The following is a 57671-nucleotide window of genomic DNA, read 5'->3' on the forward strand; positions in this document are numbered from 1 at the left end:
CTTGGGTGTCCGCAAAATAATCATCGGCCAGCGGGGTAGAGGCGTTACCCCCTGCTCCCGAGCTGCCTGTTGAATTTCCTTAATTTTGTTTACACAGTACTCTAGGGTTGCCGCCATTGCTTGGTGCATTGAGGGACGGTCAGAGCCTTCGACAAAGCAAGGTTCATAACCATAACCGCGAAAGAGATGCTCGAGATCGGCGTGGGGAATACGCGCCAATAGTGTGGGGTTGTTAATTTTGTAGCCATTCAGGTGCAAAATTGGCAGGACTGCGCCATCGCGTACAGGGTTCAGGAACTTATTAATGTGCCACGAGGTAGCCAGTGGCCCTGTTTCCGATTCGCCATCTCCTACCACTGCGGCCACAATCAGGTTGGGATTGTCAAAAGCAGCACCACAGGCATGGGAGAGCACATAACCCAGTTCTCCCCCTTCGTGAATTGAGCCGGGGGTTTCTGGGGTGCAGTGGCTACCCACACCGCCAGGAAATGAAAACTGCTTGAAAAATTTTTTGAGGCCGTGCTCATCTTCACTAATGTTGTGGTAAATCTCGGAATAACTTCCTTCGAGATACACAGGCGCTAAGACACCGGGGGCACCGTGGCCGGGACCCGCCAGAAAAATAATCTCTTGTTGATATTTTTTAATAATGCGGTTGAGATGAATGTAGATAAAAGAAAGTCCAGGGCTGGCTCCCCAATGCCCCAAGAGGCGTTTCTTAATGTGCTCTGGTTGCAGGGGAACTTTGAGCAGGGGGTTGTCCCGCAGGTAAATCATGCCTACCGCAAGGTAATTACAGGCACGGAAGTAAGCATCGATGGCATCCACTTCTGCAGCACTGAGGGGCTGACCCTCAATAGTGGCGCGGGCAATCCCAAACGCACGAATTGATTGAGTTGTGGGGGAGAGAGCGCTAACCATAAATTCCCTCATACATCAACTGTTGAAGCCACGACAGCCTGCTTCAGAACTCAAAAGATAAAACAAAATGCACAGACTATCTGCTCTTTCGCCAGACTGGTACAGGCTGTTGATTCGCCAGAATGATTCTGATGCAACGTTTCTAGAGAAAAATATCTGAAGAAAGGGCGAACCCGAGCTGCGGTTCCAGCTCGTACAAACTTCACTACACCTTTGATCCTAAACCGGCAGACTCTGGTAGTGAGGAAATACCCTGAATGTTTTAACGAATGAGCGGTTCTAAGGGTCAACACGCCCGGCCTGAGTCTCTAGCATTTCTGGTGGCGGCAGGCGAAAAAGGCGGCAGGCATTGATTGTTGTTTGTACCCCTAGCTCAGCTACATCACACTGACGAAGTGCTGCAATCGCTGAGGCCACAAAGCGAACATAACTGGGTTCATTACGCTTTTCCCCCCGCTTGGGGACAGGCGCAAGGAATGGACAATCAGTTTCAATGAGGAGGCGATCGCCCGGAACCATTTGCGCCGCCGCCTGAATTTGCTTAGCATTTTTGAAGGTTACCGTGCCACTAAAGCTAATGTATAGCCCTAGCTCTAAGAACCATTCCGTTTCCTCTGGTGTGCCGCCCCAGCAGTGCATGACCCCTTGTAGTGATCCGTACTGACGTTGAAACTGCTGCAACACATTCCGGGTTGCTGCCGCCGCCTCACGGCAATGAATAATGACAGGCAAACTAAGGGAATGAGCCACTGCCAACTGCGCCCAAAACGCTTCCTCTTGCTGAGACTGATTGTTCGCTTTATAAAAGTCTAAGCCAGTCTCACCAATGGCAACAACCTTGGGATCACTGGCAGCAAGGGAGGCAATAGTACTAGCCAGATCAGGATGCCACTGATCTGTATCTAGGGGATGCAAACCCACGGCCATAAAGAGTTCTGGAAATTTTACCGTTAGGGCTTGAATGTCGGTAAACTCCGTTGGTTCAACACAGGAATGTACCAACCTGACGACCCCTGCTTCCCGCCACCGCTGAGCTACAGTCTCTAAGTCGGCAGCAAAATTAGCAAAATTCAGATGGACGTGGGTATCCACCAGCATAAAAATATAAAAATTAGGAAGGTTGGGTTGCTTTGTTGAAAATTCGGCTTAAGCGAGCTTTACGACGAGCACCTGTATTCCGATGAAGCACGCCGCACTTAACTGCCTTATCAATTTTGCTCACCACAGTGCTTAAACGTTGGTTCACCTCTGCTAACTGCTCGGGTGAAGGGTTGGCCGTGTATTGACTGAGGGCATTGAGGTAGTTTTTCGTCAGAGTATGTACTGCAGAGCGGTAGGATTTGTTACGGAGGCGATTGCGCTCGGCAATTTGAGCGCGCTTGGCAGCAGATTTAATGTTGGCCACGGGTCACCTTAGACAGCGATAATCAACACAGTGTTTAGAACAAACACTCATTATAGCGGTTTTGCGCCTCTTAGCGTTATCGGCTCTCCATTGGTAGAGCGCAAATAACTGGATTACTCTGCTGCTAGCTGCACTCTGGCAAAATGAGCGGATCAGAATGAGCGGATCAGGATTCGCTAGCATCTCAACAAAGAACTCCGGTACACCAAGAGGATAGAGAAGCAAGAGTTCTTTCAGAATCCCCATGTCTGCTCCCCAACCACCTTGCCCGGTTTGTCAGCCAACTCATGTGTAGGACTGCCCGGGACCGGATTTGGGGTGGTAACTGTCGCTGTCCCACCTCAGTACAGCTCCCAGACATGCTCGTGTTGCGGCCATTTGGTCAAGGCATCCCTCAGCACTCGTCCTCATTTGTGCCAGTGCGGAACTGTGCTGGACAGAGACCCCAACGCAACTATCAAGATTTTGGAGCTAGGTTGACGTACTGTAGGGCACACAGAACCTTACGCCGGTGGAGAGGAGGCCGCTACTCATCTTCTGGAGACAGCGGTTGAGCACGTCACCTCGTTGAAGCAGGAACCTTCATCGGCGACGATGGAATCCCCTTCCTGAGCGCAGTGAAGGGAGGATGTCAATGATCGCAAATCTTTGAGGCACTTTAACATGATTGAGATAGGCGATGGAATTTTTCTAGGCATCGGTTTGCTGCCGCAAGTACGCTTGAATGAATCTATCAATATCGCCGTCCATCACATCTTGCACAGCGGTGCTCTCTACCTCAGTGCGCAGGTCTTTAACCAACTGGTAGGGGTGAAACACGTAGTTACGGATTTGCGTGCCCCACGCGGCTTCCACGGCATCGCCGCGAATATCGGCAATCTCTTTCGCTTTTTGCTCTTGGGCAATCACCAGTAACTTTGCCTTGAGGATGGCCAGTGCCTTTTCTTTGTTTTGCAGTTGCGATCGCTCCTGAGTGCAGCGCACAGCTAGGCCAGTGGGTTTATGGACAATGCGCACCGCCGTTTCCACCTTGTTGACATTTTGCCCTCCTTTGCCGCCACTGCGGGACGTCGTGATCTCTAGGTCTGTTTCTGGAATCTCAAGGGTGACGGACTGATCCAACTCTGGCATGACATCCACGCCAGCAAAACTAGTCTGCCGCTTGCCATTGGCGTTAAAGGGAGAAATTCGCACCAAGCGATGCGTTCCCTTTTCTGAGCGTAAATAGCCGTAGGCATAGCGACCTTTAACTTCCAACGTTACAGACTTAATGCCAGCTTCTTCCCCCTCTGATAATTCAGCAATGTGGGTTTGGTACCCCTGTCGCTCTGCCCAGCGAGTGTACATACGCAGCAGCATTTCCACCCAGTCTTGGGCATCGGTGCCCCCTGCTCCAGCATTAATCGTTAGGATGGCATTATTTTTATCGTAGGGGCCATTCAGAAGCTGTTCTAGTTCCCAACGACTGAGTTTTGCCTCTAGCTGTTGCAGCAGGGCGATCGCCTCATCGTAAAGCCCCGGATCACTCTCTAGCTCCAGCAGTTCCAGCGCAGCTTCAACATGCTCAACACTCTTTTGCCAGCTTGAGAGTTGCGCTAGAGCTTCCTTAGCCTCAGTAAGCTGTTGCAGAGTCGCTTGGGCAGCAGCTTGATCAGTCCAAAAGTCAGGCTGGGCTGCCGTATGCTCAAGATCGTGAATCTTAGCGGTGAGCGCCGCAGGGTCAAAGATAGTGCTGGGCTTGACCCAGACGAGTGTTCAGAGCTGTCAAATCTCGCTTTAAGGCACTAAGATCAATCATTGGCCAACAATAGCAAACTGTTGATTAGATGGGGACTCCTCTATAGTATAGGCGAGTATAGGCGCGACAGGGGCTTAAGGAAACGGTTTGGCCGTGGCGAAAGCGCAAGATACAGTTCTTGCATCTATGGTATATGGAGCGCGGTCGCAACCCTTAGCACACCAGTGTCGAACCCATGCAGGATTCATCAGCAGTCAACAAACCCTACGGCAAGGAGCACGACATAATAGAAATTAGGTTCTGAGGTTTTGCCCCTATGGCTGCGTTTTACAACTGGTATCGGACATTGCTACGTCACCCTAAATACCGCTGGCTCATCATTATTGCTAGTTTTGTCTATCTATTCAGCCCTATCGATATTGCCCCAGATTTGATTCCTGTGATTGGCCAGTTGGATGACATTACCGTAATGATGATTTTGGCCAGTGAGGTCACCCAGATTGTTATTGAGCATCTCAAAAGCAAAAAAAGTCGCGCGGATGTGCCAAGAACCACGGTTGATGTGGAGGCAGAAGCCCTCTAAAATGCAGCACGGAAATGGGATAATCAACCTGATCGTGTTTGCTAGACACTTTTTAGCGCATTCCATTTTAATTGAGAATTTATGGATCTAACCCATCGCCCGCGGCGGTTGCGCCGTACCCCTCAACTACGTCGTCTCGTGCGCGAACATACCCTCTCCAGCGCCGATTTGATTTATCCAGTCTTTGTGATGGAAGGGGACGATCAGGTTCAAGAAGTCCCCTCGATGCCCGGCTGCTTTCGCTATACCCTTGATCGCCTCATTCTGGAGCTAAAAGATGTCTATGCTTTAGGCATTGGGGCGATCGCCCTGTTTCCCCTTGTCCCCGAAGCCTTGAAAGACAATGCAGGCACAGAAAGCTACAACCCGGAGGGACTGGTGCAGCGATCGGTACGCGGCATCAAGGCCGTCCTGCCAGACCTACTCATCTTTACGGATGTGGCGCTAGACCCCTACAGCAGTGAAGGTCATGACGGCATCGTCAAAAATGGTGAAATCCTCAACGATGAAACCGTTGCGGTACTGGTGAAACAAGCCGTCAGTCAAGCCGCCGCCGGTGCGGATTTTGTTGCCCCCTCAGATATGATGGATGGTCGCATCGGCGCAATCCGCGCGGGCTTAGATGCAGCGGGCTACACCCACGTGGGTATCCTTGCCTACTCAGCTAAGTATGCCTCGGCTTACTATGGACCGTTTCGGGATGCCCTAGATTCAGCCCCGAAATTTGGCGATAAAAAAACCTATCAGATGGATCCAGCCAATGTGCGCGAAGCTGTGCGGGAAGTGAGCCTAGATCTTGAAGAAGGGGCAGATATGGTCATGGTTAAGCCTGCCCTAGCCTACATGGATGTGATTGCTCAGCTTAAGCAGGTGAGTGATGTGCCGGTGGCAGCCTACAATGTCTCTGGGGAATACGCCATGGTTAAGGCCGCCGCTGGCAATGGCTGGATTGATGAGAAAAAAGTGGTCTTGGAAACCCTGCTCGGGTTTAAGCGGGCAGGGGCAGATGTGATCCTCACCTACCATGCCAAACAGGTAGCTCAATGGCTACAGGAGGATCTCAGTTAGGTTCAGTTAGGTTGAGGAGACGGGTTGCCGCAATTGTTGGGTCGTCTGAAGCCAACTGGTAATCAGTTTGTCTAGCCGCTCGTCCAGTTTAGCGTCCTTGAGTTGACCTGTTGGCGTAAACGCTTGCCACGCTTGACCGATCGCCACCTGCTCTGGAATTACCCATGCATGTACCCAGCGGAGAATCACCCGCAGGTCGTTGAGGGCGTTACTGTTTGCCTGGCCACCCAGCACACTGATCATGGCGACCACCTTGCCACTGAGTTCCGGAAAGCTCAGCAGGTCAAGGGAATTCTTCAGCACCCCACTAACACTACCGTGGTACTCAGGGGTCACCAGCAGAATGCCGTCCGCTGCCGTAACTTTGGCCTGAAATACTGCTACATCGGGGTGATCGGGGTAGTGATCCGCTCCAGTACAGAAGGGGAGGTTCAGTTGCCGTAGATCCAGCCGCTCTACGGTGGCTCCCTGAGCCGCTGCTTTGGCGATCGCTGCGTCCAAGGCCATTTGTGAGTAAGAGCCATCCCGTAAACTACCCGCCCAGCCAATAAACTTCGGCATAAAACAAACTCATAACGACTATGAATTAGTATAGCGAACCCCGATCGATCTCTCAATTACGTCTAGGGGCTGCTTCCTGATGGTAGGGAATTGAGTGGCGTGGGCTTATCCGCCGCCATTTGGGTAATCACCTGTTGCAGTTGACTAATCACCCGTTCCGCTGCGCTATAGCGATCCTTCCAATGCTGAATGGCGGTTTCCTGCTCGCGGGCTTGTTGGGCTTGATGCAGAATTTGCTCTTGAAGCTCGGCTACCTGAGCTTCCAACTTTTGGAGGCGTGCCTGTTGCTGCGTGGAGCGACCTTCTATCTCTTGGGTGTAGTGTTGCACTTTCATGTATTGCAGCCGCTGAAGCTGGTACTCTTGCTCCAGGTCTTGCAGCGTCTTTTGGGTTTTCAAGAGGGTTTTACTAAGCCCCTGAATTACTGTATTTTTGCTGGACTCTTGACCTTGAGTTTGTTGCAGGGCACTAATGACTCGTTCTTGGGTCTCAATCAGGTAATTGGCTTGAGTCAGGCGACTGCTCAGATCACGGATGTCATTTTCGCGATCGCTAAGTTCTTGTTGCAGTTGCTCTAGGCGAGTTTGGAGCAGCCCTTTTTCTTCATGAGCTTGCCGTTGCTGCGATTCCAGTAATTGTAAGTCGTGCTCCCGTTGCCGCAGCAACCGATGACTGTTGACTAATTTTGCTTCGAGAGCATCTTGAATGTGCAGCAGCCGATCCACCTCCTGATGTAAGTGCTGAATTTCAGTTTGCGATTGTTGCACCATGATCTCCAAAGATTGGCGACGACTGGTCATTTCTGCTAACTGGTGGGCGCAGGTGGCTTGGGAGTGAAGCTGTTCTTGTAGGGTGAGGATGGCCTGCTGCTGGATGAGGGCGGTTTCTTCAGTGCGGGCTAGCAAGTCTTCTAGAAACTGCTGATTACGGAGTTGTTGCTTGAGTTCATCAATATAGGTTTGACATTGATCAAGGATCTGCTCTAGTTGTTGGACACGCTGTTGGGGGCTATCGGCAACAGAATGAGCCAGTGTCACTTGGTTCTCAGTCACAAGTGGATTCCACGGAAAGCTCAATTGCTGTGGCAGCGTCAGGTCATCCATACTAGTCTCCTTTGTGACTGCGCCAGCTTATACCCATTATTGAACCAACTATAAATTTATTATGACAATCAAGAAAAAACCAACAAAAAACATCCTCTTGAGTCGAGACCTAAAACGAGTCCAGCTTAAACTAGACCTTGAGCATCACCGGCTGTGTAACTGGTGACGAGGATTGAACAAAATTAGCAACGCATTCCCCCACCTCGGAACAGGTGGGGGTCAAGGAGCGGCGGTTTCTATGGTATAATGCTATACATTTTTAGGACTACCGTTGCGGTGAACATCGTTTTGACTCAAAATTAGCATAGAGTATAGAATAAGGCTCATGAAACGTTCCCCTAGATATCGAGGTAAAGCCTACAGCTACAGCGTATTTGCTCAATGGCTATCCTTGTCCCTTGGTATCCTTACTTTCATCATTATTGCCAACAAAATAAATAAACAAGCAGCTAATCTATTTTTGTCAACCGATGCATCAAGACAAATAGCAATCAATACACCAACAGTATTTAGTATTTCACCTTTAGTTCCTCCAATTCATCGCATTCCAAAAGCATCTGAAATTAGTGGCTCAGGACTATCTCAAGTCAACTTTGAAAAAATAGATTTTGATGGTAAACATATTCCTTACACTGGAACATCGGTTAGAAGATTAGCTGCGATTTTGTCTCAACGTGCTACTACTGAGCAAGACAAAGCTAGAATTACTTATGTTTGGATTACCCATAACATTCGTTACGATGTCCAAACCTTTATAACAAAGAATTACCGGATAGTTTCTGCTGAAGACGTGTTGAGAGATCGTCAAGCTATTTGCTCAGGATAAATCCCATTATAAATATATTCAGCAGCCTTATGAACTAGCAGCAACATTTCAGGTTCGATCTCAGGGATTCAAACATTGAGATGCTGAATTTAGAAGAATACTGGAAAGTACTAGAATTCACCCTAGACGCTTCTATTGAAGAAATCAAGTTAGCTTACCGTCGGCTGGTACGTCGTTGGCATCCTGACTTGTACCCCCATGATTCAGTTCTAAAAACAAACGCTGAAGAGAATATCAAAAAAATTAATATCGCCTATGAAAAGCTTCTGGAATACAAAGATCAACAGTGTCAAGCAATTTCGGATTCAACAACATCTTCTTCTGGTGATCTTAGTGTTCAGACTCGCGCTACTGGTGCAGTAGAGTTTTATAGTGACAAGCATCATGTTTGGTTGAGTAGCAGCGATGATGGTACCCTACGACTCTGGGAATTGCCCAACCCCGTGGAGAGCACCTTTTGGGTATCATATATCCTCGAAACAGGAAACACGCTTAGCGGGCGTGAGCATGGATCAAGACATTCCTATTGCAGAACGCTTACAAGCAGACTCTGCGGTTAGGCTTCAGAAACAACCCTTGTATAAACCGTGGGCGATCGCAAGCATTGTACAAATAGCCGAAGCAGTTTTTGTTCACTCTTTCAGTTTTGCTTCAAGGGTACGCACGCGCTTCAGGAGGTCGGGTAACTGTTTGAGTGCAGCAGAAACTCGTAAATAAAGACGTTGCTCCATGGCAGGAATGCCCCCCATGCGGGCGTTGGCTGGTACAGAGCCACTGATGCCTGATTTGGCAGAGACGATGGCGCGATCGCCAATAGTGAGGTGCCCCGCTACCCCCACTTGCCCCGCTAAAATCACCTGATCACCAATATGAGTAGAGCCAGCCAGTCCTACTTGGGCGCAGAGAATCGTATTTTTACCAATGGTGCAGTTGTGTGCCACCATGGTCAGGTTATCAATTTTACTGCCTGCCCCTACGGTGGTGGCACCGAGAGTCGCTCGATCAATGGTGGTACTGGCGCCAATTTCGACATCATCCTCCACGGTGACTGTCCCCACTTGGGGAATTTTATAGTGCCGCCCATCCGGCAGAGGTACATAGCCAAAGCCATCTCCCCCCAAAACCACACCATTTTGCAAGATGACGCGATCGCCCAGTTGCACGCCTTCGCGCAGGGCACAATGGCTGTGGATTAAGCACTCAGCCCCCACAACCACGTTGTCATACAGGGTGCAGTGACTATGAATCACGGTGCGATCGCCAATGCGGACGCGATCGCCAATGACTGTATAAGGGCCAATGGTGACCTCTGCCCCCAGCTCCACGTCTGCCCCCAGAATAGCGGTGGGATGAATCTTGCCCAAGGGTTGGGGTTGGGGATAAAACAACTCAATACACTTGGCAAAGGCAAGATAGGGATGAGGCACCCGTAACAATGGACAGGCTGCTGCCCCTTGGAAATCAGCCCCCACAAACACAGCAGCGGCAGACGTCGTTTGCAATAGCGGTGTGTACTTCGGATTCGCCAAAAATGACACATCGGTTGCTGTTGCGGCTTCAAGGGGGGCGACCCCCAACACTGGGCGATCGCTAAGCTCAACTGCATCTAGGGAGGCACCAAACCGTTCCGCCAGTTCACCAAGCCGCATACTTGTCTCCACATCTGCCGTTGTTGCTCAGTCTAGCAGGTCTGTAGTGCTCAAACAGCGCATCCGCGATCGCCCACCACTGGCGATACCCTGCCACTAGTTGAAGAAACTGTTCATCTTGGACACTTTCTTCAGGAAGAGGATGCTATTCATTGAGTGGCAACTTTGTCAATGTGTTTGTTATATTTTTTAACATGCACATACCATGTTTAATGGAGTAAGGAGTTACGTCCTATGGAACAACGATTCCCAGAGCTGAACGTTGATCTCAGCTTCGAGCAGGAGTTCCAAATGCGAGTGATGGAGGAGCAGGTCGGTGCCATGAGTCTTCAGCAAACCCGTGAGCTACTGCTGCAAGCCTCGCGGCTGCTAATGATGAAAGATAACGTCATTCGCTCCCTTGTCAAACGCGCTGCCTAGGCTACAGGATGTGGGGCTGACCTCCTGCTTCACCTTGCTTCGTTGCCAGAATCAAGTAGGGGCTGTGGGGCTGAACCACCATTTCCTGAGCGGCTATATGATCGAATAGGTACTAGTAGGTACTAACATCTGGCTAATATCTGGCGAATCACGCCTTTTACTCTCTTAAGAAGATTATTCGTTACTTATTTGTGCTATTGAGTATTTGACTGGCACTAGTTTTTGGAACCTAGAGCTGGGGTTATTGGTATCAAGCAAAAATCGATACCATAGAAAAACTGGGGCTGTAGCTCAGCAGGATAGAGCGAGCGCCTCCTAAGCGCTAGGCCGTGCGTTCAAATCGCACCAGTCCCGTTCCTCACCTGTGGTACTTCACTGGGACGTATGGCAAAGCTGATCATCTTGTCCAGCGTTGGCTTAGGGATGCGTCCCAAAGAAAGCATTTAATTTGAGGGGTGGCCTAATAGGCACCTTCACCAAACAGCACAATGCGCACGGTTTCCACCAAGATTTCAAGATCAAGGTTCAGTGACCAGTTGTCGATGTAGTACAGGTCGAGGCGGGCAGCCTCATCAAAGTGACCAATGTGAGAGCGCCCAGAAATTTGCCACAGCCCAGTAATACCGGGTATAACGTGGTGACGAATGTGGTGCCACGAGTTAAAACGAGCCACATCCCGCAACGGCAGAGGGCGCGGCCCCACTAAACTCATGTCGCCCCAGAGAACGTTAAACAGTTGTGGCAACTCATCAATGCTGGTTTTGCGCAGAAATGCCCCTAAAGGAGTGCGGCGGGGATCGTTTTTGAGCTTGAAGAGCACTCCATCCGCCGATTCGTTTTGGGCTTCTAGTTCTGCCTGAAGCTTGGCAGCATCGGCACGCATAGTGCGAAACTTCCACATTTGAAAGACACGACCGTGCAAGCCTACCCGCTCTTGGCGAAAAAACACAGGCCCTGGAGATGTCAGCTTAATGGCGATCGCCACCCCTATGAATAAGGGAGCCAGCAGCAACACCCCTACCAAGGCAAGGACAACATCGAGGTAGCGCTTGAGGCGGTATTCCCAGCCATTGAGGTAGGTCATATCGACCCGCAGGGTGGGCAACGCCGCCACAATTTCTGGCGTGCCACGGCGGTAGAGCATTTCTAGGCTAGAGGGAACCAGCCGCAGCGGAATACCATACTGCCGTAGTTGCCAGTACAGTGTTGAGGCCAAGTGGGTAGGTGGTAGCCCCTCCACCACCACTTCTTGGGCGTGACTATCAAGAATCTGTTGCAGCGTCTCAGCATCGTGTGCCGTCGCCGCAGCGGCCATACCGACAATCCTGTAATTTTCCTTGCGCTGTAGCATCTTGCTTAGCACGTCTTGGCGGTGCTCCGGCGCAATTAAGAAGACTCGCACCTGTTGCCGTGAACGCAATACCTTAAACATAAGGCTAACCACTAGGCGCAGACCCACAGCAAACACAACACTCATGCCCCACGCGCTAAAAAAAAGAGACCGGGGCAAGTCCAACTTGGGATCGTAAAAGTAGCCGATCGCCAAAATCAGCAGATACCCCAAGCTCACTACTTTGGCCAATCGCAAATAGTTTTTCCAATGGCCATGGGGATGGTACAGGCCACTCAGCGCCACCAGTAGCAACAGTGCCGCTGCCAACACCCAGAAAATGCTGGGAAGCCCCAGAAACTGCCACCAGACCAGTTCCGGTGGAATGGGGGCATAGAGACGATTCAGTTGCAACCCAATTTTCCAAGCGAGCACAAGGGCAAGAAGATCACTGAGGAGTAACAGAAGGGTTCGAGGGGTCTCCGCACCGAACCACTTCCCCCCGACGGGGATCGGATGTCTCGCTTAATCTGAGAGAAGGAATGAGGCTCAGCCATCACTGTCTGCAACTGCTAGGAACATTTGCGTAACCTGCCTAACACAGAGAGTAGGGGCTTGCAACAGCACTTCAGTCATCTTGCCAGAGAACTAGAAGCCTACAGGACGGTTTACAAGCGCCCCGATGGCTTTAATCTCTAGTTCACATCGGGTAGGGCTGGAAGCCCCGTACTTCAGTACGGGGAGGAAAGCTCCTTTAGCAACTTTAGTTGCTTTAGGTTATAATTGTAGTGCGGACACCAGAAACAGCTGTTCAGGGCACTGGTAACGGTCGATTGGGGGTGCTGTAAACCACCCCAGAGGCTCGTGGTTGGCTTGCTAACTGCAGGGCTACTAAAAGCTCCCTGCTTTAGCTGGGAGTAGTTTACATCCACGTGATATAGCAATTTTAGCGGTAAGGCACACACACAGAAGGATAGCTTGGTAGCCCCGTACTTTAGTACGGGGTGGAAAAGCCCTCAAGCAACTTTAGTTGCTTTGGTATAATAGAACTACCTAAAGTTGGTGCAAAACCCGACAGGTAGTAGCCAGAAAACCCAAAAGTAAGCAGAACTTTGGGGCTTTGCCTCAAGGAACTGTGTAGGGGTGGTTTGCTCACGCCTTTACGAGTTCGTTTGTGAACTGCGTAAGAATCCCCCGACTTTAGTCGGTGGGAGTGTCAAACGATACGGATAGCGGTGGCTGCCCTACCAAGATTCATCGCAGTGCGCTGCCCATAGCCGTTGAGGCTTGGGGGTGCTGTTCGCGTAGCGTGCCGCAGGCATAGCAACGGGTGATTAGAGGGAGCAATGAAGGGCATCTAGGAAATAGGCAGACATGTCTTAGGCGATACTGGTTTGATGCTAAACATGACGTGGGCATTCAAGCTAGAACCAACTGCTGAGCAGGCTTCAGAGATTGAAGACACTAAAGCAACACAGGCGAACTGATGGGAACAAGGCAGCCGTCTTCAAGTTGCCAACAGCGATCGCTAATCTCCTGCAATTCCGTGGCCTCGTGGGTCACCACTAATAAGCTCCAATGCTCCTTGAGGCGGCACAGCACCTGTACCAGTTGCTGGCGCATTGACCAATCTAAGCCAGCGGTGGGTTCATCGAGCAGCAGCAGGTAGGGTTGGCGGATGAGTTGCACAGCGAGGGCAAGGCGGCGCTGTTGCCCCCCACTGAGAGACTCGGGGCGAGTGTGCAAGGGCAAGTGATCGAGGCCAACATCTGCAAGGGCGCGATACACGTTCTCATAGGGAATCTCGGGATGGCCAAAGCGGAGTTCTTCAAGAAGGGTGCTGCCGCAAAAATAGCGATCGGGGAACTGAAACACTAATCCTGCCAACTGCTGTAACTGCTCAGGCGTGAGTACCTGCTCGTGCCACTGAATCACCCCCCGACTTGGGTGGGCTAAGCCCGCTAAAATTTCTAGTAACGTGGTTTTGCCGGAACCACTCGAGCCGATAATGAGTCCTAATTCGCCCATGTCTAAGTCTAAGTTGACATCGCTTAAGATGGGCTGTGGTGTAGCCGCAGGATGATAGCTGAGATGGCGAATAGTAAACAAGATGCAGACTCCGGAGGGAATAATGGTACAACCAATACGCAAACAGCGGTTATGGCAACGTCTTGCTCTTTATCTTAGTGGGGCGATCGCCCCTTGGGTACTCAGTACAGCGGCGCTAGCTGGTGATCCGTTCCGCAGTGGCACTCAAGCACGCCCTATCTCCGAGCAAACCGAGGCGGTTTTTTTAGCCCTCTTCCGCGATGGCAACTATGTGAAAGGTAAAGAACTCTTGCCTGCTGCCCTTGAGCGCGATCGCCAAGAACCCCTCACCCTCGCCTTAGCCGCCACCATTGCCTACCTCAATGAGGATTGGGCTGCCTACAAGCGCTATGCCGAAGATACCCTGCGGGTTGCCCAAACCTTGACCAGTCGTGATCCACTGCGGGGCAATCTCTACCAAGCGGTGGGGCATTTTCTAATTGCTGGCTATGAAATTTCCGATGCCGGCTCGGGGCCGGTGCTGGGGGCTTCAGCCGCCCTGTTACGGGTGCAGCGGGTACTAGATCACATTAACCGTGCTCAGGCTGTTAACCCCCAAGACCCAGAGCTAAACCTCATCCGTGGCTTTATGGAATGGGGCATTGCCAGCAATGTGGGGTTTGTGAGTATGGATCGCGCCATTGAAACCCTACAAACCTATGCCGCTCCTTCCTATCTGCGGTATCGGGGGCTAGCACTAGTTTACCGCGATCGTCGTCAATGGTCAGCGGCCTTGGATGCGGTGAATCAGGCCTTGGCGGCAGCTCCCAACAACCCGGAACTGTTATATCTAAAGGCACAGATTTTGATGGCCAGCGGTGACACGACCCAAAGTCGGCACTACTTTCAGCAGGCACTGGCTAAAGAGCAACAGCTACCACGGGGAATCCGCGAAGAAATTCAGCGGCGCAGTCGGCGGGTGCTCCCCCAAGGCTGATCAGAGGAGATGGCGTGATTACTGATCCAGGGCATCTCTGAGGCCATCACCAACGAGGTTAAAGCAAAGAACGGTGATGATAATCAGGCTTGCGGGTGACCATACTAGCCACGGCTGTAACACCAAAATCGAGGCATTGGTTGCCAAGGAGAGCATATTTCCCCAGGAGGGATCCGGCTGCTGAATGCCTAAGCCAATTAAGCTCAGGACAGACTCAGCCACAATAAAACTGGGGATAGACAGGGTGGCAGCAATAATCACATAGGTGGCGGTCTGCGGGATAATGTGGCGAACAATAATGTAAAGCGATCGCCCGCCCATGACCTGAGCTGCTTGCACAAAGCCCATTGCTTTTAGCCCTAGTACCTGACCGCGAATCACCCGCGCTAGGCCAGCCCAGCTCACAAAGGAGGTGATAATGGTAATCAGTAAAAACCGCTCGGCGCTACTGAGTCCTGGGGGAAGCACGGCGGCCAAGGCCACCAGCAGATAGATCGTGGGTAAGGTCATCAGGACTTCCACGCCGCGCATCAGGATAGCATCTAACCAGCCACCAAAATACCCAGAGATTGCCCCGACTAAAATGCCGATGGGGAAGGCGATCGCCACCCCCACTAAACCAATACTGAGGCTGATGCGCGCCCCAAACAAAAGACGGCTGAACTGATCTCGCCCTTGGTCATCCGTGCCCAGAATATTCCAATAGCCAGCCCCGATCGTTCCAAACAAGTGGCGATCGCTAGGGAAGCCTGCAAAAATGGTACGCGGCTCAATGGCTGGATTGGTAAGGCTCCAGCGGGTAGGCAACGGCAGGGTCAGCTCTAAAAAGCGGTAGGGACTGCCCTTGACAAAGAGACGGATGGGGGAGGGGGCTTGTCGATCCACAATGAGGGGACGCTCTCCTGTTTCCAAACTGACAGGCCCCAAGCGGGTGGGATAGACGTGGGGACCGAGCCATTCCCCCGCCGGCGATCGCCAGTAAATTCGGGTCGGTGGCAAAAGGGCACCATCCTCTTGGAAGGCGTAGGGGTTATAGGGAGCAACAAAATCAGCGGCGATCGCTAACAGGTAAAACGCCACTAAAACCCCTAAGCCAAATATCACTAGGGGATTGCGGCGTAATGTTTGCCATGGAGTCATCCACACCTCCGAAACTCCCCAGACTTCACCTAGGGACTTCCCGCAAGGAATGTTATATATGGAGCCACTGCTTCCAGTTTAGCCTAGGTCTGTGGCATGGAATGCACTAGAGCGCAACATATGAAGGGCAGGGGCAATTTGAATCCCTTGGTCTGTTGCATAGGCCACTTCAGGATAGGGTGGACTGGGCGGCTCAGGGGTGCGCGCGACAAAGTCAGCAATCCGCAGCTGCGTTGCCGCCATCTCTAGGGTCATAATCCACGCCCTGCTATTTCCCTTTGCCCCCGCATGGGCAACCCCTCGCAGACGACCCCAGATAATAATATCACCCGCAGCAATTACACTCGCCCCCGCATTGACATCGCCAAGCACGATGACACTGGCACCGTGGCAAATTTCCATACCTGAGCGCAGAGTCGTTTTCAGGTAGAGGGGACTGACAGCAGCCTCCTCGTCAGTCGTTGCTGCAATTAGAGGGGGAACCGGCGGAGCGCCTTGCTGAACGCTGTAACCGAGGGTCGCCGCAGCGATCGCCGTTTGCCGCCGCTCTGTTATCACTTGCACCAGTTGCAAGCGCTTCTCCCCAAGAGCCTCCGCCAATTGTTGAATCTGGCTTTGATCCATCAGCCGCTGGCCACAGTGACACTCCACCGCTAGCATCCCAGCCCAGAGTGGTTCTTGGGAATCTAGGCGAATCTGGATCTGCGGCCATAGATCCACCCATTCCAAGTGAGCGGGTAACGTCATTTTCAAGCATTCTTGAGCGTACTCAAGGCCAATCTCAGGCAGTTGGGCTGGCTCGAGTCCCGCAAACGTGTCTGGAGTCTCGGTCAGATCCGGCACCACAGGCTCTTGGTGCTCAGGCGTTGGTGTGCTTGCAATCTCACTCATGAGATTCGCCGTCCGGTTCCGTCTTAGCAAGAGGCGTCGATATCAAGGATTGCCCACCCGCAACCGTTGCGTAATGAGTACCATGCCAGTGTCACGGATTAGAGCCACGGAAATCCAGCGATTGCCCGGCTGCTGAGGGGCGCGGCCAACTTTGAAAATTCCCCCCGCCGCCAGTAACTCAAGCTTGACTGGCCCAGGATTTGTGTAGGTTTGGGCATTAATGGGCTGATCGCTGGCAGCCCCCAGCAAAATGGCATTGCCGATAGGTTCCTGCACAATGGCATCGAGGGTAAAGTCTTCTCCGGGACGTACCTGCTGCGGTAGTGAAAACTGCACTGTGGGCGGCGTACTGCCAATGCTAATGGTGGTCTTTTCGCTGGTAATGTCTTGACGCAGGATTTTGCCATTTCGGATGGTCTGGGTGGCTTGGAGGGTGCCACGAATCGTTTGGGGGCGATCGCCAGAGCCGCCCTTGCCGTCAATAGTGGTGGTCACCTCCACAACCCAATCCTCTCCTTGCTGCTGCCAGCGATCCACACGGGTACTGTAGCGGATTTCAGCGTAGGGCTGCCAAAACAAAGGCAACTGCTGCCGCAAAATTTGAGCTGTTAGACCGTCTGGCGTACTGAAGCTCGGGTCATAAAAGGCCATCACCGCGTCAATATTTTTTTGACTGGCGGCACTATCTAGACCTGTCACCACCGCTTGCACACTCTCGGGAACAGCAGTAGTCGCCTGAGCAGTGGGTGCTGCCCAACTCTGGCTGTGCCCGGCACCGAGTAATACGGTCAACCCAATGAGTGGAACGAGTAAACCCCTGCGCATCCTTTACCGCCTTTATCAGTCATTTGCTCTACCCTACACAGAACTATCGTTGTTTGGCTCTAGCGTGGCGCTATTTATCGTCATCAAAATTAGCTGAGTTATCCTGCTCATCCACCGGGGGGCGATCGATGGGCTGGTAAGGCACGTACTCGCTACCGTCATTGGTTACGTCGGGACGCGGACGGGGAGGACGCCGCCGCCGTGGGCGATCGGTCGTTTCTGGGGAAGGGGTCGTGGGGGGGCGCTGACTTGGCGGACGAGATGGTGGACGGTAGGGTTCATCCACAATATCATCCACAGGGGAGATAGGGGGTGCAGGGCGGGGGCGACGGGAGGGGGGACGGCGCACCGATCGCTCTGGCGGTGAGGCAGGACGGGAGCTAGAACTACTGCGGCGCGAGGGCAACCGACCCACGGGTGGGCTATCGTCAAACTCGTCGTCCTCGTCGTAGCGAGAGCGAGCAGCGTCCCGGCTACCACGAATACGCCGAACAGGGGGATAGTCGTCTTCCTCCTCGTCATCGTAGGGTTCAAGCTCTTCTAATTCTGCCCGATAGCTGTAGCTACGACTCACTGGCCGTTCTTCATCCACGATGGGGGTGTTGCGCCGTGCCTGTTCCGTGGCAGCGCGCCGCAGGCGAATACTTTCGTAGGCAAAGAACGCAGCGGTTCCCGTGAGTAAAAATTGACCAAACAACAGAATGGGATCGAGCCGCCACCCCTGAAAAAAGAGAATGCCGCCACACAGCAACGCCACCGCAGCAAAGAAGATATCGTGATCCCGGGCTAACTCTGGCTGAATTGAGCGCAGGAAGTATAGGAGTGCCCCTGCAACTGCCAAACCGATGCCCAGAATGCCAGCAGGGCCGAGTCCAACATTAACAATTTGGCCAAGGAGCGGGGAAAAGAAAACGTGTGTCATTCCAGCCGGAGGGCGAAGGGGCAAGGTAGGGCACAGAGCCATAGCCTAATGATTAGACTATGACCCTTATTTTAACGAATAGCGCTAGGTATCTTGTGCGCGGCGCAGACGGCGCAATGTCTCGCCTAGGAGCGCTGGACTTTATCCACTTGGCTAAAAATCAATAGTGCACCAAAGGCAGCCCCCAGCACAATTGCCCCCGCCAACAGGCCAATGAAGAATCCTTTCAGCGAAGGGGTAATGGTCAACAACAATGAGTAAGCAGACAGCGAGTGCATCATGGCGTCCGATCCAATCCCTACGTCAAAGCAACATTAGGATTTTAACAAAATGTGGTTGGGATTCCTAAGGGGCTATACCCAATTGCGCCACGCCCGCAGCCGCACCATGATCTTGCTCCACCATCCCCGACTGCGCAGCCGCTCCCACAAGGAGATCACCGGCATCCCTTGGGCGTGGTTACGTGGCACCAGGCCAATGTTTGCGCCAGTGGGTCGTAGCGATCGCCCCATGACCATTGCCGCTTCCCGTGCCTGCTCCTGGGGGTTCACAAAGGAAAGAGTCGGTGCCGGTAGAACCCGAGCCAAGGCACAGAACCGATCGTTGGGATAGTTTTTGACGGCGCCTTCCACCACTAGCGTGGCTGACTCACCGCCATCCACCGCCGTGGCATCGGTGACCCCCTGCTGGAGTAAAAACTCCTGTAGTTGGAGGAACGAAAGCCCCACTGAGCCGCCATTTCCTCGACCATCACTGACAACAAAGACATATTCATTGCTGCGTCGTCCCAAAATGGCCTTGGGAGAGGTGCGATCGCTAGCATTTACCGGCAGTTTATTGCCCTGCTCTAAGAGCTGCTGGGAACCACTGACAACATTAAAGGGATTGCGGGGCAACTTCCCCCGATAGAATTCCATTCCCCCTGCGGCAGGAAAGTGAACAAGGGCTGGATAGCCGCCCTCGTAGGGACGTACCACCTTGCCATTGACCACATAGGCCCCCAAGACCCCTGCTGGAATACTCCCCCGTCCTGTCAAGCAGGTTTCGCGCAGAGCGCTATAGCCAATACCGTTAGGGGTTACCTGCCCCATTACCCACGCTTGATAGTCCCGCCATGAGCTGAGGGAACGAGTCTCCAGCCACCGAAAAAAGTTCGTGTTCATCGCCACTACTGCGCCAGTGCGCCGGGCAAAGGCAGCAGTGGTTTCGAGGGAGGTATCTTGGCGACCTGGGGTGGCTTCGGTCATGACCACCGCGTACTCAGCCATGGGGGCAGCCACCATATACACCTGTGTTTGATCCACCATGTGGGTGGAGTAGTGCACTGTTGCCAACACAGACACAAACGGGAGGCTGAGCATGGTGGTCTCCAGTGACAGGGCTACCCTAGCTGACGTAGGTTAGACGCTCTTGGTTCTACTCTACGCTCTTAGCAAATACAACAGCAAAGGGCGGATCCGCCTAGGGGGTATCCCCTTGGGGATATTGCTGCCACAATTGGGTGCTTTCTCGCAAGCTGTGGTAGTCACCATTCCCCAGAATCAGGTGATCCAGCACCGGAATCCCCATGAGTTGGCCTGCTTGCAACATCTGCTTCGTTAGCTCAAGATCTGCCTGACTTGCCTCTAGATTCCCAGAGGGATGGTTGTGCGCCATAATCAGCCGACTCGCATTACGGCGAACGGCCTCCCGAAAAATTTCGCGGGGATGGGCAAGGGTCTCGGTTGCCGTCCCGACACTGATCACATGACTGCCGAGCAGACGATGCCGCACGTCTAGCAAGAGCACAGCAAAGCGCTCCGTGGCCTGCCACATTAAGTCAGCACTAAGGACGGCAGCAGCCAGCGCCGGATCGTTAATCAGGGTTTGCTCACTAGGCCGCGATTGAAAGACGCGTTTTCCTAGCTCAACGGCGGCCAAAATGGTCGTTGCTTTGGCCGGGCCCACTCCAGGGATTGCCATGAGCTCTTCGGGGGTGATGTCCCGCAGCCCACTGACGGCATCGGTTCCTTCACTACTATTCTGCGCTAGGTGCTTGAGAATAAACTGCCCCAAGCCGATAGCAGAGAGTTTACCCGGACCTTGACCGGTGCCCAATAGAATGGCCAGCAATTCAGCGGAACTCAGGTGGCGAGAGCCATGACTCAAGAGTTTCTCGCGGGGGCGATCGCCCGTGGGTAGATCGGTAACACGCAATGAGTAGGACATCGCCAAGCGGGGTCAGCAACGGCAGTAAGAATTACTTCCCACAGCATACCAAGGGATGCCATGGGTGTGTCGCCTAATTGACTGGCACAAATAGATCAATAATTAGTTGACTTTTATTTGCATTTGATCAACACTAGGGACAGCAAAGAACAGAATTACTCTGTTTATCCTCAATGAACTTGCTGCGAATCATCTCCTTGCTTTCATTGGTCAAGGGGCAGTCTCTTGCTGCTGCCAACCTAGGGAGGCAGATACTGCCTGTTTGGCCAAAATCCCCTTAAAAAGTGTCTTTGAGGTTGCTAGATCCAACAAAATCATCAGTTGAGGAGTGAGTTATGGCACGACCGTTATGGGCTTGTCTAGGGCTGGCAGTGGTTCCAGTCAGTTGGACATTGCCCGCACTAGCTGCTAATAAATTGCAACACACTTTAGAAAGTGTGTCACCAAATTCAGCAGAATATTTTGAGACTAATAATCAACAGGTTCCTGAGCCTGTGACAGTGATTGCCCAAAATCGGCGCCCGGCGGCTCCCGTGCCCTCGGTGGCAGAGCTAGACTCTGGTGCAGTCCTTCCCACTCCATCGCAGCCTCAAGATCAGAGCCTTGGCATTCGCCGCAACTTACCCCAGGTGACCTCGGTCAACCAGTTGTCGGATGTGCGCCCGACCGACTGGGCCTATCAAGCCTTAGCCTCCTTGGTCGAAAAATACGGTTGCATTGCGGGCTATCCGGATGGCACCTTCCGTGGGAACCGCGCCGCCACCCGTTATGAACTAGCGGCTGCCTTAAACGCTTGCTTGGATGTAATCAGCGATCGCTTTGCGACGAAGGAAGACCTCGCCACCCTGCAAAAACTGATGCAGGAATTTGCCAACGAACTGGCGCTAGTGAAGGGTCGGGTCACCAACCTAGAAGGCCGGGTTGCCAACCTAGAGGCCACCCAGTTTGCCACGATGACGGTGCTGCGTAGTTCTGTGCTGGTCAGCGTGTCCGATGTTCTATCGGGGACTTTTGCCGTTCCTGCACCTCTGAGTGGCCCCAGCATCAATGACAATCCCGTTGTTACCTACCGCGCTCGTTTTAACTTTGATACGAGTTTTTCAGGGAAAGACGTGTTGCGGGTGCGACTTCAGGCAGCTAATATGCCAGCCTATCAGGCGGTTACTGGCACAAACATGGCGCGTCTAGCCTACGACACCAATACCGCAGGTGCCTTTCGCGTTGATGATCTCTATTACCGCACCCCCCTTGGCGATCGCCTCTTTCTGGCCTTTGATGCCAATGCGGGTAACTTTGATAAGAACGTGTTTGTCTTTAACCCGCTACTGCAATCCGATGAAACCGGTTCTCTGACGCGCTTTGGTCGTTTTAATCCCATTTATCGCATTGCGGGTGGTGGTGCGGGTCTGTCCCTGCGCTACAAAATTCTTGAAAATAAAGAGCGAGGAACGGGGATAGACTTTAACCTTAGCTACCAAGCCCCACGGGCTAATCTACCGTTTGATCGGTCGGTTAATCCTCCAGGCCCCAATAATGCCCTAGGTAATGACAATGGCTTCTTCAATGGTGCCTACGGTGCCCTAGCTCAGTTAGACCTGCGGCCAGCAAAAAATATGGCCTTTGGTTTCACCTATGTCCGATCCTTTGGCACAAACGTTGCTGGAGGCACGGGGAGCAGTGGCTTTGCTGGGTCTGCGGCCAACCCCACGGGGGTCAATGACCGCAATACTGCCGCCGATAGCTTTGGCTTTCAGTTCACCTATCGCCCCATCCAGAAATTTAATGTGGCTGGTTGGGTCGGGTACTCAGATGTGCGTATTGTGCAAAATCAGGCTGATTTTGTTGCAGGTGCCAGAAATGCGGAGGTGCTGAACTGGGCGGTTAGTGCTGCTGTGCCTGATCTGCTGAGCAAAGGGGATGTCTTGGGGATTATCTTTGGTCAGCCGCCGCAAACGATCAATGTCAGAAATACGTTTGGTGGGTTTGCCCCCTCGACGGCATTTAATTCCTACCACATTGAAGGGTTATACCGCTATCGGGTCTCGCCAAACATTGCTATTACCCCAGGGATCATTGCGTTGGTGAACCCCAACAGCAACAGCAACAATTCCCCCATCATCTTAGGGGTGGTGCGCACCACCTTTACCTTCTAAGGGTTCTCTAGCGAGAGTATCAGGAGCCTGTCCGCAAGGAGGCTCCTTTTTTCATAGTTATTTTTATAGTTAAAGGTCGCGGTGCTGAAAGGGTTTTGCGCCGTCACCGCTATAACTGGCAACGATATGGCCATCCCCCACCAGTTGATATTTATAGGTCACCAGACCCTCTAGACCCACAGGCCCACGGGGCGGCAGTTTATGGGTGCTAATCCCCACTTCAGCACCAAAGCCATAGCGAAATCCATCCGCAAAGCGGGTGGAGCAGTTATGAAACACATTAGCGGCATCCACATCCTGTAAAAAACGCTCGGCAGTGGCAGGGTTCTCGGTGACAATGGCTTCGGTGTGGCCAGAGCCATAGGTGGCAATGTGCTCGAGGGCGGCCTCTAGGTTAGCCACTACTTTAATGGCAAGGATGAGGTCGCAGTATTCCGTTGTCCAATCAGCTTCGCTGGCCAAGGTCATTGGCACAAGGTGGCAGGCAAGGGCATCGCCGCGCAATTCAACCCCCGCTTGGCTCAGGGCGGCGGCAACCTTGGGTAAAAATTCATCGGCAATACCACGATGCACCAGTAGGGTTTCAATGGCATTGCAGGCGGCGGGGTACTGGGTTTTGGCATCTACGGTGATGGCGATCGCCTTGTCGAGATCAGCGGCCACATCCACGTAAAGATGGCAGAGGCCATCGGCATGACCCAGGACGGGAATACGGGTATTGTTTTGAATGTAGCGGACAAACTCGTTCGACCCCCGCGGAATGATCAGATCGACCCACTCCTCCAACTGCAATAGCTCTGTGATCTCGGCGCGGCGCATTAACAGGGCGATCGCCCCGGCGGGTACCGCAGAGGTTGCCAATCCCTGCTGAATCGCCTGCATAATGGCTTGGCAGGAGCGGCTCGCCTCCTGACCCCCCTTGAGAATAGCGCCATTGCCCGATTTAATAGCCAGTGCGGCAATTTGCATCACCGCATCTGGGCGGGCTTCAAAGATTACCCCCAGCACACCGAGGGGGCAGGTAACCCGACTGAGAATGAGGCCATCATCTAACTGGCGATGCAGTTGCCGTTGCCCTAGGGGATCCGGCAGTGCCGCCACTTGGCGCACCCCGGCGATCGCGGCTGCCAATTTACTAGGACTGAGTTCTAAGCGCGCGTAAAGGGAGGGAGTTAGACCATTTGCTCGCGCCTGTTCGCAGTCAGTGCGGTTTGCCGCTAAAATCTCAGGGGTTGCGGCCTCCAGCGCCACCGCGACAGCTTCTAGCGCCTGATTCCGAGCCGCAGCATCAAGGCTTGCCAATAGGCGAGCGCATTCGTGAACCGCTTTCACCCGCTGGACAAGGGAAGATTCCGTAACTGGCATAGATGAAAAGAGCATGAGAACCGTCTAGAGGGATCCTACGCTAAATTGCCCCGTAGGTATGGTAGGGTAACGGCAATTACATTGCGCTAGGGTGAACCCCACGCTAGAAGTTCAGGAGGATCATGCGGATTTTATTTGTTGCTGCCGAAGCTGCCCCCTTAGCGAAAGTGGGGGGAATGGGGGATGTTGTTGGTTCCCTGCCGAAAGTATTACGGCGGATGGGTCATGATGTGCGAATCTTTATGCCCTACTACGGTTTTTTGCCCGATAAGATCGAGATTCCTAAAGACCCTATTTGGACTGGCTTTGCCATGTTTCAAACATTCCATGTCTATGAAACGGTGTTACCCGGTTCAGACGTGCCGCTGTATCTCTTTGGCCATCCCAGCTTTAATCCCCGCCGTGTGTATTACGGTGAAGACGAGGACTGGCGGTTTACCTTGTTTGCCAATGGGGCGGCAGAGTTTGCGTGGAATTACTGGAAACCCCAGATTATTCACTGCCATGACTGGCACACGGGCATGATTCCGGTTTGGATGCACCAAGACCCAGATATTACGACGGTGTTCACCATCCATAACCTCGCCTACCAAGGGCCGTGGCGGTGGCGGCTCGAGCAAATGACGTGGTGCCCATGGTACATGCAAGGGCACAATACAATGGCGGCAGCGGTGCAGTACGCCGATCGCGTCAATACAGTTTCGCCGACCTACGCTGAGCAAATTAAGACCCCAGAGTACGGTGAAAAGCTAGAAGGACTGCTCTCGTTTATTAGTGGTAAGCTGTCGGGCATTCTGAACGGGATTGATCCGGAGGTGTTTGACCCCAGTAGCGATCGCGCCTTGGTACAAAACTTCTCGGTGGATACCCTAGACAAGCGCAAAGCCAACAAAATTGCCCTCCAAGAAGAGCTAGGGTTAGAGGTCAATGCGGGGCGATTTCTGGTGGGGATGGTCACCCGCCTAGTGGAGCAAAAGGGGCTGGACTTACTTCTGCAAGTACTGGATCGCTTCTTGGCCTACACCGATAGCCAGTTTGTGCTCCTCGGCACCGGCGATCGCTACTACGAAACCCAGATGTGGCAGATCGCGTCGCGCTTTCCTGGTCGCTGTAGCGTTCAGTTGCTCTACAGCGATGTGCTGTCGCGGCGGATTTATGCTGGCTCCGATGCGTTTACCATGCCCAGCCGCTTTGAGCCGTGCGGTATTGCCCAGATGATTGCCCTGCGCTACGGCTGTGTGCCAATTGTCCGGCGCACCGGCGGGTTGGTGGATACCGTATCCCACCACGATCCCGAGGCAAAAACCGGCACCGGCTACTGCTTTGATCGCTACGAACCCCTCGACTTTTACACCTGCTTAGTGCGGGCGTGGGAAGGGTTCCGCTATAAGCCGGAGTGGCAGGCACTGCAACAGCGAGGGATGCGCGAGGACTTTAGCTGGACAAAATCAGCGTTGGCCTACAACGCCCTCTACAACTCAATTTATGGTTTGCCGCCGGAGGCCATGCCCACCCCGCCATTGCATCTACCGACAGGAGCGCTTACGTCGTAGTACTTGCCAACAGTGGTCATTATTGCCTACGAGTACATTGACCCCCTCTGGCAACCCCTACCAGAGGCATATCCGTGGGGAAGCGAGATTGATCGCTGGGTTTTGGATGTGGAACCCCATCGCCCCCAATTGCGGCAGTTGCTTGCCCACCTGCAACCGGGCTATTGGTTACTGCCCAGCTTGAGTGTGTTGGGCACGTCTATTCCTGAGGTGAACGATCGCCTCAAGCACCTCGAAGCAGCAGGGGTGACGGTCATTGCCTTGGCCGAGGGCTACGTGAGCGATCGCCCTGTCCCTGCCGATCGCTTGTTAAACCTCTGGCAGCACGTCAAAGAGCAGCTCCATCGCCAAACTCTACGCCATGGCCATGCCCGCAATCGCCTCAAACATCAGCCGCCCCCCGGACGTGCCCCCTACGGCTACCGGCGTGGTAAAGACCATTACGTGGTGGATCGCGCCGCGGCGGTGGTGGTCAAAGATTTTGTCGAGCACTTTTTGCTGTACGGCTCCTTAAGTGCGGCGGTTCGCTTTATTGCGGCTGCCCATCAAAAAACCATTAGCGTTACCACGGCTCGGCGCTGGCTGACGCATCCTGTGTATCGCGGTCATCTGCGCTACCAAGGCCAGACGGTTATCCGCAATACCCACACTCCCCTGATCTCTGCGGATGAAGCAGCGCAAGTGGATCGCCTCTTGCGGCGTAACCGTGGGTTGCCCCGCCGCAGTGCTAGCGCCCCCCACCCCCTTGCTGGCTTAGTGGTGTGTGGGCAATGCCACCACCGCTTTGGCCGTATCCAAGTGAGTGGCTATCGCCAAGCACCCCAGTACTGCTATCTGCGGCCCCTGCACTGCCCCCAGCGGCCAAAATGCCGCAGTATTCCCTACCAGAGGGCACTGGAAACGGTCATTGCGCAAATTTGTCAGTGCTTGCCGCCGGCGATCGCCCAACTGGCGCAGCCCCCTCTCACCTACCAGAGGCCATCGGCCAAATCCAACAGCACCTTGACCAATTGCAAGACCTAGAAACAATAGGTCTTTTAGATGCCGAGACGGCGCAACTCCGCCGCTATAAATTGCAGGCACAGCTCTCGCAGCTACAGGATCAGCAAGCCCAACTCCCCCCAGAAATCTGATACAGTTAGTGGTCACCCTCAGCCAACCCCAGTTTTGGTACCAGCTTTCCGCGGCAGAGCAGCGGTTTTACTTTCGTGAATTTTTGCGAGGGATTGAAGTACGGAGTCCGCCGCAGGAACAATGGCAAATACACCTTCAGTTCATTTTCTAGATTCTAGAGTTTCTAGCGCTGTGCAGTGGCAGTGGTTTGTTTATACTGAGCCGTTACGGGAACCCCTAGCAACCGCACAAGGCGTGTGGCGATCGCGCCAAGGCATTTACCTACGGCTGCAAAATGAGCAGGGTCAGATAGGCTACGGCGAAATTGCCCCCCTGCCGAGGTGGGGCACAGAATCCCTAGGGGCAGCTATTGCCCTTTGTCAGGAACTGCCACCCCAGTTAACCCCTGAGATCATTGCCGCCATTCCCGATGACTTGCCCGCCGCCCAGTTTGGGTTTGCGACCGCTTGGCAGAGTGTTGGCCGCTTACCCTATACCCTAGGGAACTGGCCGCTGTGTGGGTTGCTCAGCAATGGCTCCCGGGCACTACAGGAGTGGCACCTAGGGTGGCAACAGGGCTACCGCACCTTTAAGTGGAAAGTGGGGGTGGATTCCCCAGCCCACGAACAGGCCATCCTTACAGAGCTGTTAGCACAACTGCCGGCTGGGGTAACGCTGCGGCTGGATGCCAATGGCAGTTGGGACTGGCACACCGCTGTGCAGTGGTTACGGTGGCTAGACCGATGGCCAGTAGAGCGGATTGAATGGGTGGAACAACCCTTGCCAGCCGCTGACTGGGAGAGCCTAGAGAGGTTAGCCCAAGGGTTTGCAATTCCTGTTGCCCTCGATGAAAGTGTGGTGAGCTGGCGGCAACTCCAGCAGTGGCACGCGCGGCAATGGCCGGGACTGTACGTCATCAAACCCGCTCTATTCGGTGCGCCAGCGCGGTTAAACCACTTGCTGGCCCAAGGGCTGCCCTTGACGCAATTGGTGTTTTCCTCCGCTCTGGAAGGGGCGATCGCCCGCACGGCTATTTTTAACCTCTTACAAATATGGCAACCCCAGCACGCCCTTGGCTTTGGCGTGGATCGCTGGCGACCCGTTACTCTCCTGACCTCCTTGGCAGACTACGCCAGTGAGTGGCAACGCCTTGACAATTATGGTAAAAATTACTATAAGTGAACTAGCCTCTTTCTCCCCAGCACCATGACCAGTTTCACCGTTGCTGCCAGTGACTACAGCCTCCTAACGGATTTGTACCAAGTGACGATGGCAGCAGCTTACGCGGGGGAGGGCTTGGCCATGCTGCCCGCTAGCTTTGAGGTAACGGTGCGCCGCCTGCCGCGGGGGCATACCTACTTGGTGGCGATGGGGTTAGCCCAAGTGCTGGACTACCTCAGCCAGTTTTGCCTTACCCCCGAGCAGATCGAGTATTTGCAAGGTTTAGCCGTCTTTGAGCGGGCACCAGCAGCGTTTTGGGAACTGCTGCACGACAGTCGCTTTCAAGGCACCGTGTGGGCTGTGCCGGAAGGAACCGTTGTGTTTGCCCAAGAGCCGCTCCTGCGCATCGAAGCCCCACTATGGCAGGCGCAGTGGGTGGAAACCTTTATCCTCAATACCCTCAACTACCAAACCTTGATTGCCACCCGTGCCTCGCGGTTGCGGCAACTGGTGGGAGACACCGTGGCACTGCTAGAGTTTGGGACGCGGCGTGCCTTTAGCCCCCAAGCCTCCCTTTGGGCAGCGCGGGCGGCCTTAGCCGCAGGATTTAATGCCACCTCCAATGTGTTGGCCGCGCAGCAATTGGGCGTTGCCCCCACCGGTACCATGGCGCACTCGCTGGTGATGGCGATCGCCACCACTATAGGAACCGAGCAAGATGCGTTTACTGTATTTTTGCGCTACTACCCCGATGCTGCTCTCCTAGTGGATACCTACGATACCTTAAGTGCTGTGGCCACCTTGGCCAACCGTGAAGCGGCTGGCGAACTGCAAGTGCAAGCCGTGCGCATTGACTCCGGCGATCTGGTGAGCCTCTCTCAAAAAATTCGCCAGTTGTTGCCCCACGCCAAAATTGTGGCCAGTGGTGATTTAGACGAAGCAGAAATTCGGCGACTGCTGACGGCGGGTGCCACCATTGATGCCTACGGCATTGGCACGAAGCTCGTTACGGGTGATCCGGTGAATGGGGTCTATAAACTTGTGGAGATCAATGGCCATGGTGTGATGAAACGCTCCAGTGGCAAAGGGACACTGCCCGGTCGCAAGCAAATTTATCGCCGCCCCAGCGGTGATTACCTCGCCCTTGCAGATGAAGCCGATGTCTGGGGTACACCCCTGCTTGAGCAAGTGATGCAAGATGGTCAGCCCTTAATCCCCGTAGAGTCTGTCCGTACGATTGGCGATCGCCATCGAAGTAGCCTGAGTGCCCTCCCCCCCACCGTGCAGGAAACCCCCCAGCCAGTGGTCTATTCACCGGCACTAGACGCCCTAGTCCAGCAGTTACGGAGCCAGCCATGAGGATTGCGCTGTTTGGCACCAGTGCCGATCCGCCAACCACTGCCCATGGTGATATTTTGCAGTGGCTGAGCGATCGCTACGACCGCGTCCTTGTTTGGGCAGCGGACAACCCCTTTAAGGTTCAGCAAACCCCCTTACCCCTACGCCAAACCATGCTGGGTCTGCTCGTGCAGCATCTGAATTGCCCCAACATTGAGCACCGTGCTGAACTCAGCCATCGTTACACTCTGCACTCTGTAGAGGCAGCGCGCGCCCAGTGGCCCCAAGACTCCTTCACCTTGGTCGTGGGCAGTGATGTCTTGCCTAAACTCCGCCACTGGTATCGGGTGGAAGACCTGTTACGGCAGGTCAGCCTGCTGGTTTTGCAACGCCCCGGGGTGGTGATTGATCGTGAGGACTGGCAAGCCTTGCAGACGCTTTGCCACCACTTGGAGCTGGCCAACTATCGTGGCCCACAGGTCTCCTCAACAACCTATCGCCAAGAAGGCGACCCCCAGCAACTCCTACCCGCGATCGCGCAGTATATCCAACAGCAAGGACTCTACTCTTAGCATATGACCTCCGCCTTAGCCGAATTTGTTGTTGGTGTTGACAACGTAATTTTCTCGGTGGATACCGATGCAAATCGCCTGTTGGTGCTGTTGGTGCAGCGACAACACTGGCCGTTTGCTGGCGAGTGGAGCCTACCGGGCACCCTTGTCCGGCACGGAGAGTCCTTAGAAGCCGCCGCCTACCGCACCCTAGCGGAAAAAATTTGTGTCAATAACCTCTACCTTGAGCAGCTTTATACCTTTGGCGGCCCTGGGCGGGATCCCCGCGAAGCAGACACCGCCTACGGAACACGCTATCTCTCTGTGAGTTACTTTGCCTTGGTGCGTTTTGCCGATGCCCAACTCATTGCCACCGGCGAGTCCCGTGTGCAGTGGTTTACGGTGCACAGCTGTCCCCCCTTAGCCTTTGACCACAGCATGATTCTGGCCTATGGTCACCGCCGCCTGTGCAACAAACTAGAGTACAGCCCCGTCGCTTTTGACGTACTGCCAGAGTACTTTACCCTCAATGATCTGTACCAGCTCTATAGCACAGTCCTTGGTCCCAATTTTTCCGATTATTCTAACTTCCGCTCGCGGCTACTTAAATTGGGCATTTTGCAGGATACACAGCAAAAAGTCATTCGGGGTGCGGGTCGTCCGGCTACCCTCTACCGCTTCGATCGCGAGGCCTTTGCCCCCCTCAAAGATAAGCCCTTAGTGTTTGTATAGCTGTTTAGGAGGTTGTATGGCAGTGCATCTGTGGATGGCCCAGCTTAACCCCATCGTTGGCGACCTCAGCGGGAATGCTCGGGCGATCGCCCAAGGGGTAAAAGCACTGCATCATCGCCAGCCGGTGGACGTGGTCATTACCTCAGAGCTAGCACTGTGTGGTTACCCGCCCAAGGATCTCTTACTAAACCGCTATTTCATTGACAATATCCAAAAAGAGCTAGACGCACTGGCCCAAGCCTTGCCCCCCAACGTAGCGGTGCTCGTGGGAACCGTACTGCCCAATCCGGCAGCCAGCCGTAACGGCGAAAAGCCGCTATACAATGGTGCGGCGCTGTTGCAGGGGGGAACGGTACAGCGAGTCTTTGCCAAGCAACTGCTGCCCACCTACGATGTATTTGATGAAAGCCGCTATTTTGCCCCCGGCGATACCAATAATCTATGGCGGTTGCAAACCAGTAGCGACTGCCTCACCATTGGTGTCACCATCTGTGAAGACCTTTGGAATAACGAAGCCTTTTGGGGAGAGCGGCACTACCAGAAAAATCCGGTCGCAGAGTTGGCGGCCCAAGGAGCAGAGTTGATTGTCAACCTGTCTGCCTCTCCCTACTGTGTGGCTAAACCCAAGTTGCGGCAGGCCTTAATTGAGCATACGGTCCAGCAGTACGGCTGTCCCCTGATATATGTAAACCAAGTAGGGGGAAATGATGATCTGATTTTTGATGGCACCAGCCTTGCGGTGAGCCGTACGGGGGCAGTGGTGAGCCAAGCCCATAGTTTTCAAGAGGATTGGTTGCCGGTGGTGTGGGACAACGGAGATTTACAACCCACCACGGTTGCCCCGCGGCCAGCCACAGAAGCCGCAGAAATTTGGCAAGCCTTAGTCCTAGGTGTCAGGGACTATGCCCGCAAGTGTAGCTTTGAGCGGGTGGTGATTGGCCTCAGTGGCGGTATTGACTCTGCCTTGGTGGCGGCGATCGCCACGGCAGCAGTGGGTCACGAGAACGTTTTAGGGGTGTTGATGCCCTCTCCTTACAGTTCTGTACACTCCATTACCGATGCCAAGGATCTGGCGCTCAACTTGGGGATCCAGACCGCACAGTTACCCATTGCCCCCCTGATGGAAACCTATCACCACGTCCTAACACCCCTGTTTGCCCAGACCACTCCGGGGGTGGCCGAGGAAAATATCCAAGCCCGCATCCGCGGTACCCTGCTGATGGCGATCGCCAACAAATTTGGCCACCTCCTCATTTCTACAGGGAATAAGTCCGAATTGGCGGTGGGCTACTGCACCCTTTACGGGGACATGAGTGGCGGCCTGGCGGCCATTGCCGATGTCCCCAAAACCCGTGTTTATGAACTTTGCCACTGGCTCAACCAGCAGGCGAGCCAAGGGACACCGATTCCCGAACTCACCCCTCGGGGCAATGGGGTCATTCCCGTCGCCATTCTGACGAAGGCTCCTAGCGCCGAACTCAAGCCCAATCAAACCGATCAAGATACGCTGCCCCCCTACGATGTGCTAGATGGCATCCTCGCGCTGATGATCGATCGCCACTACTCAGACAGCGACATTGCTGACCAAGGCTATGACCTTGCTCTTGTGCAGCGGGTGCGGCAGATGGTGCAGCGGGCTGAATTTAAGCGGCAACAGGCAGCTCCGGGTCTAAAAATTACCGATCGCGCCTTTGGTTCAGGCTGGCGGATGCCCATTGCTGCGCGTTGGTAAGAGTGAGGAGTGCTATCATAAGCGGGTGCCTCGCAACATTAAACGATTTGACTGAGCCGCATTACCCATGGCTGACCTGACCCCGAATCCTAGTTTTAGCCTCACCTTACGCCTTGAAATTCCCCAACAACCCGGTATGTTGGCGAGTGTCTTGCAAGTCATTGGTCAAGAAAAGGGACATGTAGGGCAAATTAGCCTGATTCAGCATACTCGCAGTGCGCTTGTCCGCGATATTACAGTAGCCGCCGCCAGTACTGAACATGCCGCCGCCATTGTGAATGCCGTCAAGCAAGAGACTGCAGCGAAGGTGTTGGACGTTTTTGACCGCACTTTCCGGCTCCATGAGGGGGGTAAAATTACCGTCACCAGCAAACTTCCCCTTCACGATCAAGATGATTTGGCCATGGCCTACACCCCCGGGGTAGGACGGATTTCGCGGGCGATCGCCGAAGAGCCAGCCCTTGTCCATCGCCTCACCATCAAGAACCATACCGTTGCCATTGTCACCGATGGCAGTGCCGTCTTAGGCTTGGGCAACATCGGTCCAGAGGCAGCACTGCCGGTGATGGAGGGCAAAGCGATGCTCTTCCAAGAGTTTGCCAGTCTGGATGCCTTTCCCATTTGTTTGGCGACCCAGGATGTTGATGAAATTGTAGCAACAGTCAAGCGCATTGCCCCCGTCTTTGGCGGTGTGAATCTTGAGGATATTAGTGCGCCGCGCTGCTTTGAAATTGAGCAACGGCTGCAGGCAGAGCTGGATATTCCCGTCTTCCACGATGACCAGCACGGTACCGCCATTGTCACCCTTGCGGCTCTCAACAATGCCCTTAAGGTGGTCAAAAAATCCTTGGCAGACGTGCGCATTGTCATCAATGGCGCCGGGGCTGCTGGCATTGCCATTGCGCGTCTTCTCAAAAAAGCAGGCGCGACAACCATTTTGTTGTGCGACTCCCAAGGAATTGTTTCCCACGATCGCCCCCACCTCAGCGGGGCAAAGCAGGAATTTGCAGTTGCAACAACAGGAACCTTGGCCGATGCCCTCCAAGGAGCAGACGTGTTCTTGGGGGTGAGTGTCCCGGGCGTAGTCACCCTAGACATGATTCAATCGATGGCCAAGGATGCCATTGTTTTTGCGATGGCCAACCCCATTCCAGAAATTCAACCAGAATTGATCTATAACCATGTGGCCGTTGTGGCCACAGGTCGGAGTGATTATCCCAATCAGATCAACAACGTACTGGCCTTTCCGGGGGTGTTTAAGGGCGCCCTTGCCTGTCGTGCCGCTGCTATGACAACAACAATGTACCTTGAAGCTGCTCAGGCGATCGCCGCGTTGATTAGTCCTAACGAGCTGCAGCCAGACTACATCATTCCCTCCGTTTTTGATCGTCGCGTTGCCAATGTCGTTGCTACCGCGGTTGAACAGTGTGCGCGATCGCAGGGGTTGGCGCGCTGTTAAGCAGCTCCTCCAAGGCTGCCTCTGTAAAATCCTGAATACAGACCTCGGCACCCGCCTGCCGTAGCGCCGATTCCGCTTCGGTGGTGAGCACGCCCCAACAGGTCATCCCTGCCCGTACAGCCGCCATCACTCCCGAGACCGCATCCTCAAACACCACACACTGCTGCGGTGGCACCCCCAACCGTTGTGCTACTAACAGATAGCATTCCGGATCCGGTTTGCCCCGCCGCACATCCTGCTCCATCACCACCGTGTCGAAAAACGCCCCGACCCCCTCGCACGAGAGCACCAATTCCACATTGGCTGCACAGGCGGAGGTGCCCACCCCCAAGCGGTAGCCCCGAGCCTTAGCTGCGTTGAGAAAGGAGAGCAAGCCAGGCAACAACTGCAGATGCGGCGCCAGCAGCTCCCGAAACACCGCTTCCTTTCCCGCGCCCCAGCGCTGTACTTCCTCGGTACTCGGGGATCGCCCCAGGAGTTCCGGCAATAGTTCGGCATTGCGCTTTCCTCCCATCTGGCGCAATTGTCCTAAATCAACGTGCCCCCGCAGTTCTGGGGTACGTTCCACATAAACCTCCCATGCCTTCATGTGGTAAGGCATGGTGTGACAAATCACCCCGTCCATGTCAAAAATGAGGGCACGGGGACTCGACAACAAGACATCATGAATGCGCATTTATACTCAGCGTGGTTAAGGCAACACCTGTAGTCTATCCTGAGTGACCCCGTTGAATGCCGATACGGGCAACCGAACCTGCAAAGAAATGGAGTCAACGTCTACAGTAGTGGTAAGTTTGCACACAAAAACGGGTCAAAATGAACGTGTTAATATTAGTGTTACCAGCACGCAGGAGCCATTAGGGGAAGGGTCATGTTTGAGCGGTTCACAGAAAAAGCCATTAAAGTCATCATGCTGGCACAGGAAGAGGCACGCCGCCTTGGTCATAACTTTGTCGGCACTGAACAAATCCTCCTCGGTCTGATTGGCGAAGGTACCGGTGTTGCGGCTAAAGTCTTGCGATCTATGGGGGTTAACCTCAAAGATGCCCGCATTGAAGTGGAAAAAATCATTGGCCGGGGGTCGGGCTTCGTAGCCGTGGAAATTCCCTTTACCCCCCGTGCCAAACGTGTTTTAGAACTATCCCTTGAAGAAGCTCGCCAACTAGGGCACAACTACATTGGCACTGAGCACCTGCTACTAGGCTTAATCCGCGAAGGCGAAGGCGTTGCAGCGCGGGTGCTGGAAAACTTGGGGGTTGATCTGTCTAAGGTGCGCACCCAAGTCATTCGGATGCTTGGAGAAACTGCCGAAGTTGCCGCTGGTGCCAGTCAAGGCCGGACAAAAACCCCAACCCTCGACGAGTTTGGTGCCAATCTCACCCAGATGGCCATCGATGGCAAGCTCGATCCCGTGGTGGGTCGTCAGAAAGAAATTGAGCGGGTGATTCAGATTCTGGGTCGCCGCACTAAAAATAACCCTGTTCTGATCGGGGAACCCGGTGTCGGCAAAACTGCCATTGCCGAAGGCTTAGCCCAACGAATTGCCAACAACGACGTGCCGGATATTCTCAATGAAAAGCGCGTCGTCACCCTCGATATTGGCCTCTTGGTGGCGGGCACTAAGTATCGTGGCGAGTTTGAAGAGCGGCTCAAGAAAATTATGGACGAAATTCGCCAAGCGGGTAACGTCATCCTCGTGATTGATGAGGTGCACACCCTCATTGGTGCTGGCGCTGCCGAAGGTGCCATTGATGCTGCCAACATTCTCAAACCTGCGCTTGCCCGCGGTGAATTACAGTGCATTGGTGCCACAACCCTGGATGAGTACCGCAAGCATATTGAGCGGGATGCAGCTCTAGAGCGACGCTTTCAGCCGGTGATGGTGGGTGAACCTTCAGTGGAGGAAACCATCGAGATTCTCTATGGTTTGCGCGAGCGCTACGAGAAGCACCACAAGTTAAAAATCTCCGATGAAGCGCTTGAAGCGGCAGCAAAACTCTCTGACCGCTACATTAGCGATCGCTACTTGCCGGACAAAGCCATTGACCTCATTGACGAAGCCGGCTCGCGGGTACGGTTAATTAACTCCCAACTGCCGCCTGCGGCAAAAGATCTGGACAAAGAACTGCGGCAAGTGCTCAAAGAAAAAGACGATGCCGTACGGGCACAAAACTTTGACAAAGCCGGGGAGCTGCGCGATCGCGAGATGGAGCTGAAAGCCCAAATTCGCGCCATTGCCCAGCAGAAAAAAACCGAGGCAACCACCGGTGAAGAAGAGACCCCAGTGGTCACCGAAGAGGACATTGCCCACATTGTGGCCTCTTGGACCGGTGTGCCCGTGAGCAAACTCACCGAAACCGAGTCGGAAAAAACTGCTGCACATGGAGGATACCCTGCACCAGCGGGTGATTGGCCAAGACGAAGCGGTGAAGGCCATCTCTCGCGCCATTCGCCGGGCGCGCGTGGGGCTGAAAAACCCAAACCGTCCCATTGCCAGCTTTATCTTTTCCGGGCCCACGGGCGTGGGTAAGACCGAGTTGACCAAAGCCTTGGCTGCCTACTTCTTTGGCTCGGAAGAGGCCATGATTCGCCTCGATATGTCTGAGTACATGGAGCGGCATACAGTTTCTAAGCTCATTGGTTCGCCTCCGGGGTATGTAGGCTACAACGAAGGGGGTCAACTCACCGAAGCCGTGCGGCGGCGGCCCTACACCGTGGTGCTTTTTGATGAAATTGAAAAAGCCCACCCCGATGTCTTTAACTTGCTGCTGCAAATTCTCGAAGATGGGCGGCTCACTGACTCTAAAGGGCGCACCGTAGATTTCAAAAACACCCTGTTGATCATGACCTCAAACATTGGTTCCAAGGTCATTGAAAAAGGAGCAGGGGGTCTTGGCTTTGAGTTGGGCACTGAAGATGCTGCCGAATCTCAGTACAACCGCATCCGCTCCCTCGTCAACGAAGAACTCAAGCAGTATTTCCGCCCTGAGTTCCTCAACCGGCTAGATGAAATTATTGTCTTCCGTCAACTCACGAAAGACGAAGTCAAGCAGATTGCCGATATTCTGCTCAAGGAAGTGTTCTCGCGACTGACCGAGAAGGGGATTACCCTCGAAGTCACCGATCGCTTCAAGGAGCGGCTCATTGATGAGGGCTACAACCCCAGTTACGGAGCACGACCCCTACGGCGGGCAATTATGCGGTTACTGGAAGATACCCTTGCCGAGGAAATGCTCTCCGGTCGCATCCGCGAAGGGGATACAGCCCTGATTGATATCAACGAGTCAGGACAAGTGAGCATTCAGCCGCAACAACGCCGTGAGCTTTTACCCCAATCAGTTGAATAATTGCGGCGAGATCTGCCATGCCTGATGCTACGGATACCCTTGAGGTCGAGTCAACATCGCCCTTAATCGACAGTGGTTGGCGAACGATTCGCCCGTTGGGTGCCTACCAGCTTCAGGGGCTGGCATGGGTTGATCCCCAAGCGTTGTGGTTACGCCAACTTCCCCGCTTACCCTTTTGCCAAGCAACCTTGGGTGCCAGCTTCTTGGCATTGGATCGGGTGCGGGGATTTATTTTGCTCATCAACGCTGAAAATGACCACAGTGAGATTCTCAACCCCTATACCCTTGAGCCATTTTTAGATGCTGCGGGGTTATGCCTGTTCCAAGACTCGCTCTGGTTCTGTCGTGAAGAGACCCTTTACCGCTGCTATTTACCGGATTGGCAGGTGGAGCAGGTGCTGCGCTGTAGTTACCCGATTTACGGTGTTGCCGTGGATGAAGGGGGTATTTACGTTGCCTGCCAAAAGTCTGGCTACATCCATTGCTTTGAGCACACGACGGGTAAAGAGGCATTTCGCTTACCGGCTCCTGGAATTGGCGAAGAAAATTTGGCCTTGCACGGGGGCGATCTGTGGGTCAGCGATCGCCTCGAGCAGTCGGTGTATTGCCTGAATCGCCAAACCGGTGACATTAAAGGGGTCGCCCTGACTCCCTTTGCCCAGCCCACCGCCTTGACCTTTGATAAGGCGGGTCAGCCATGGGTGGCCTATGGGGGCGACGAACCCTATTTGCGCGATAACCCCAACAACCGTGATACCCCCCTTGAGATTGCCCACCGCGATATTTGTGTGATTCATCCCCTTGTTTTTAGCTCTGGGCAACACTACACCCTCTCCAATGGCTATCTACTAGAGATGGCTTATTTGGAAGAGATTTCTCCCCTAGATGCGTGCCAACTGGATAACTTGGAGTGGCGCATTGCCTTGCCTGCTAACTCTCTACGCCAAAAACTGTTGCGAGTAGAGCCACTGGGCACGCCATTTCGGCTAGAGACGGTCGCTGATCAGCAGGTCGCCATCTTTGATTTTCCGGAGTTACGTCCCTACGAAGCCCGCTTTTTTGGCTGGCGAGCATGGTTAGAAGTACGGGGGATCAAGTATCACCTCACCCCAGCGGATATTGATGAGTCTTTGCCGCTGCCAGAGGGGTTTGCCGAGCAATACCTTGTGGACAATGATGAGCTGGCAATGGATAAGCCCATTGTGCAGGAGGCGGCGCGAGTGGCGGTAGGGACTGAAACCAACATTCTGCGCAAGATGCTGAAAATTCGCAACTATGTTTACGATCGCCTCAGCTATGCCCTGCGCCCAAAAATTGAAACCCCAGATTTAGTGCTAGAGCGCGGAGTTGGCTCCTGTGGCGAATACGTAGGGGTGCTCTTGGCTCTGGCTCGCCTAAACGGCATTGCCTGCCGTACCGTAGGACGTTATAAGTGCCCGCCGCATCCCGAACAGCGCGGTATTCCCTTGGAACCTACCTACAACCATGTTTGGCTGGAGTTTTATGTCCCTGGAATCGGTTGGCTACCTATGGAGTCAAACCCTGATGATGTGGTGGAACGAGGCCCTTACCCTACCCGATTTTTTATGGGTCTGCCCTGGTACCACGTCGAAGCCAGTAAAGGGATGCGTTTTGAAACCACAAACTATCGCGATCGCGGTGTGCGTCTGGGCGACTTAGCCCTGAATCATGTTCGCTTTACCATTCATGGGGAGTTAGGGGCACCATCTACACCCCAAAGGCACAGCAGCGAGGCTTAGGGTACCCTAGAAGATAGCCTGCTAGCTAATTTTGTATGTCCCTCCATCCTGATGATCCCCTTGATCATGACCTCGCAGATTTAGATGCCGTTGTTCTCAGGCCAGAAGAAGAGCGGACTGAGCCGGTTAATATCCTAATTCGCGAGATGGATATTGACGACATTGCCCCTGTGTTTCATCTGGGTGAAGCCCTATTCACCAGTGATCTTTACCCCTCCCTGTACCGTATTTGGGATGAGTGGGAGGTGATTGGCTTTTACAATACGGACCCTGAATACTGCTTAGTGGCAGAAGCAGACACCCACGTTGCGGGATTTGTCCTAGGAACCATCATTAGTAAAGCGCCGTGGGTCTATGGGTATATCAACTGGCTAGGGGTACACCCTGACTACCAGCGGCGAGGGGTGGCCGATAAACTGGTGGATAAGCTCATTGAGCGGATGATTGAAGAGGGGGCACGGTTTATGCTGGTGGATACTGACCCGGCCAATACTCCAGCAGTTAAGTTTTTTACGCGCAAAGGGTTTGGCAATCCCCGTCGGCATGTCTTCTTTTCCCTGAATTTAACCAAGCATGAGATTTACGGTCGCTTGATTGCCTACGAGCGCGATCGCTCAGAGCGGCTCACCTATCGGCGGCCACGACGGCGTTGAGCAAACTTGTGTTTGGCGCATTCAAGATTTTATTGTTCTAGTTCCCTTGGAGGTTCGTTGTAGCGTGACTCGTTTTCCCTTCACTCGTTCCACAGTGCCAGTGCCCTCCCATATTCACTATGAATCGCTGCTGCAGATTTTAGAGCAGGCTTCACTCACATCGCTCCCTCCCTCATCCCCTGCCTACCAGCAACTACATGCAGCCGTAATTCATTTGCGCAAAGCGCTGCGCCTGCAAAAACAGTTTGAAGAGGAGTGGCAACTGACCGGCGGCACCGTAGATTATCAATGGTCTGTGAACCGCCATCTCCCTAAGGATTACAACACGTAGCCCAACCCCAACAGTAAACTACTCCAAAAATGAAGTTGTACAGCAATAAATTTCGACTCTTTGATCTGCTCTGGTACAGCGTGAAAGTGGTGTAACCGCTGGCATAAATAAATCGCCCACGGCAGGGAGCTAAGGGCAAGAAGGGTTGGCCATGGCACCTCCAGCCACACGACACTCGCTACCAACCAAGCATAGAAGACAATGCAGCCTCCATAGACGAACTGAGCACTGCGAGCCGTTCCCAGCCGTACCACGGGCGATCGCTTCCCTGCGGCAATATCATCGGCCACTTGGTGGAAGTGAGAGCAAAACAGGATGAGGGTTGTTGTCAAGCCATTCAACACGGCTACCGGCAGAATGCTGCTGGACCATGTTTGGGTCTGGCTATAGTAGGCTGCGGCGATCGCCAGCGGACCAAAGCACACAAAACAAATCGGTTCACCAAGGCCAAGGTATCCTAAGCGAAAGGGTGGCCCTTGATAGCTGTAGCCCAAAGCGCAGCATAGCAGAACCATGACGAATACCGTTGCATCCTGTTGCCACCAGCTAATCGCCATAATCGCCACTAGCCCTAGCCCGAGGCAGAGGTTGCTCAAGCCAAAAATGACCTCCTTTTTACCCGTTAAATTGACCACTGAGTGGTACTTGTGGCGGTCAATTCCTGTCTCAGCGTCAAACACATCATTACTGAGATTCAGCCAGACAAGAATAAGAACTGCGGCACTCAAAAATAGGCCAAAGGGGAGTAATTGTAAGTGTCCCGTTTGCCGCCACGCAATGGCACTGCCTAACCAAATGGGCATCACCGCCACACTATACATCGGCAGCTTAATCGCCGCCCACCACAAACGGAAACGATCCTTGCTGTTTGCCTCAATCACACGCTTCACAGTGTCAGACTGCACCAAAACAGCATACCACCCAACCTAATGCCCATAGATTTCCCGCTTGGCCGCAAGAATGGCTTGCCGCAGCGCTGGGTTACTGAGTTTGTAACTATAAACCCCCAAATCTCGGGCGATCGCCACCAATTGCGATCGGTTGAGCGCCTCCAAATCCGCCAACGTCAAACACGCGATCTCTGGTTGCGGAGGTTGCAGTTGAGCTTGCAGAGCCACCACCTGCTTTTCCAACGTCGTTAAGCGTTGTAGAACTGTTGGGCAAGTGAGTTGTGGTGGCTGAAAATGCTGCTGCAGAATAACGCGGATAGCTTGACTCAACGAGCCGTACCCCTGCTGTGCTTGCCAACACTGTAGAGCCGCGTAAAGCTCCGGATCAAGACTAAGGGCAACTTTCTTACGAGACATAGACAAAACCTAAAAAAAACCGACAAACTTACTTGCAGTCTGTCGGCTCGTTGTGTGTTCCCTGTTGATGACTCGGATAGTACTGAGTCATATTCTAGTATTACTGATGTCGCAGCAAAATGCCAGTGACGGTGATCACAACTTAAGATGAATCCTTTGTGCTCTCAAAACTAGTTTACTAAGGGTTGCCACCGTACCCCTTAATAAAAAATATAAATATAATCTTTTCAATAATCCTGAATAATTAATGCTTACCCATCTACCCCAACCTCGATACATCCTATCAGAGTGGGACGCAATTCAAGGGCCACACTCTATGCGCTAGCATGAGCGTTGGATAATTTACTGAGGAACATGAGATGGATTCGCTTTGGAGTAGTGCTGCGATCGCCTACCTACACTACCTCAGCTTTATGGTTGCCTTTGCGGCATTAGTGGTTGAGCACCTGACGTTGCGCAAAGAGTTGGAACTCAAGCAAGCATGGCGCCTCGTCATTACGGATGGTCTTTACGGCATTGCTGCCATTACCGTACTGGTGACCGGAATCTTACGAGTGTTGTACTTTGGCAAAGGCACAGCCTACTACCTCAGCAATCCTGTGTTTCATCTGAAGGTTGGCTTTTTTATCCTTGTAGGGCTTCTCTCGCTTTACCCAACCATTTCCTTTTTGTTATGGCTCAAACCACTTCGGCAAGGGCAAGTGCCCACCCTTGAGTTAGCGGCGGTGCAACGCCTAACTTGGGTTATCCGCGCTGAACTGGCATTTCTCAGTGGTATTCCCCTTTTGGCGGCCATGATGGCACGGGGAATTGGTCTCGAGTGGGTTCAGAGCTAAAGGGGTAATTGATAGCCCAATCTTAGTGCTAAATTAGCGCAGAGTCTTAACGGGAGCGATATTGGGCGTAGCGATCGCCAAGCCAAGGCCAATTGACCACCTGCCACCACGCTTCTAAGTACTGATCGCGGCGATTGCGGTAGGTGAGGTAGTAGGCGTGCTCCCACAAATCATTTCCCAACAGGGGTATATCCCCCCGCATCAGGGGCGAGTCTTGGTTAGGAGTGGTATAAATTTTCAGGCGGTTTTCGGGGGTCAACACCAGCCAGACCCAACCACTGCCAAACTGGCGCAGGCCAGCCGTCTGAAACTGGTCTTGAAATTCGCTAAAGGAGCCAAAGGTGGCCGCAATGTCGTCAGCTAAGGCACCTGTGGGTTCGCCGCCCCCTGCGGGACTCATGCTCTGCCAGAAGAGGGAATGGTTGGCATGGCCACCCCCATGGTTACGCACGGTGGTTTGAATCGCAGCGGGGAGTTGCCCAATGTGCCTCAGCAGGTCTTCAATTGGTAGTTGCTGCCATTGGCGGTAGGGGGCAAGGGCACGATTCAGGGTTTTCACGTAGGCGGCATGATGCTTGTCATGGTGCAATTCCATGGTTTCAGCATCAATGTACGGCTCTAGGGCATCGTAGGGGTAGGGCAAGGGCGGCAGGGTGTAAGGTTCAGGACTGTCTTGCGCCCAGGCAGGCGAGGTCGGTAGCAGGGTGAGGGTCGTGGCGCTGAAGAATAACCGTAGGGTTTGACGACGACTGAGAAGCATAACAGAATACAACTCTTTTTTTCAGATTAAACTGCGCTGAGTCGCTGGAGAAGGGCATGGGCAATTCGCGCACCAGCACCCGCCCTGCCCATGCGCTCTACGCCATTGTTGTAAGCCTGTTGACGTTGGGTCGCATCTTGCCAGATTCGGTAGAGGGTAGGCATCGCATCACGCGGATCCTCAAGGTAATAAAGGGAGGAGCCAAGTAATTGCTGCTGACGGCGGGCAAAGGCGCGGGTAAATTGAGGCCCCTGCCCCGCAAAGGTGATCACGGGCTTTCCTAAGCCCACGGCTTGCTCTGTGGCTGTTCCGGCTAGGGCAATGCCACCATCGGCCCAGTGCAAAAACTCCCGAAAGTGGTGCTGGCTCAGTATCAGTTGTAGGTGGCCATACTGCCGTGCTTGGGCAGCTGCTAACGGACTGGGCATCCCCTGCCACTGGCCAAGGCTCTCCTCAAAAACGCCAATCTCTAAACCGGGACTGATGGCCGCTAGAAGCACGATCGCCTCATCGGCATAGGGGATGAGACTATTGAGAATTAGTTGCCAGTTGCGGTAGGCTTCAGGGGCGCGGGAGCCGGGCAATAGCACAATGGTCTTGGGGTGAAAGGGGGACGGCTCCGGAGGTGGCATCACCAAGTCCAGCATGGGGTTACCACAATCATTGGCGGCAATACCTAAGCGCTGCAACCCCTGAGCAGTACGCGAATCTCGCGGAAAGACTCCCCAGCAGCGCCGCGATCGCAACAGCCACTGCTCCCAAGGCAAGTAATCACTGCCCGCCCAGCCTGCGCCCCACCAAGCGGCACCGTCAAGGTAATAGTCTGATTTCGCTGTGCCCACAAAGCTGTAGGGACAGCCGCTGAGGTAGGCAAAGAGCAGCGGCACCACATCGCCTACAGCTAAGACATGCCCCCCGTCCTTAGACCATTGTTGCAGGGCACTGAATTGCTGGCCTAAAAGGGAGACCAAACCCGCCCGCAGATCCTGCCACAGTTGCCGCCAATCCATGTAGATAAACCCACCGGAGGGCAGAGTTTTGCCCGTTTGCAGGAGTGGAATGCCGCAGCGTTGGTACGCCAGACCTTCGCCCACTAAGGGGAGTGCCGTCATCTCCATCTCGGGGCAACCTTGTTGCAACGGTTGCAAAATAGCGGTGGCGATCGCATCTTCGCCGTGGCCATTACTCACACACAACAGTCGTCGGCGGGACGCACTCATGCCTTCATTGCTGCCAAGGTAGCGTTGAACAACGCCCAATCGTTCTCGGTGTCAATAGCCTGCCAAATGGTCTCAATGCGAGGTTGCGTCAGGATCACGAGAGGATTGGCTGCCGCTAGGGTGGCGGGGATGGCGTTGCGCTCTTCTGGCGTAGCCTCCTGTAACAGTTGCACGTACGTCGCCTTCCATGGCCCCAGTAGGGTCTGATCAGCGCTAGACAGGGTCGGACTCTCCCGGAAAATATGCCCAGCATCCACAACCCACTGCGCTGAAAACTCCTGCCGCAGGCTGACAAAAAACTGTGGATAGCTGATGGTGCTACGGCTGAGAAACTCTTGCGTCTGCTCCACTAGCAGGGAGCCGCGCTCCACGGGTAGCGTCTGCCAGCCGAGACGGCGCAGCATTTGTTTGAGGTAGGTGTGGCGGCAGCGATCGCCAAAGGATTGCAGAGCTGCTTGCATGGCCTCAAGGGGCATCACAAACGACAGGGGGGCTTGCAGCTTTTCTAAATTCCAAACACAAATAGCCGGCTGATTGCCGTAGGCATAGCGACCGTAGTAATCAAAATAGGCCGCCGTAAAGCCCAGATCGTAGCGCTCTAAAAACCTGTAGGGGCCATAGTCAAAACTCTCGCCGGTAATGGCCATGTTGTCGGTGTTGAGTACGCCATGGCAAAACCCCGCTGCCAGCCATGTTGCCGCCAAGTCCGCCGTGGCTGCCACGAGTTCCCGATAGAATTGGCCATACCGCTCTTTAGGATCAGAGATCTCCCCCAGATGGGGATAGTAGTAGTCAATAACATGATCTAGTAACTGGCGAATTAAGTCTGGTCGCTTCAAGTAGTGCAGGCGTTCAAAGGTGCCAAAGCGAATATGGGAGCGACCCAAGCGTACCAAAACACTAGAGCGGGTTGGCGATGGCTCATCTCCCCGCCACAGGGACTCCCCCGTTTCAATGAGGCTGAGACTGCGAAATGTGGGCACCCCCAGCCGATGGAGTAGTTCACTGGCCAGTACCTCGCGCACGCCTCCTTTGAGGGTCAGCCGCCCATCCCCTCCTCGAGAATAGGGGGTTGTGCCCGATCCTTTGGTTCCTAGATCGTACAGGTAACCATCGACACCGCGAAATTGGCCGTAGAGAAACCCTCGCCCATCGCCTAAGCGGGGGTTGTACTCCCCAAATTGGTAGCCGTGGTAGCGCATGGCCAACAATGGCTCTCGTCCCTGAAACTGGCCAAAGGCTGCAATGAAGTCACTATTCGTAACGCTGGCAGGATTTAACCCCATCAAAGGCAGCAGATCATCATTGCGAAACCGCAGCCAGTGCTCCGGAAAACTCGCTGCTTGGACTTCGTCCCAATACTCAGCCCCAAGGGAGAGAAAGGCAGGCTCGTAGGCAAGGGTTTGAAAGGCGTGGAGGGGCATAGCGTGTTTTGACACTCCCACCACCTAAAGGTGGGGGATTCTTACGCAGTCCATAAACGAACTCATAAAGGCGTTGTCAAGACGCCCCTACACAGTTCCTAGAGGCAAAGCCCCAAGGTTCTGCTTACTTGTAACAACTGTCGCCGATTGGGTTTTTCACCAAGGATGGCGACCAAGTATAGTTTAGCACAGAGCAACTAAAGTTGCTTTAGGGCTTTTCCTCTCCGTACTTTAGTACGGAGCTACCAAGCTAACCCTCTGTGTGGAGGGAACCGCTCCCCACTATACCGTCTTTGGCGGTAGGGTTCCCCCTTGACTCTCCAGTGGACTGGAGACTGAAGGATAGAACTAACAGTAGGTATAACATGCCATGGAACTCAAACTCTACGTCCCTGATATGGCCTGTAGCGCCTGTCGTGACACCATTACCGCTGCTATTCAGGCCATTGATCCGGCGGTCACCGTGCGTGCCGATTTGGAAACAAAATGGCTCCAGATTGAGACCACTGCGCCCGAGCCAAGGGTTCGGCAGGTCATCCAGCGGGCAGGCTATACCATCAAGGAGGTGTAATGGCTCAAATTGCCTTTACCCTGCGGGGGATGCGTTGTGCTGCCTGTGGGAATATCGTTACTACAGCGGTGCAGCAAGTGCCCGGCGTGAGTCAGTGCGATGTTAGCTTTGGTGCAGCTCAAGCAATGGTGACCTACGATCCACAGCGGGTCAGTTGGCAGGCGATCCAGCAGGCGATCGCCCAAGCGGGCTATGGGGCAGAACCGCTAGTGAATACCGACCTGTTAGCTGAGGCCACGGCTGAAGACAACGCCCAAGCGGTAACGATGCAGGAACTGCAACACCGCTTGTTCTTGGCAGGGGGGGCAACCTTAGTGCTGGTGGTGGGCAGCCTTCCCATGATGCTGGGGGTGTCTATCCCATGGCTCCCGATGTGGCTGCATCACCCGTGGCTGCAACTGGCACTGACAACACCAATTCAGTTTTGGAGTGGGGAGTCATTCTATGGGGGGGCGTGGAAAGCACTGCGCTACCGCAGCGCCACCATGGATACCCTCGTGGCCTTGGGAACCAGTGCTGCCTATTTTTATTCCCTGTTTGCCACACTCTTTCCCTCAAGGGTTGAGCAGCACGGCCATGCTCCCGATGTGTATTACGAGGTGTCTGCCGTTGTGATCACGCTGATTTTACTGGGGCGATGGCTAGAGCACCGCGCTAAGGGGGAAACCACCACTGCCCTTCGCAAGTTGATGGGGCTGCAACCGAGCACCGCCCGTGTTCTGCGCGATGGTATGGAGCAAGAGGTGCCAGTCAGCGCCGTTGGAGTGGGGGAGATTGTGGTGGTGCGTCCTGGGGAGAAAATTCCGGTGGATGGTGAGGTGATTGCCGGTGCTTCGACCGTGGATGAGGCGATGGTGACGGGGGAAAGTTTGCCGGTGGCTAAGGGAGTGGGGGACGAGGTGATTGGGGCGACCCTCAATCAAACAGGCAGCTTGCAGATCCGTGCCACCCGGGTGGGGCAAGAGACGTTTTTGGCTCAAATTGTCCGCTTAGTACGGCAAGCCCAAGGTTCAAAAGCGCCGATTCAACGGCTGGCAGATCAAATCACGGCGTGGTTTGTGCCTGTGGTGATTGCGATCGCCATCGTGACCTTTATCCTCTGGTACAGCGTTGCGGGCAATGCCACCTTGGCACTCCTCACGACCATTGGAGTGCTCATTATTGCCTGTCCCTGTGCTTTGGGGTTAGCCACCCCCACCTCGATTATCGTGGCCACTGGCAAGGGGGCAGAGTATGGTGTTTTGTTTAAGACTGCTGCCAGCCTAGAGCAAGCCCAAGCCATCCAAGTCCTTGTCCTAGATAAAACCGGCACCCTGACCCAAGGCCATCCCACCGTTACGGACGTTATCACCCATGGGGCAGAACCACTAGAGGTGCTCACCCTTGTGGCCTCTGTGGAATGGCACTCCGAACATCCCTTGGCAGTGGCAGTGGTGACCTACGCCCAATCCCAAGGGGTAACGCTGAAGGAGGTGACTGACTTTCAGGCGATCCCCGGCAGTGGCGTGGTTGCCACCGTGGCCACACAAACTGTCCATATCGGCACCCAGCGTTGGCTAGAGGAACTGGGGATGGCAACCCACGAGTTCGCCGCCGCAGTGCACACCCTAGAGGCACAGGGCAAAACGGTGATTTGGCTGGCGATCGCCCAAGGGGTGGTGGGGGTGATGGCCATTGCAGATACGGTCAAACCGGAGGCGGCAGAGGTTGTGCGTACCTTACACGCCCTAGGGCTAAGGGTTGTCATACTCACCGGCGATCATCCCACCACAGCTGCGGCCATTGCCCGGCAAGTGGGAATTGATCAGGTCTGTGCCGGTGTTCGCCCTGATCAAAAAGCAGCTACCATTGCGCAACTGCAAGCAGAGGGCAAGCGAGTCGCCATGGTCGGAGATGGCATTAATGATGCCCCCGCCTTAGCCCAAGCAGATGTCGGTATTGCCATTGGCACCGGCACGGATGTGGCGATCGCCACCAGTGACATCACCCTCATCTCCGGAGACCTCCACGGCATTGTCACTGCGATTCAACTGAGCCGTGCCACAATGCGCAATATCCGCCAAAATCTCTTTTTTGCCTTTGTCTATAACGTGGCCGGTATTCCCATTGCCGCAGGCATTCTCTATCCCCTTTGGGGCTGGCTCCTGAATCCAATGGTGGCGGGGGCAGCGATGGCCTTTAGTTCGGTGTCCGTTGTCCTGAATGCCCTGCGCTTACGCCACTTTCGTCCCCAAGTCGTTTCCCTCAGGCATCCCTTATGACCCAGACAATCACATTTTGGGCCACGCTAGTTGGGCTTGGCTTTCTCCTTGGGGTCACCTCTGGCCTCTTGCTGAGCAGTTGAGGAGGGCTAGCCCCTAGCGCAACCGTACATAACCTGCTTGTTCGATGGCAGATTGCCCTTGATTGGTCAACAGTAGGGCAGCATAGGCACGCCCCGCTTGGGCATCGGCACTGCCATCCGCCTTCACAATAACGAACAGTCGCCGCGTGATTGGGTAGCTGCCATCTTGAAAAGCACGAGCATTCAGACGATTCCGCTGAGCTGGGCAGCGCGCCGGTTCAACGTAAGGCAGTTGATAGGGAGGCACAAAGGTATTAGCTTGACGACCCAAGGGTAAGGGGCGAATACTACACTGACCAACAATTTCCGGTGCAGAGCCGTAGTAAATCCCCCCAAGAGTGCTTGCAACGCGGCGAAGGCCATCGGTAGTGTCCCGCACCATAACCACATTGGAGCCTAGGAGCCGTTCCCCCAGCACCTCCTTGATAAAAAACTCGACCGTGCCGCCGTCCTCTGGTCGGCGCGAAAAGGCAGTAATGGCTAAGTTAGGTCCCCCCACTTGGCTCCAGTTGTTCACTTTACCGGTGTAGATGTCTATCACTTGATTAACGGTGAGACCGGCAAGGGGAAGGTTGTGGTTGACGGCGATCGCCAAGCCATCGATCGCCACTGGAATAGCGTCAAGGGGAGTGCCTTGGCTCTGGGACTGCTGCCGTTCCTGATCATTGAGGGGGCGCGACGACTGAGAAAAGGCCAGTTGATTATTCAAGAGCATCCGAATACCGCTGCCAGACCCTGGCGTACCCGTGGGCGGATCCACGTACCGCAGCCGAAAGTTAGGCCATACCGTTTGAATTAAGGGATCCACATCGCGGCGAATGGGTGCCCACGTGGTACTGCCCCCATAGTTAAAAACACCACTGGGCACCTCCCGAACTTCAGCAAAGGTCTCAACCGTGACGTCCGGCGTGCTGGGGGTTGAGCCGTCTTGAGTGAGTAGCTCCCCAAGAGGATTTCCCGTCTGAGAATTCAGTAACCGCATCACCAACACCCCTGCCACCCCCACAATAGCGATCGTAAAGATGAGGGAGATTAGCAGCGGCAGCACATTATTGTTATTACCTTGGGACATAGGTAGGATCGGCAAACACTCTGCCCTTAGACTATCCCAACTTCAGCTAAAAACCGCAGGAGCCCTGCCCTTTGTCTGTAGGACAAGGGTCAGGAGGAATGTGGCTCTTGACTTTGATGATGTATCATAGCGCTACGGCTCAAGTCCTGAGTATCTCTTGCAAACTCAAGGTATCGCAGTCACAAGCCGCTAAGCTGGATGCCACGTTGTACTGGCAGGGGTTAACCTTGTGGTTGTGCCGCCGGCCTACACATCGCAGACTTGCCACAAGTGCCTGCATATTCATCCTGACCGGAGCAAATCCTATCGGTTGGGCAAGATGTTTACGTGCGGTCATTGTGGCTGGCAAGGGGATGCAGACTTTAACGGTGCGAATCTAATTGCGCTTTTGGAGCTGCCTGTAAACCAGCCTAGAGGTATGGCTGACGCCACCTACGGAGCGTGGTTGGCGTGCCAACTGCAGGGCTACCGAAAGCCCACGCTCTGTTCGTAGGAGGAGCGTCGGGTAGTTTACCAAGTACACTGAAGAATAGTGCTTGTACAGCCTAGTATTTATCGCGTTGTTAGGAAAGCTATGTTATGTCAGTGATTCAGGAGCTTCATCGGCAATTGGTTAAAAAAGAACGCTCCGCCACTGAAATTACCCAAGCCTATCTGGAGCGGATTCAGGCATTGGAGCCAACTCTGCACAGTTTTTTGACGGTGACTGGCGATCGCGCTCTTGAGCAAGCAGCAGCCGTGGATCGGCAGATTGCTGCCGGTGAGACGATTGGTCTTTTGAGTGGTATTCCTTTGGCCATTAAGGACAACCTCTGCACCTACGGAGTTCGTACCACCTGTGCGTCAAAAATGCTGGCTGACTTTGTGCCGCCTTACGAATCGACGGTGACGGCAAAACTGCACCAAGCGGGAGCGGTTATGCTGGGCAAAACCAATCTGGATGAGTTTGCCATGGGGAGCTCCACGGAAAACTCTGCCTTTGGCTTGACCGCCAATCCGTGGAACGTTGAATGCGTCCCCGGTGGCTCCTCGGGAGGCTCCGCTGCTGCCGTGGCTGCTGGAGAATGTGCCGCAGCCTTGGGGTCGGATACCGGGGGATCCATTCGCCAGCCGGCATCCTTTTGTGGGGTCGTCGGTCTCAAGCCCACCTATGGGTTGGTGTCGCGCTACGGCTTGGTGGCCTACGCCTCCTCCTTGGATCAAATTGGGCCGTTGGCACCCACGGTTACCGATGCCGCGATTTTATTGGGGGCGATCGCTGGCCACGATCCTCGCGATGCCACCAGCTTAAAGGTACCGGTTCCAGACTATACCCAAGCGCTGCGGCCAGATCTCAAAGGACTGCGGGTTGGGGTGATTCAAGAAACCGTTAGCGAGGGGCTACAGCCAGAGGTGAAAACCGCCATTGAAGCGGCGCTGCAAACCCTCAAAGAATTAGGAGCCACCCTTAAGGAACTCTCCTGTCCCCGTTTTGCCTACGGCTTGCCCACCTATTACATCATTGCGCCGTCGGAAGCCTCCGCTAACCTAGCGCGCTACGATGGCGTTAACTTTGGCTTCCGGGTTGAGGGGGCAGCGGATTTGCTAGAGATGTACACCCAAACCCGTGCCCAAGGCTTTGGGGCAGAGGTGAAGCGGCGGATCATGATTGGCACCTACGCCCTCTCGGCAGGCTACTACGATGCGTACTACCTGCGCGCGCAAAAAGTCCGCACCCTGATCAAAGAGGATTTTGCCAACGCTTTTGAGCAGGTGGATGTGTTGATTTGCCCGACCTCACCTACCACCGCCTTCAAAGCAGGCGAGAAAACTGCTGACCCCCTGAGTATGTACCTGTCGGATTTGATGACCATTCCCATTAATCTCGCGGGACTGCCCGGCCTCAGCTTACCCTGTGGGTTTGATGCCACCGGTTTACCCATTGGCCTGCAACTCATTGGCAATGTCCTGCAGGAAGAAACCCTTTTCCGGGTTGCGTATGCTTACGAGCAAGCCACACCGTGGCACCAGCAGCAGCCCAGCTTAGGGATTTAGATTTTTGGCCAGAGCTTGGCTAAAATGGGTCAGGTTGATCGGCAATACTAGTGTTAACGTTAACGGTAGACATCTGCAATGACCACCTACTACTACGTTCTTGCGAGTAAGAAATTTCTCACTGAAGAAGAACCCCTTGAGGAAGTCTTTCGCGAGCGGCAGCGCAACTACCGCGAGCAGGGCAAGGAAATTGACTTTTGGCTAGTGCCCCAGCCCGCCTTCTTGGAACAGCCCCAGTTTGCTGAGCACAAGAGCCGCTGTCCCCAGCCCGCCGCCGCCATTATTTCCACCAACCAGCAATTTATCCAGTGGTTGAAGCTGCGGTTGGAGTACGTTTTGATGGGGCAGTTCACCAGTGAAGAGGTGCCTCATCCTCTAGCCTCTTTGGCCGAGGTCTAGGGGCACGAGCGAGCCACGGCGGGGTTTTGCGTGCGGTAATCTTGGAGCCAGCCACAGGCAGCAGTTATCAACTCTGGCAACGAGGCAAGGGGCGTAACAATGACTTCGTCATCTTCGGTGCCGACGGCAATGTAGAGATTTCTTTGTCCTTGGATGTCAACGCTGTAGGGAATGGCTCGAATATCGTCGAGTAGGGTAATGAGTTGCCCTGAGCGGTTCCAGACGCGAACACTGCGATCGGGGGAGGCGGTGGCAATGGTTTGACCATCGGGGCTAAGGCTGAGGCTGACAATGCTGCGCTGGTGAGCACGAAACGAGCGGCGATCGCCCCCCTGAGACGTCCAGATATACACCGAGCCACTTTCACCCGCTGCCACAAGAGACTGACCATCGGCGCTAAACAGAACGCTTGCCAACCACCCCTGTTGGGGATCAAGGCGATAGGCCAAGCGATCGCGACGGATATTCCAGACTTCGATGACGCCAGCTTGCCCAGCACTGGCGAGTAGTGGCCGCTCTGGATGAAAACTTAAGCTCCAGATTTCCCCTTTGGCTTGCCATTGACGGATGTGCTCTGGCTGTTGCAGGTCTAAAAGATAAATGATGCCCTTAGCGTCCCCCGCTGCGAAATACCGCTGCTGGGGGTCAAGGGCAATGGCGTACAGCGGGGCTTTGATGGGCAGTGTCCACGTTTGCAGTGAGTCCTCTTTAAGGTTCCAGAGCGCCAGTTTACCGCCCTTAGTGGCGATCGCCACCCGCTGCTGATCGGCAGTAAATCGCACCTGATTAATTCCCTCCGAATCGAGGACAGGGGTTTGGGCAAGGAGGTGGCCATCGCGCTGCCAATACTTAACTCGGCCATCTTTGCCACCGGTGATTAGGGTCTGTGCCTGAGGATCTAGGGCTAAAGTCCACACACTGTCCTGTTGCGCCAGCCATTCTACGAGGCGGTTATGGTTGAGGTACCACAGGGTCATCTGACCTCCGCGATCGCTACTCAAGAGGGTGCGGCCACTGGCATCAAAGCTGACAGTGTTCACCAACCGCTCATGGCCTTGCAACTCACCGAGGAGTTCCCCTGCGGCTGACCATAGGCGTATGCTATTGTCGGTGCTGAGGGTGAGGAGTTCTTCGGGGTGGGGAGTGGTTCCCACAAAATAAACGGGGGCTGAACTCACCTGCCATTGGTTGATCTGCTGCCCATTGCGGTTCCAAAGGCGCAGAATCCCGTCTTTTCCGGCACTGGCCAGCTTGCCATTCCCTAGATAGGCTAAACTCGTCTGCGGAACGGGGACATCCGTTTGCACCCGCCATGCCTGCAATGGCTCTCCCGCCAGCGACCAGATGCGAATCCACCCAGCTTCATCGGCAGTGGCTAGGCGATCGTGACCATAGCTAAGGCTGTTGATCTGTTGACTGGGAGTCGCAATGACATCCAGCAACTCGCCAGTGGTGCGCCAGCGAAAAATTTTGCCCGTTGTTGTGGTGGCGGCAATTTCGCGACTGTCGGGGCTGAAGCGCAAATTACCAATCTCAGCATCAACTGGCGTTAAGCGGTTCTCCAACACGACCTGCTGCTTCTCAATTCGCCAGACAGAGAGTTGCCCCTGACGGTTAAGCACCGCGAGGCGATCGCCCCCAGGGTTGATGCGCACTAGAGCCACAGAGCCAATATTCAAGGAGTGACTGGCGGTTGCCTCCCCCTGCACCGTCCAAAACTGTACGGTGCCGTCTTCACTAATACTGAGCTGTTGGCCATCATGGCTGATCAGGGCGGCCACAAGGGGGGAGCGCTCACTCCGCCACTGATTGCGGGCTTGAATGCGATCCAACAGGGTATTCAGGACAAACAGAGGGCGCGTGGTGGGGTACTCGCTCAACGGGCGATCGCCCACCAGTGTTTGCAACCGCCGTCCCGCCTCTATCGCCGCTAATAATGCCGCCAGTTCTTGGGTTTGGAACTGCTCCAAAATATCATCGCTGGTTTGTTCAAGGGCTAAACTCTGCTCTGTAGTTCGTAGCTCCCCATAGGTTTTAACCAGAATGGTTGCAACTCCAAGGGACATCACCGACACCACCCCCAAGGCCAAAAGGGCACGTTGGGTAAGGCGACTGGCTTTGCGGCGAGCAGCGTCTAGAATGCGGTTAGCGGCACTGATGGCTTCCTTTTCCTGTCGCTCTAACAGGAGTGTATCTTGAATTGCCTTTTGGTTGGCCTCTTGGCTAGCGGACAGGTATTGATAATCTAGATCGCTGAGGCTTTTGCCACTTGCCCACAGGAGAGCATCTTGGAGGGCTTGCCCCCGTAGGAGTCGCGAGCTATCGCTGCCCCCCGATCGCACCCATGCCTGAAAGTCTTCGGTATAGGGGCGCAATTGCTCGAATTGCTGTTCAATCCAGCAGCGATCAAAGACGTGGGCATAGATCGGGTTAAACACCACCAATTGGCTGTGGCGCTGACACACGAGTCCTGTTAAACACAGGGCACGCTGCTCAGGACTGCCATCAAGGGGTAACCCTCCCTCCTCGAGAATCCGTTGATATAGCCCCAGTAACCGGCCAATACGTTGCTCATCTGCCAGCAGACGATTGCGAATGGTTTTCAGGTGCTCGGGTTCATCGTGGCGCTCCCAGTCTTGCAGTAGATGCTGATGGATAAAGTCTGCCAGCAGTGTGGGTAGGGCACTTGCACTCATAAATGGCGCATGGACTTGCAGCAGGCGGCAAAGCTTTTGGGTCAAAAAGGGCTGACCGCCCGTCCAAGCCAAAATTTCAGCAAGCAGTTGCTCCGGTGCATCGCTGAGGTGGGCAATTCCCTTGAGTAGGGGTGTGGCTTCACTGAGGTCAAACCCACTCAGAGCAATCGCTCGGCCAATGTTAAAGGGTGTGCGCTGCTTATCTTGAATGAGCTGATCGGGGGTGGCAACGCCAAAAAGAGCAAAGGTCAACCGTCGATACTCGGGGCGATCGGCGCGTTGGTTGTAGCAGGCACGGATCCACGCAAAAAAATCATCCGTCGAAAAGGGTAAGCTGAGGAGGCTATCAATTTCATCAATGAAAATTACCAACGGCTCGCTGGTGTGGGGCAGCAGCACCTCCTCGACAAACTCACTCAGGCGTTGAATGGGGGACACCAGTTGGCGATCGCGCCACCAAGAGCGCAGTGAGACCACATCACCTAGGTGGAACCCTTGAATTAAAGCACCCACAAAACTGGCATACCACTGCTCCGGTTGAATATTTTGACTGCCAATTTTCGTAATATCCAAAGCCGCACAACGGTACCCCATGGTCAGCAGCTGCTGCGTTACCTGTACCCGTAAACTCGACTTCCCCATCTGGCGCGAGTTCAGGATATAGCAAAACTCACCGGCCACTAACCCCGCGAGCAGATCCGCATCCGCCTGCCGCTGTACATACACCGGAGAGGCCGTGGGCAAACTCCCCCCCACCTGATAACTTGAGGTTGACTCTAGGGGAACCCTCATCGACTCTGCCCTAGCGTGATTCTAATTAGGCACTGACGCATCAGGAATCGTCGAGGTTGCGGTACTGCCAGGGGTCGCTTGTCCTACCACATATTCTTTTTCAGTGACTTCCCCCACCGCTCCCATAGGGGTCGCTGGGCCGTTATTGACACTCACCTTCACATCCCCCGCGTTGCCCGTGCGGACAATCAATCGTTCCTTGGCCTGCCAACTGCGCTCGGTGCCCGCCTCAAGAATCCCCGTATACACCACCTTCCCATCCGCTTCAACTTCTAGCCAAGAGGCTCCCGACAGTGACAGCTTCACATCAACGACGTCACTACTGGGGGTTGGGGCTAGACTGGGGTCAGTGGCCATGACGGCATTGGGGCTGGCCGTGGGGTCAGGCGAGGATGTCGTCTGATGGGCTGGGCTAGGACTTGGATTCGTTGCTTCAGGGGTAGGCACTGGGCGAACATCCGTAATACTTTGAGGTTGGGGGCGAAACAGATAGGCTAACCCCGCCACTGCTGCCACCACCACAGCAAAGTAGGTGAGATACAGATGAATGGGACGCAGTTGAAAACCAATGCCAGTGACACCCCTTGTGGGCTTATCAATCGGTCTTGCAGATTCGGCCATCGTCGGAAAATGCGCTGCTAAACTTTTGCCATCTAGACCCATCGCATCAGCAAAGCGGCGAATAAATCCTTGGGTGTAGATAGCCTCAGGCAATTCATCTAAGGCACCTTTCTCAATGGCGGCCAGAATGGACTGGCGCACAAGGGTTTTAGCGGCCAAGTCCTCGAGGCTGAGGCCAAGCTCTAACCGTTTTTCATGCAGAAAGGTGCCAATTTCTGTAAGTTTTTCTGCCTGTTGAGCGGTCAAATCGGGCATTATCCCTAGCTCCTACTGTCAGTCTTTGCCGTCCTTGCAGTGGTACACTCTAGCTATTGCCTTCATCCTATAGTAACCTAGGGCAAATTGAGCATGGCGCTATGCATATCCACTCCCTCGAACCCTAGCAACACAGAGGGTTAGCTTGGTAGCTCCGTACTTTAGTACGGGGTGGAAAAGCCCTAAAGCAACTTTAGTTGCTCTGTGCTAAACTATACTTGGTCGCCATCCTTGGTGAAAAACCCAATCGGCGACAGTTGTTACAAGTAAGCAGAACCTTGGGGCTTTGCCTCTAGGAACTGTGTAGGGGCGTCTTGACAACGCCTTTATGAGTTCGTTTATGGACTGCGTAAGAATCCCCCACCTTTAGGTGGTGGGAGTGTCAATCCCACGACTTCCTGATTCGGCAGGAGCACGCAGAACGCAGCACTAACCTTGTACTCATTCTGACTGCCCTCACGATGGTGGCCGAGATTATAGCAGGCAACCTGTTTGGCTCGATGGCGCTGCTAGCAGACGGTTGGCATATGGCAACCCATGTTGGTGCCTTTGGCATTGCAGCGTTTGCTTACCACTATGCCCGCAAACAGGCTCATAATCCTCGATACACCTTTGGCACAGGTAAAGTGAGTGTAGTTGTGCTTGCTTCGTGTTACCTGCCCAGAACCGTCAAACGCCCATGATGAAGTTCCTCTAGGATAGACCAAGTGGATGGAGAGTAGGGAACTCGAATCCCTGACCTTCGCGGTGCGATCGCGACGCTCTACCAACTGAGCTAACTCCCCTTCAGTATTCCTAATATACGGTAAATGAGGCAACAATTGCCTTAAATTGGTCTTCAACCTTCGGCCAGCGCTCCTCTGGCGCAGAGACGCTGAGGGTATAAACGTTACCTCGGCTCAGGGTAATACTCGAGAGGTTATGGCGCTGCCGTGCGGTTTGAGCGTCTCCCGGCAAGGTGACGGCATACTCAAGGATGTAGTAGGTTTTGCCATCAGCTTTCTGAGAACTGGCGCCAATGAGGGCAGAACTGCGCCCGCTTTCGCTGGGGGCAATGATGTTGCGCAAGAGACGATCGCCTACCTCTTCCGGGGAACCCAAGTCTTCAAGGGATTGAGTGCTAGAGACACTGTTGACCACAACACTCACATTTTCTGTCGTTTGAATAATATCGTGGAAAACCACGTCTGCCGGACCATCCACCTGTACCTGTACCCATCCCCGCGGATAGAGGAATTCATAGCCGTCATAGCTATCGACAAAGGCTTGCAGACCACTGGTGGCGCTACACCCGGTCAAAAGCACCACAACGATCGCCACCACCGTGGCAAGAAAACGCTGTACCATAACATCCTTCTGCTGTGTTCTTTCCTATTGTGGCACCGATGTTGCAGCAGCGGGTCGCCGTAATTCTTCGGGATGGGAGGGGGAATCCCCTCAATCGTAATCAGAGACTCAGTGACCGCTTTCACAATGG

General features: G+C 54.1%; 53 protein-coding genes, 2 tRNA genes and 3 pseudogenes (2 of these 58 only partly in view). 29 read left to right on the top strand and 29 right to left on the bottom strand.

The window, feature by feature from the left end:
* From BRW62_RS10330 to rpsT, 3 genes are all read right to left on the bottom strand, one after another.
* Positions 1-921 carry the 5' end (the start) of a phosphoketolase family protein gene (locus BRW62_RS10330; protein WP_099799353.1) on the bottom strand. Its footprint begins 1509 nt before the window's first position, so the window shows 921 of its 2430 coding nt (coding positions 1-921); its start codon is at positions 919-921; its stop codon lies off the left edge, out of view.
* Between the two features lie 279 nt (positions 922-1200).
* Positions 1201-2019 (bottom strand): TatD family hydrolase, encoded by an 819-nt coding sequence (locus BRW62_RS10335; protein ID WP_099799354.1) that lies wholly within the window; start codon positions 2017-2019, stop codon positions 1201-1203.
* A 13-nt stretch (positions 2020-2032) separates the two neighbouring features.
* Positions 2033-2326, bottom strand: coding sequence for a 30S ribosomal protein S20 (gene rpsT, locus BRW62_RS10340; protein ID WP_099799355.1), 294 nt, complete (start codon positions 2324-2326; stop codon positions 2033-2035).
* A 318-nt stretch (positions 2327-2644) separates the two neighbouring features.
* On the opposite strand from rpsT, the gene BRW62_RS15345 reads away from it, so the two are divergent.
* Positions 2645-2806 (top strand): zinc ribbon domain-containing protein, encoded by a 162-nt coding sequence (locus BRW62_RS15345; RefSeq protein ID WP_198406011.1) that lies wholly within the window; start codon positions 2645-2647, stop codon positions 2804-2806.
* A gap of 210 nt (positions 2807-3016) precedes the next feature.
* On the opposite strand, the gene prfB is transcribed toward BRW62_RS15345, so the two are convergent.
* Positions 3017-4124 (bottom strand): peptide chain release factor 2 gene (prfB, locus tag BRW62_RS10355; RefSeq protein WP_157768360.1). Its coding sequence is split into 2 segments (ribosomal slippage): positions 3017-4048 and positions 4050-4124, totalling 1107 coding nucleotides; the frame shifts between segments, so codons are not numbered across the junction.
* A 256-nt stretch (positions 4125-4380) separates the two neighbouring features.
* Here prfB and BRW62_RS10360 point away from each other — a divergent pair.
* Complete coding sequence (locus BRW62_RS10360) at positions 4381-4647, top strand: YkvA family protein (RefSeq protein ID WP_099799358.1); 267 nt, start codon at positions 4381-4383, stop codon at positions 4645-4647.
* Positions 4648-4728: 81 nt separating this feature from the next.
* Positions 4729-5715, top strand: coding sequence for a porphobilinogen synthase (gene hemB / locus BRW62_RS10365; RefSeq protein ID WP_099799359.1), 987 nt, complete (start codon positions 4729-4731; stop codon positions 5713-5715).
* Positions 5716-5721: 6 nt separating this feature from the next.
* Here hemB and BRW62_RS10370 read toward each other — a convergent pair whose 3' ends face one another.
* Positions 5722-6276 (bottom strand): NADPH-dependent FMN reductase, encoded by a 555-nt coding sequence (locus BRW62_RS10370; RefSeq protein ID WP_099799360.1) that lies wholly within the window; start codon positions 6274-6276, stop codon positions 5722-5724.
* Between the two features lie 62 nt (positions 6277-6338).
* Positions 6339-7379, bottom strand: coding sequence for a coiled-coil domain-containing protein (locus BRW62_RS10375; RefSeq protein ID WP_099799361.1), 1041 nt, complete (start codon positions 7377-7379; stop codon positions 6339-6341).
* A gap of 325 nt (positions 7380-7704) precedes the next feature.
* On the opposite strand from BRW62_RS10375, the gene BRW62_RS13150 reads away from it, so the two are divergent.
* Positions 7705-8205, top strand: coding sequence for a hypothetical protein (locus BRW62_RS13150; protein WP_157768361.1), 501 nt, complete (start codon positions 7705-7707; stop codon positions 8203-8205).
* Positions 8206-8285: 80 nt separating this feature from the next.
* Positions 8286-8765, top strand: a complete 480-nt coding sequence (locus BRW62_RS10380) for a J domain-containing protein (protein WP_099799362.1) — start codon at positions 8286-8288, stop codon at positions 8763-8765.
* Between the two features lie 72 nt (positions 8766-8837).
* Here BRW62_RS10380 and lpxD read toward each other — a convergent pair whose 3' ends face one another.
* Entirely contained in the window at positions 8838-9854 is a 1017-nt protein-coding gene (gene lpxD / locus BRW62_RS10385; RefSeq protein WP_099799363.1) for a UDP-3-O-(3-hydroxymyristoyl)glucosamine N-acyltransferase, read from the bottom strand.
* Positions 9855-10088: 234 nt separating this feature from the next.
* On the opposite strand from lpxD, the gene BRW62_RS10390 reads away from it, so the two are divergent.
* A complete protein-coding gene (locus BRW62_RS10390; RefSeq protein ID WP_099799364.1) occupies positions 10089-10274 on the top strand; it encodes an NblA/ycf18 family protein in 186 nt (61 codons plus the stop codon).
* A gap of 280 nt (positions 10275-10554) precedes the next feature.
* A tRNA-Arg gene (locus BRW62_RS10395) sits at positions 10555-10628 on the top strand.
* 106 nt (positions 10629-10734) lie between these two features.
* Here BRW62_RS10395 and BRW62_RS10400 read toward each other — a convergent pair.
* Both BRW62_RS10400 and BRW62_RS10405 read right to left on the bottom strand, forming a co-directional pair.
* A complete protein-coding gene (locus tag BRW62_RS10400; protein WP_237269100.1) occupies positions 10735-12039 on the bottom strand; it encodes a sugar transferase in 1305 nt (434 codons plus the stop codon).
* Positions 12040-13068: 1029 nt separating this feature from the next.
* Positions 13069-13713 (bottom strand): ABC transporter ATP-binding protein, encoded by a 645-nt coding sequence (locus BRW62_RS10405; RefSeq protein ID WP_099799366.1) that lies wholly within the window; start codon positions 13711-13713, stop codon positions 13069-13071.
* A 22-nt stretch (positions 13714-13735) separates the two neighbouring features.
* On the opposite strand from BRW62_RS10405, the gene BRW62_RS10410 reads away from it, so the two are divergent.
* Complete coding sequence (locus BRW62_RS10410) at positions 13736-14629, top strand: Sll0314/Alr1548 family TPR repeat-containing protein (protein WP_227517370.1); 894 nt, start codon at positions 13736-13738, stop codon at positions 14627-14629.
* A gap of 18 nt (positions 14630-14647) precedes the next feature.
* On the opposite strand, the gene BRW62_RS10415 is transcribed toward BRW62_RS10410, so the two are convergent.
* The 7 genes from BRW62_RS10415 to radC all read right to left on the bottom strand — a co-directional run bounded on the left by BRW62_RS10415 (position 14648) and on the right by radC (position 20615).
* On the bottom strand, positions 14648-15769 hold the full coding sequence (locus BRW62_RS10415; RefSeq protein WP_099799368.1) for an ABC transporter permease: 1122 nt from the start codon (positions 15767-15769) through the stop codon (positions 14648-14650).
* Positions 15770-15847: 78 nt separating this feature from the next.
* Complete coding sequence (minC, locus tag BRW62_RS10420) at positions 15848-16660, bottom strand: septum site-determining protein MinC (RefSeq protein ID WP_099799369.1); 813 nt, start codon at positions 16658-16660, stop codon at positions 15848-15850.
* Between the two features lie 42 nt (positions 16661-16702).
* On the bottom strand, positions 16703-17485 hold the full coding sequence (locus tag BRW62_RS10425; RefSeq protein WP_099799370.1) for a nuclear transport factor 2 family protein: 783 nt from the start codon (positions 17483-17485) through the stop codon (positions 16703-16705).
* Positions 17486-17555: 70 nt separating this feature from the next.
* Entirely contained in the window at positions 17556-18407 is an 852-nt protein-coding gene (locus tag BRW62_RS10430; RefSeq protein ID WP_099799927.1) for a Ycf66 family protein, read from the bottom strand.
* Positions 18408-18532: 125 nt separating this feature from the next.
* The gene (locus tag BRW62_RS10435) at positions 18533-18688 is read right to left on the bottom strand and encodes a photosystem II reaction center X protein (RefSeq protein ID WP_227517371.1); all 156 of its coding nucleotides are present in this window, start codon (positions 18686-18688) and stop codon (positions 18533-18535) included.
* 72 nt (positions 18689-18760) lie between these two features.
* The gene (locus tag BRW62_RS10440; protein WP_099799371.1) at positions 18761-19768 is read right to left on the bottom strand and encodes a phosphodiester glycosidase family protein; all 1008 of its coding nucleotides are present in this window, start codon (positions 19766-19768) and stop codon (positions 18761-18763) included.
* A gap of 100 nt (positions 19769-19868) precedes the next feature.
* Complete coding sequence (gene radC, locus BRW62_RS10445; RefSeq protein ID WP_099799372.1) at positions 19869-20615, bottom strand: RadC family protein; 747 nt, start codon at positions 20613-20615, stop codon at positions 19869-19871.
* A 335-nt stretch (positions 20616-20950) separates the two neighbouring features.
* On the opposite strand from radC, the gene BRW62_RS10450 reads away from it, so the two are divergent.
* Entirely contained in the window at positions 20951-22768 is a 1818-nt protein-coding gene (locus tag BRW62_RS10450) for an iron uptake porin (protein WP_099799373.1), read from the top strand.
* A 69-nt stretch (positions 22769-22837) separates the two neighbouring features.
* Here BRW62_RS10450 and BRW62_RS10455 read toward each other — a convergent pair whose 3' ends face one another.
* Complete coding sequence (locus tag BRW62_RS10455; protein ID WP_198406013.1) at positions 22838-24133, bottom strand: glutamate-5-semialdehyde dehydrogenase; 1296 nt, start codon at positions 24131-24133, stop codon at positions 22838-22840.
* 122 nt (positions 24134-24255) lie between these two features.
* Between BRW62_RS10455 and glgA the strand changes: the two genes are divergently transcribed.
* The 9 genes from glgA (at position 24256) to BRW62_RS10495 (ending at position 33772) form a co-directional block, all read left to right on the top strand.
* Positions 24256-25686, top strand: coding sequence for a glycogen synthase GlgA (gene glgA, locus BRW62_RS10460; RefSeq protein ID WP_099799375.1), 1431 nt, complete (start codon positions 24256-24258; stop codon positions 25684-25686).
* Positions 25687-25698: 12 nt separating this feature from the next.
* Entirely contained in the window at positions 25699-26709 is a 1011-nt protein-coding gene (locus BRW62_RS10465; protein WP_227517680.1) for a recombinase family protein, read from the top strand.
* Positions 26710-26827: 118 nt separating this feature from the next.
* Complete coding sequence (locus tag BRW62_RS14100) at positions 26828-26971, top strand: hypothetical protein (protein ID WP_227517372.1); 144 nt, start codon at positions 26828-26830, stop codon at positions 26969-26971.
* A 20-nt stretch (positions 26972-26991) separates the two neighbouring features.
* Positions 26992-27981 (top strand): o-succinylbenzoate synthase, encoded by a 990-nt coding sequence (locus BRW62_RS10470; protein WP_099799376.1) that lies wholly within the window; start codon positions 26992-26994, stop codon positions 27979-27981.
* A 24-nt stretch (positions 27982-28005) separates the two neighbouring features.
* Positions 28006-29319 (top strand): nicotinate phosphoribosyltransferase, encoded by a 1314-nt coding sequence (locus BRW62_RS10475; protein ID WP_099799377.1) that lies wholly within the window; start codon positions 28006-28008, stop codon positions 29317-29319.
* Positions 29316-29870, top strand: coding sequence for a nicotinate-nucleotide adenylyltransferase (locus BRW62_RS10480; protein WP_099799378.1), 555 nt, complete (start codon positions 29316-29318; stop codon positions 29868-29870). Before BRW62_RS10475 ends, BRW62_RS10480 begins: the two co-directional genes overlap by 4 nt.
* A 3-nt stretch (positions 29871-29873) precedes the next feature.
* The gene (locus BRW62_RS10485) at positions 29874-30581 is read left to right on the top strand and encodes an NUDIX hydrolase (protein ID WP_099799379.1); all 708 of its coding nucleotides are present in this window, start codon (positions 29874-29876) and stop codon (positions 30579-30581) included.
* 16 nt (positions 30582-30597) lie between these two features.
* Positions 30598-32313 (top strand): NAD+ synthase, encoded by a 1716-nt coding sequence (locus BRW62_RS10490; protein WP_099799380.1) that lies wholly within the window; start codon positions 30598-30600, stop codon positions 32311-32313.
* A gap of 67 nt (positions 32314-32380) precedes the next feature.
* The gene (locus tag BRW62_RS10495; protein ID WP_099799381.1) at positions 32381-33772 is read left to right on the top strand and encodes an NAD-dependent malic enzyme; all 1392 of its coding nucleotides are present in this window, start codon (positions 32381-32383) and stop codon (positions 33770-33772) included.
* On the opposite strand, the gene BRW62_RS10500 is transcribed toward BRW62_RS10495, so the two are convergent.
* Complete coding sequence (locus tag BRW62_RS10500; protein ID WP_099799382.1) at positions 33723-34448, bottom strand: HAD family hydrolase; 726 nt, start codon at positions 34446-34448, stop codon at positions 33723-33725. The two genes, BRW62_RS10495 and BRW62_RS10500, sit on opposite strands and share 50 nt — an antisense overlap.
* 195 nt (positions 34449-34643) lie before the next feature.
* Between BRW62_RS10500 and BRW62_RS10505 the strand changes: the two are divergent.
* From BRW62_RS10505 to BRW62_RS10520, 4 genes and pseudogenes are all read left to right on the top strand, one after another.
* Positions 34644-37119, top strand: a pseudogene (locus BRW62_RS10505) (ATP-dependent Clp protease ATP-binding subunit).
* Between the two features lie 17 nt (positions 37120-37136).
* Positions 37137-38879 carry a transglutaminase domain-containing protein gene (locus tag BRW62_RS10510; RefSeq protein WP_099799383.1) on the top strand — a complete coding sequence of 581 codons (1743 nt, stop codon included), beginning with the start codon at positions 37137-37139 and terminating at the stop codon, positions 38877-38879.
* Between the two features lie 146 nt (positions 38880-39025).
* A complete protein-coding gene (locus BRW62_RS10515; RefSeq protein ID WP_376787945.1) occupies positions 39026-39532 on the top strand; it encodes a GNAT family N-acetyltransferase in 507 nt (168 codons plus the stop codon).
* Between the two features lie 64 nt (positions 39533-39596).
* Complete coding sequence (locus BRW62_RS10520) at positions 39597-39863, top strand: DUF5340 domain-containing protein (RefSeq protein ID WP_099799385.1); 267 nt, start codon at positions 39597-39599, stop codon at positions 39861-39863.
* Here BRW62_RS10520 and menA read toward each other — a convergent pair.
* Positions 39851-40684, bottom strand: a complete 834-nt coding sequence (gene menA, locus BRW62_RS10525; protein ID WP_376787946.1) for a 2-carboxy-1,4-naphthoquinone phytyltransferase — start codon at positions 40682-40684, stop codon at positions 39851-39853. The genes BRW62_RS10520 and menA overlap by 13 nt on opposite strands.
* A gap of 105 nt (positions 40685-40789) precedes the next feature.
* The gene (locus BRW62_RS10530; RefSeq protein ID WP_099799386.1) at positions 40790-41170 is read right to left on the bottom strand and encodes a hypothetical protein; all 381 of its coding nucleotides are present in this window, start codon (positions 41168-41170) and stop codon (positions 40790-40792) included.
* A 359-nt stretch (positions 41171-41529) separates the two neighbouring features.
* Between BRW62_RS10530 and BRW62_RS10535 the strand changes: the two genes are divergently transcribed.
* Positions 41530-42006, top strand: a complete 477-nt coding sequence (locus BRW62_RS10535) for a DUF2214 family protein (RefSeq protein WP_099799387.1) — start codon at positions 41530-41532, stop codon at positions 42004-42006.
* A 46-nt stretch (positions 42007-42052) separates the two neighbouring features.
* On the opposite strand, the gene BRW62_RS10540 is transcribed toward BRW62_RS10535, so the two are convergent.
* From BRW62_RS10540 to BRW62_RS10550, 3 genes are read right to left on the bottom strand one after another with little or no spacing between them, the layout of a single operon-like run.
* On the bottom strand, positions 42053-42766 hold the full coding sequence (locus BRW62_RS10540; RefSeq protein ID WP_099799388.1) for a superoxide dismutase: 714 nt from the start codon (positions 42764-42766) through the stop codon (positions 42053-42055).
* Positions 42767-42792: 26 nt separating this feature from the next.
* Complete coding sequence (locus BRW62_RS10545) at positions 42793-43986, bottom strand: lipid-A-disaccharide synthase-related protein (RefSeq protein ID WP_099799389.1); 1194 nt, start codon at positions 43984-43986, stop codon at positions 42793-42795.
* On the bottom strand, positions 43983-45410 hold the full coding sequence (locus tag BRW62_RS10550; protein WP_099799390.1) for a protein adenylyltransferase SelO: 1428 nt from the start codon (positions 45408-45410) through the stop codon (positions 43983-43985). Before BRW62_RS10550 ends, BRW62_RS10545 begins: the two co-directional genes overlap by 4 nt.
* A gap of 370 nt (positions 45411-45780) precedes the next feature.
* On the opposite strand from BRW62_RS10550, the gene BRW62_RS10555 reads away from it, so the two are divergent.
* Together BRW62_RS10555 and BRW62_RS10560 are read left to right on the top strand one after the other, a co-directional pair.
* Positions 45781-45981: a heavy-metal-associated domain-containing protein gene (locus BRW62_RS10555; protein WP_099799391.1), complete on the top strand. Its 201-nt coding sequence runs from the start codon at positions 45781-45783 to the stop codon at positions 45979-45981.
* The gene (locus tag BRW62_RS10560) at positions 45981-48242 is read left to right on the top strand and encodes a heavy metal translocating P-type ATPase (RefSeq protein WP_198406015.1); all 2262 of its coding nucleotides are present in this window, start codon (positions 45981-45983) and stop codon (positions 48240-48242) included. The genes BRW62_RS10555 and BRW62_RS10560 overlap by 1 nt, the downstream gene beginning before the upstream one ends.
* Before the next feature lie 96 nt (positions 48243-48338).
* Here the strand turns inward: BRW62_RS10560 and BRW62_RS10565 are convergent, their stop codons facing one another.
* Entirely contained in the window at positions 48339-49397 is a 1059-nt protein-coding gene (locus tag BRW62_RS10565) for a PstS family phosphate ABC transporter substrate-binding protein (protein WP_099799392.1), read from the bottom strand.
* A 211-nt stretch (positions 49398-49608) separates the two neighbouring features.
* Between BRW62_RS10565 and BRW62_RS14515 the strand changes: the two are divergent.
* From BRW62_RS14515 to BRW62_RS10580, 3 genes and pseudogenes are all read left to right on the top strand, one after another.
* Positions 49609-49890: pseudogene (locus tag BRW62_RS14515) on the top strand (zinc ribbon domain-containing protein); the annotation flags it as partial.
* 86 nt (positions 49891-49976) lie between these two features.
* Complete coding sequence (gene gatA, locus BRW62_RS10575) at positions 49977-51431, top strand: Asp-tRNA(Asn)/Glu-tRNA(Gln) amidotransferase subunit GatA (RefSeq protein WP_099799393.1); 1455 nt, start codon at positions 49977-49979, stop codon at positions 51429-51431.
* Between the two features lie 78 nt (positions 51432-51509).
* Positions 51510-51830, top strand: a complete 321-nt coding sequence (locus tag BRW62_RS10580) for an MgPME-cyclase complex family protein (protein WP_099799394.1) — start codon at positions 51510-51512, stop codon at positions 51828-51830.
* Here the strand turns inward: BRW62_RS10580 and BRW62_RS10585 are convergent.
* Positions 51827-55318 carry an AAA-like domain-containing protein gene (locus tag BRW62_RS10585; RefSeq protein ID WP_099799395.1) on the bottom strand — a complete coding sequence of 1164 codons (3492 nt, stop codon included), beginning with the start codon at positions 55316-55318 and terminating at the stop codon, positions 51827-51829. The two genes, BRW62_RS10580 and BRW62_RS10585, sit on opposite strands and share 4 nt — an antisense overlap.
* 21 nt (positions 55319-55339) lie before the next feature.
* The gene (locus BRW62_RS10590; protein ID WP_099799396.1) at positions 55340-56194 is read right to left on the bottom strand and encodes a helix-turn-helix domain-containing protein; all 855 of its coding nucleotides are present in this window, start codon (positions 56192-56194) and stop codon (positions 55340-55342) included.
* 398 nt (positions 56195-56592) lie between these two features.
* Between BRW62_RS10590 and BRW62_RS10595 the strand changes: the two are divergent.
* Positions 56593-56832: pseudogene (locus BRW62_RS10595) on the top strand (cation transporter); the annotation flags it as partial.
* 74 nt (positions 56833-56906) lie between these two features.
* Here BRW62_RS10595 and BRW62_RS10600 read toward each other — a convergent pair.
* The 3 genes from BRW62_RS10600 to BRW62_RS10610 form a co-directional block, all read right to left on the bottom strand.
* A tRNA-Ala gene (locus BRW62_RS10600) sits at positions 56907-56979 on the bottom strand.
* A gap of 10 nt (positions 56980-56989) precedes the next feature.
* On the bottom strand, positions 56990-57541 hold the full coding sequence (psbP, locus tag BRW62_RS10605) for a photosystem II reaction center PsbP (RefSeq protein ID WP_099799398.1): 552 nt from the start codon (positions 57539-57541) through the stop codon (positions 56990-56992).
* Positions 57490-57671 carry the 3' end of a peptidoglycan D,D-transpeptidase FtsI family protein gene (locus BRW62_RS10610; protein WP_099799399.1) on the bottom strand. The gene runs 1666 nt beyond the window's last position, so the window shows 182 of its 1848 coding nt (coding positions 1667-1848); the start codon falls outside the window, past its right edge; it ends in the stop codon at positions 57490-57492. Before BRW62_RS10610 ends, psbP begins: the two co-directional genes overlap by 52 nt.

The organism is Thermostichus lividus PCC 6715, assembly GCF_002754935.1.
In the GTDB taxonomy this organism is placed as follows: domain Bacteria; phylum Cyanobacteriota; class Cyanobacteriia; order Thermosynechococcales; family Thermosynechococcaceae; genus Thermosynechococcus; species Thermosynechococcus lividus.

Coding starts and splice junctions, on each gene's coding strand:
- BRW62_RS10545 (WP_099799389.1), bottom strand. CDS start 43,986: ATGAGTGCGTCCCGCCGACGACTGTTGTGTGTGAGTAATGGCCACGGC.
- psbP (WP_099799398.1), bottom strand. CDS start 57,541: ATGGTACAGCGTTTTCTTGCCACGGTGGTGGCGATCGTTGTGGTGCTT.
- BRW62_RS10455 (WP_198406013.1), bottom strand. CDS start 24,133: ATGCCAGTTACGGAATCTTCCCTTGTCCAGCGGGTGAAAGCGGTTCAC.
- BRW62_RS10580 (WP_099799394.1), top strand. CDS start 51,510: ATGACCACCTACTACTACGTTCTTGCGAGTAAGAAATTTCTCACTGAA.
- BRW62_RS10475 (WP_099799377.1), top strand. CDS start 28,006: ATGACCAGTTTCACCGTTGCTGCCAGTGACTACAGCCTCCTAACGGAT.
- lpxD (WP_099799363.1), bottom strand. CDS start 9,854: ATGCGGCTTGGTGAACTGGCGGAACGGTTTGGTGCCTCCCTAGATGCA.
- BRW62_RS10430 (WP_099799927.1), bottom strand. CDS start 18,407: ATGACACACGTTTTCTTTTCCCCGCTCCTTGGCCAAATTGTTAATGTT.
- BRW62_RS10555 (WP_099799391.1), top strand. CDS start 45,781: ATGGAACTCAAACTCTACGTCCCTGATATGGCCTGTAGCGCCTGTCGT.
- BRW62_RS10335 (WP_099799354.1), bottom strand. CDS start 2,019: ATGCTGGTGGATACCCACGTCCATCTGAATTTTGCTAATTTTGCTGCC.
- BRW62_RS10480 (WP_099799378.1), top strand. CDS start 29,316: ATGAGGATTGCGCTGTTTGGCACCAGTGCCGATCCGCCAACCACTGCC.
- BRW62_RS10495 (WP_099799381.1), top strand. CDS start 32,381: ATGGCTGACCTGACCCCGAATCCTAGTTTTAGCCTCACCTTACGCCTT.
- BRW62_RS10375 (WP_099799361.1), bottom strand. CDS start 7,379: ATGGATGACCTGACGCTGCCACAGCAATTGAGCTTTCCGTGGAATCCA.
- BRW62_RS10490 (WP_099799380.1), top strand. CDS start 30,598: ATGGCAGTGCATCTGTGGATGGCCCAGCTTAACCCCATCGTTGGCGAC.
- minC (WP_099799369.1), bottom strand. CDS start 16,660: ATGAGTGAGATTGCAAGCACACCAACGCCTGAGCACCAAGAGCCTGTG.
- BRW62_RS10370 (WP_099799360.1), bottom strand. CDS start 6,276: ATGCCGAAGTTTATTGGCTGGGCGGGTAGTTTACGGGATGGCTCTTAC.
- BRW62_RS10565 (WP_099799392.1), bottom strand. CDS start 49,397: ATGTCCCAAGGTAATAACAATAATGTGCTGCCGCTGCTAATCTCCCTC.
- glgA (WP_099799375.1), top strand. CDS start 24,256: ATGCGGATTTTATTTGTTGCTGCCGAAGCTGCCCCCTTAGCGAAAGTG.
- BRW62_RS10380 (WP_099799362.1), top strand. CDS start 8,286: ATGCTGAATTTAGAAGAATACTGGAAAGTACTAGAATTCACCCTAGAC.
- BRW62_RS10415 (WP_099799368.1), bottom strand. CDS start 15,769: ATGACTCCATGGCAAACATTACGCCGCAATCCCCTAGTGATATTTGGC.
- BRW62_RS10390 (WP_099799364.1), top strand. CDS start 10,089: ATGGAACAACGATTCCCAGAGCTGAACGTTGATCTCAGCTTCGAGCAG.
- BRW62_RS10550 (WP_099799390.1), bottom strand. CDS start 45,410: ATGCCCCTCCACGCCTTTCAAACCCTTGCCTACGAGCCTGCCTTTCTC.
- BRW62_RS10435 (WP_227517371.1), bottom strand. CDS start 18,688: ATGATGCACTCGCTGTCTGCTTACTCATTGTTGTTGACCATTACCCCT.
- BRW62_RS10485 (WP_099799379.1), top strand. CDS start 29,874: ATGACCTCCGCCTTAGCCGAATTTGTTGTTGGTGTTGACAACGTAATT.
- BRW62_RS10500 (WP_099799382.1), bottom strand. CDS start 34,448: ATGCGCATTCATGATGTCTTGTTGTCGAGTCCCCGTGCCCTCATTTTT.
- BRW62_RS10510 (WP_099799383.1), top strand. CDS start 37,137: ATGCCTGATGCTACGGATACCCTTGAGGTCGAGTCAACATCGCCCTTA.
- BRW62_RS10410 (WP_227517370.1), top strand. CDS start 13,736: ATGGTACAACCAATACGCAAACAGCGGTTATGGCAACGTCTTGCTCTT.
- BRW62_RS10540 (WP_099799388.1), bottom strand. CDS start 42,766: ATGCTTCTCAGTCGTCGTCAAACCCTACGGTTATTCTTCAGCGCCACG.
- BRW62_RS13150 (WP_157768361.1), top strand. CDS start 7,705: ATGAAACGTTCCCCTAGATATCGAGGTAAAGCCTACAGCTACAGCGTA.
- BRW62_RS10515 (WP_376787945.1), top strand. CDS start 39,026: ATGGATATTGACGACATTGCCCCTGTGTTTCATCTGGGTGAAGCCCTA.
- radC (WP_099799372.1), bottom strand. CDS start 20,615: ATGTCCTACTCATTGCGTGTTACCGATCTACCCACGGGCGATCGCCCC.
- BRW62_RS10425 (WP_099799370.1), bottom strand. CDS start 17,485: ATGCGCAGGGGTTTACTCGTTCCACTCATTGGGTTGACCGTATTACTC.
- BRW62_RS10535 (WP_099799387.1), top strand. CDS start 41,530: ATGGATTCGCTTTGGAGTAGTGCTGCGATCGCCTACCTACACTACCTC.
- BRW62_RS10590 (WP_099799396.1), bottom strand. CDS start 56,194: ATGCCCGATTTGACCGCTCAACAGGCAGAAAAACTTACAGAAATTGGC.
- BRW62_RS10450 (WP_099799373.1), top strand. CDS start 20,951: ATGGCACGACCGTTATGGGCTTGTCTAGGGCTGGCAGTGGTTCCAGTC.
- hemB (WP_099799359.1), top strand. CDS start 4,729: ATGGATCTAACCCATCGCCCGCGGCGGTTGCGCCGTACCCCTCAACTA.
- BRW62_RS10360 (WP_099799358.1), top strand. CDS start 4,381: ATGGCTGCGTTTTACAACTGGTATCGGACATTGCTACGTCACCCTAAA.
- BRW62_RS10585 (WP_099799395.1), bottom strand. CDS start 55,318: ATGAGGGTTCCCCTAGAGTCAACCTCAAGTTATCAGGTGGGGGGGAGT.
- BRW62_RS10530 (WP_099799386.1), bottom strand. CDS start 41,170: ATGTCTCGTAAGAAAGTTGCCCTTAGTCTTGATCCGGAGCTTTACGCG.
- gatA (WP_099799393.1), top strand. CDS start 49,977: ATGTCAGTGATTCAGGAGCTTCATCGGCAATTGGTTAAAAAAGAACGC.
- BRW62_RS10440 (WP_099799371.1), bottom strand. CDS start 19,768: ATGCTCAGCCTCCCGTTTGTGTCTGTGTTGGCAACAGTGCACTACTCC.
- menA (WP_376787946.1), bottom strand. CDS start 40,684: ATGTATAGTGTGGCGGTGATGCCCATTTGGTTAGGCAGTGCCATTGCG.
- BRW62_RS10560 (WP_198406015.1), top strand. CDS start 45,981: ATGGCTCAAATTGCCTTTACCCTGCGGGGGATGCGTTGTGCTGCCTGT.